The following is a 57,671-nucleotide window of genomic DNA, read 5'->3' as shown; positions in this document are numbered from 1 at the left end:
ATCGTTATTCTGATCTTATTCATTTTCAATAGACGTCGTCGATAAGTGGATTGAGGCCATTCCTGAACGAGGAAGGAAGATCGCGCATGAGAACCCTCTTTTTTATTTTCATGATACTGTGCATTATCAATCTTTGTTTCCCAAAGTTCGGATGGTTCCTACGTTATGGTTGGATTGTTAAGGGGGAATCCGAGCCTAGCAAGCCGTATATGGCCTTTGTTCGTATGACTAGTTTAGTGATGTTATTAATTGCATTTTCGCTCGTGGCGGCATGATACCACAGTTACAATCGATCATGTATATGTCGGAGAAACAGCCATTTATGCATGCAAGAATGACTTTTATTCTAACTGTCGTCCTTAGAATCAGATCTCACTATAAATAAAAAAAGACGAGCAGCATTCGCCCGTCTGTGTCTGGTCCAAGCACAATTGGATCAGATTTTTTATTTGATCAACTTATATACTGGGTCACATCTCATTCAATTCAGAGGGTAATCCGTTAACGGTTTCCCCTGCTTGTAATATAGAGTAGGCTCCAAAATACTAAAAAATATGTGTACGTCCGGCAAACCTGCTTCGACCAAAATGACGTATATGGAAGAGGCCATTCGATTATGGATTTCCTGATCACGCTGAAACATAACAATTTCTATAGAAGCTGGAGAAGGAGTAAGTACTTGTACATCATAACGCTCAGCCTTAATTCTTTCTTGCGGAATATTAGAAGTGAGCGACATCTGCTCTGTGATTTTAGGTACAACTTCTTCTAACTGATGACCTGTAAAGCCTCTGAAGCGAATAAACGGCATTGCAATCCCTTCAATCTTTAAATTTAGTTACTTATGTGATTTTAAGTACATTGTTTTCTATTGTCAAATGACAGACTTTCTATAGTTTACTGTAAATCATAAGGAAAAGCTCCACTGAGATCTCAGCAGAGCTTGGTGTAACCGTCCATTTAGCTTAGTTATAAACTAACACCAGAAAGACTTCGTGATGATGACGAGCAGGATGAAAAGCACCAGAATTGCAGCAGTAGAAGTACACATTCCCTGTCCGATTCCTCCGACATTTCCACAACCGTATCCAACATGACTCATGTGATTGGCCTCCTTTGATTTAAAAGGTATGAGATAACATATGCCAATGCTGAGTAAATGACCGGGCTTCTCCCTATATGCAACGCCCAATCCTCATGGGATCACTCTAACCCCTCCACTTTTATCAAAAAACGTCCTTGCTTCGGTGTAGTTACGGCGTCAGCTCCTTTACGCTCCACTAGAACGACTCGGGTTCGAGTATCATTATGCGATGCAAATACAACCTCACCATCGGAGGATATACAGTAAGCAATTGGAATAGAGGTGTCACTGTCGCGATACGAGCCATCCGCATGACTGGTACCCATCACCATACATTGATTGCGAATAGCGATCGCGCGAGCCACCTCCAGCCATTCATTGTACTGCTCCTCACTGAACATCCCTACCCCGATTGAATGTAAGAGTAGATCAACCCGCTCCTCATCATGCTGAAACCCTTGTAAAACGATCTCATCACACAATAGAGTACTGATCGCCACATCCTGTTGCGTGACAACTACGGCAGGTGTGTACTTCGCTTTCTCCATCACAACCTGCCCATGCTGGTCGATGATAATGGTTCGATCCTTGGGACGCTCATCTAATCTGCGGTGTCCCGATACAATCATCGTTCCGTATGTAGCCGCAAGCCTGCAAGCCTCTTCTACATTCTGGTTCAAGTACCCTTCGGGATACAACAAAATATCCGCATCCGCGTATTCCCTAAGCTCTTTTTCTAATTGTATTAATCCGGGCTCAAGGTTGGGTTGCCCAATAATAATCCTCATTCTCCATCTCCCCCTATAGCAGACAATAATGTATACTTATTCCATAAACTTATATCTACAAAAGTCAATTCACTTCATAACACACTTATATTTTAGGAGGGTTAATATGCGAAAAATTGGAAAGTGGGACAAACTAATTATTGGTGTTCTCTTAGGACTAAGTGCACTGTTCCTCGTTGCTTTAATTTTCTTCTATTGGGTTCTAACTAGTGTATCCTTTGCACCTTAGACAGAACGTAATCATCAGCCTTCCAGACTTTCAAGCAACGAACCAGCCTCTTCATGGTCTGGCTCCAATGCCAGCACTTTACGTGTATACGCTAGAGCTTCTTCTTCCATCTCAAGCTCATAACAGCAAACAGCCAGATCATACAATACATCCGTGTTGAACTTGTCCTTGTCTGACAGCATTGATCGTTCTAGAAAATACTTTGCATCCTCGTACATGTACATCGCATGGAACAATTGCCCTGTTATAAATGACAACTCCCCTTGCTTATCCATCACATAGTATGAAGACCACATGGAATGCATTCCGTGCTGCATATCCATCATTTCTTCATCGGTTGCATCTGGTAGCAGATCAGAAATACGCTCCGCACATAGAATTAGAAACTCTGCATCATAACCACCTAAACGCCAGAAAGGTAGAATTTGTTTGAGCTCCATTCTAGTTACCTGCTGATCGAACCATTCTTTCAAACTAAAGAAATCATCTGGCCCAAAACGTTCAACCTCTCGCAGGTAAGCCAGACGGGTATTTACATAACTTTTAGGCTCTGCGACCATCAGGATACAGCCGACATTAATATCCTTATAATGATGCGTTGTAAAACAAGCTAGGCCTCCTTGCTGCTCCAACGTATACCGAATCGCATGATAGTTCGCCGTCAACGAGAAACTGCCGTGAAGAACAAATTCAGGTGGCTCAGCGAATTTCCAGTACTCTAGCCGGTGATCACCTTTATCTGCTGTAATAAGCATATACCCCGCACTAGATAAAGTCCCCAGTCGTTCAAGACAGGATAGTCCAGCTTCTGGAAACAGAATGTGTGAATCCTCCAACTCATCCTCATACAACGAAATAACATCGCGATAAGGAGACGATTCCGCACTATACTGAGTTGCAAGGCGGTAAGCATAACTAATCTCCATCGCCTTTAATTTCTCTGAGGGTGCAAGATCGACGTGTTCTTCGGCACTAGAGAGTATGAGATCACATTCATAAATCTGTCCTTCACCTACATATAGCAATTCCTGTGGGATACTATCAAAAAAATAATTTGCGATAATAAGCAAAGGCTGCTGCAGATCTCCCGGCTGAATTGTTTCACCTGCAACCATTAGATCTAGCGCAGTATCCTTCATTGCATCAAATAGAGCAAAATCCAACACATCCTGCTGAATATAAGGCTCCATGGACGGATGATTTCTCCACCCCACTACATTCTCCATCACTAAATCTGTCATCACGTAACGAAAAGCAGGCAGTTCCGTTGCTGCATAATCCCGCAATTCAATCAATTTCGTAAGTATCTGAAACGCTAGACGACCTACTCCAGCGCCTAGTTCCAGAATCGTAACCGGCTCCGATGTCTTACCCTTCGCTGCCAAGTCTTGCAAAAAGCCAAATATCATTTCGGCGTACGCCGCTGCAATCATCGGGTTACTAGTGATATATTGCGGAACTTGATTTTCCGTCCACGCATCAAGCCCACGCTGTTCATAGTAAGCACGTTGCCATTCCCACACAGGTGCTTCACTGAAACGGAACCGTTGTCCTTCATTATGCATCATTAATTAACCGCCTTTTATCCATAATTCTTAACGTTCCAAGACTTCACACAGTCTAAGCCAATCAAGCAAATCCCAGTCATGTAAACGTTACACACTGTTATGCATTATATCATAACCAGAATTGCCCCATGTTAAGGTCTCTCTTAAATAAACCAAATCAGTCCTCATATGCAGAAACTTCAGCTATACCAAATAAAAAACCTGCCTATATCAAGGCAGGATCAATCATTAACACAGAGTATTCGTACCCGTAAACGTATGGCGTATAGCTACATTAGTCTGAATACAATACCCCGTCAAAGTTCTCAGGACCTACACGAACTGATCCTAACAAGTTCGAACTTACAAATGCAGTATAAGTCAACTGGGGTGTGATTGGTGGGTTGTAGTCATCCGCAGAGAAGGTAATAATTTGAGGAGCCAATACACTTAAACTAAACGTAGAAGTAGCCGAGTATATAACCGGATCAGTTGACTGAGTTCCTCTGACAATTGTAATCGTGATCCCTACAAGTGCTAATGGCAGCTGTACCGATACTGTACCCTTGAATTGCACCCGCGGATTAGCACCAATGCCTGCAGTGGTTACCAGTCCAATCTGACCAAACAACTGGGGCGTATTCAGAACCAAAATTGGAATGGCAATCGAGTTCGCCAAACTTGCATTCTGCGAAGTTCTCGCATCAATAAATTGACTCATTAAATCTACCTCCTAATACTGGAATACGATAATATATGCGAGATTTATAATATGGCATGGACACTGTTACTAGTTTGCATAAATAAAAAAGATCATCGGGCTTATCACCCGATGACCTTCCGTATCGTCCCTAATCCTTTTGAAGTAGCCACACCGAAGCAGATTAAGCTATTTATCCCTACCCCAGCAGCAAACTTGCACTTTTACAGGCGCTCCTGTCGTGATGTCTCTTTGTTACTTGGATGAATAAACCTTCTCTTGTTCTTCGTTTCTGTCACCTGTATGACCATTATTCGTATCCATTTTATCCTGCAGAACTTGGATATCTTTACGAAGATTAGAGATTTCTTTTTGTACACCACCCGAGCTCTTCCTAACTCTTGAAATGATTAAATAGACTATAAATACAATGACTGCGACAAACAATACTAAAAGTAATAATCCTGGCAAACCTACTGCACTTGCACTACCGCTGTTCATGTATCCAACCCCACTTCATGCTAAATTATAACAATTATATCATATATCTCAATAATTATAGTTATTAGTCTCTATCATCCAGGCTCTTTCAAAAGGTAATGACTTTATAATTGGAACTATTTCAAATAATTCCCGTATATAAAATATACATCACTACCGAGGGGGTGACCGTAATATTAATGATTATATTGGGCGTGATCGTCATTGCACTCTCCCTATACGACTATAAAAACCCTAACTCCAAAATATCACAGTTTTTCAGTCGTATTTCACGTACAGAAAGCAACGTACATAACTCCCAAACAAGTGGAATCATAGGCATAAGCTCAGGTGTTATCTTCATCATGATCGGTGTGATCGCCATTTTATTGCCTTTACTATAAGAAGAATCCATTCACTTGTTCCAAGGTGGACACTGGTCAGATATGCCAGTGTTCTTTTGGTATGTAGGCCTATAAATGAACAAGGTTAGTTAAAAAAATGATTAATCCCCGATTGACCCGCATCTACAGAGAGTTCCTCTAACAATTGAATCCACATTTTATTGTTAATCATATCGTTCCAATCAACATCACTGACACCCCTTGCTGTCGCTTCAGGCACGTATTTTTTTACTATTTCTGACCACTGGTTGTTCAGTTCTCGTATTTCTGCTATCTTCTGACTTTGCACCGCATCTAGTGAAATGGTCGTTTCGATTAGGCTGCAGTCCCCGAGGAGATCATTGCCAATAACAGATCGTGCCAGAAAAAAGGTTATATCCTGAGCAACATTTCCTAGTACAGGATTGATATCCGCATTGTTCACTTTATTTAGATGTAACGCTGCGTTCAGTAAATGATTATATTTAGTACTCACAGTTGTGAAATTGGCACATAGGTTGGTTGCATGTTCTGGTAAAAGGTTCTCCCCTTCACTTAAATTATATTGCTGAAGTATCTCAACATTGGCCAAAATCGCTGTGACCAATGCCGATAAAGATTCACTTAGCTGAGTAGATATAAATTTTTCATATCTTTGATTCTCCTGAACAGTTTTATACAAAAGAAACATGCAGATCAGTAATAACATCGAAGTAACCGCTATCATTATAGCACAGCGCTTATTGCTCATTCCCCAACTTCACCTCTCACATCAATTAATGTAAACAACTTCAGCACATTTTGAAGGGAACTTATTCCACCTTACACTCACCCTAATTAAATCACAACTGAAAAGAAAAAAACCTTGCTACATAAGCAAGGTTTCAAAAGTATGGGCCCTACAGGACTCGAACCTGTGACCAATCGGTTATGAGCCGACCGCTCTAACCAACTGAGCTAAGGGCCCTCGACATAATGTATAACGTTCAGATGATGGCTGTAAATCATCTAATAAAAATTAAATTGCGGGGGCAGGATTTGAACCTGCGGCCTTCGGGTTATGAGCCCGACGAGCTACCGGGCTGCTCCACCCCGCGTCAGTTAAAATGTAAAACAGCGACTTAATTAATATACATTATATTCACCCAATAAGTCAAGGGGTAATGTTAGGGAATAAATCGTACACCATATCGTCCTTTACGGGAACGGTATACCTCCACTTCAGCAGGTTCATTGTGACCATAGATCCATCCATCCTGCTCTAAACGTTTGGCAAGGCAGCCTGCCTGAAACTTGGTTGCATATAACTTACTGAAATATATCCAATGCATGCTGCTCGTCCTTTCTTCGTTGTGATGTATCCTGCACCTCTTCTTGTAGGTTGCCCCAATTCAAGTAAAAATAGCCGCCGAAGAAATTATTCTTCAGCGGCTTATTAAGGAAGGCATGCTCCTGAAGTTAGCTTACACATTCTTCAGAACAAATGACGAGCGTTAGAATGTTGCTTTTGGATCTTTCTTCAGCTTCTCAAGCATTTCATTACCTTTGGCTGCCCACTCACCGAGCGCTTCTTTTGGTGTTTTCTTGTTATCAAGAACCTGATTGAAGTACTCCATTCCTTTGTCACTTACCTGCCAGAGATTAGGCATCTTTTGATACAGTTTATCCAGGTTGTTATTCGTTGGTGGAACAGGCTTCAACGTGTAGAACGCTTGGATATTATAGTCTAAACCTTCTTTCGGTTTAATAAAGCTTTTCCGGGATACCATCTCGTAGCTGCTGCGTGCTTTGATTTTTGCCCAGTCCTCACTGTTCATATACTTGATTAATTCCCAGGCATCATCCGGATTTTGAGCCGAACTATTGATGGACATCAAACTGCTCAAATAGATATTGCCTCCAATTTCAGGAGCTTCAGGGTGAACCGGTGGTGTAACCACATCCCATTCTACCTTTGTGAATCCTTCCATTTTATCCGCATTTTTATTGGCATCAATGAGTTGGTTAATATAGCTGTAGTCGCCGATAACCATCGCTGCTTTGCTGCTGAGGAACAGATCGCCCTGAAGCGGATTATATCTTCCGTTTGGATCCTGATCCTGCGGTTCATCGCCTTTAGGAATGATTTTGTCGATAGCCAGCTTGCTAATTGTACTCCATACTTTTTCCCATTGTGGTGAATCAACAGTCATTTTCTCTGCTTTATCATCAAATATTTTCAGTTGTAGAGAATTATAATACTGCTGCATGGAATAGTATGGTGAGCCACCTTGATACGTACTGAAGGAGAAGCCAAACACATGGTCTTTGTCCTCACCTTTGGTCATACGAGTCGCCAGGTTCAGAATATCATCCCAAGTCATATTATCTGTTGGTGGCTCTACGCCTGCCTTCTGGAACATTCCCTTGTTATAAAACAGCGCAGAAGAGGAGAACGTTGGCGTCAATGCATAGATGCTTTGGTCTCCTAGATCCTTAATGCCCTCCAGTACACTTGGCACAATATCCGTTGTATCAAATTTGTCTTCTTGCATCAACGGATCCAACTGCTTCAGCATATTTTCCTGAATCAAGGACTTAACGGTAGCTGTATCCGCAACAATAACGTCGACTGGATTATCACCAGTCATAATTTTCTTCAGGCTCTCAACCGTATCGGGAATCTCCTGATTCTCCCCCTGCATTCCAAAACCATAACTGCTCTGTTCAACCGCAGGAACGACTTCAACCGTGATATTCGGATGTGTCAATTCAAACGCATCTGTAAACTGTTGGCGGAAGTAACTGTCATCTTGACCGCCCCATAGTGTTGCTACGCGTAATACACGCTGTTCCGTGTCCTTAGCCTCACTTGCCGTACAGCCTGCTAACAGAGGCAAAGCTAGACTCGCAGTCGCCAAGACAGCGAGCACCCGTTTTCCCCACAACCTGTTCTTCATCTCCCAATTCCCCCTATTCATTATCTTGGCGGTGTAATCACAATACGTTCACCGTCAAATTCCAATGTAGCCCGATTGTCGATGGATAAGGCCTCCAGATACTCCTTAGGTACCTGCAGACGTCCTGCACGGTCAATAATGACAAATGCTTCATGTATATCCTGAGCACCCATCTGTGATAAGCCTTGATCATCATCCAAGTTCGGGTTACGTTTCACAAACTCCGTACTCGTCAGTCCATCACGGATCGCAACTATGCGATCCACCTTACCTGCAAGCGTTAAGTCATGCGTAACAATGACAATCGTGACGCCTAGTTCTTTGTTCATTTTGCGGAAAATCCCCATAATGGTGTCACAAGTCTCGGAATCCACTGATCCCGTAGGTTCATCGGCAAGCAGCAGCTTAGGTCGGTTTGATAGAGATATCGCGATAGCAACCCGCTGCTGCTCTCCACCTGACAACTGATGCAGCTTGTTGTGCATCCGATCTTTGAGCCCCACCCACTCTAATAGTTGCATGGCATAGGCACGATCGCGCTTACCACCAAGAATCATAGGTGTTTCCACATTTTCAAGTGCCGTGAGATAAGGCAGTAGGTTTCGACCATTGTTTTGCCAGATGAAACCTACCGTATGACGTTTGTACTCAACGAGTTGCGCATCCGTCATCTTGAGCAGATCCCAATCGCCTACAACGGCTGTGCCTGCTGTTGGACGATCCAGTCCACCCAGAATATTGAGCAACGTTGATTTCCCGCTACCACTATTACCGATGATCGCCATCATCTCACCTTGGTTAACCGTCAAATTGAGACCTTGAAGGGCAACGACTTCCACATCGCTGGATTTAAAAATTTTCACAAGTCCTTCGCATTGGATCACGTTTACCTCTCCTCTCCCATTTTGACCGCCTGGTGTACCCGTAGTCTACGAATCTGCCACAGCAGCATCGTAGCCCCAATAATGAGCATAACGACGGTCACGCCATACAGTTGCAACATGTCCTTCTCTTCAAACACTATTCGGAATGGTGGCACCTGCGCAGATACATTATCTGTCGTTTGTAGAAATGGTAAGAATAGACGACTCGATACTTGACCAATTCCAATGCCTAGAAGAATCGATAAGCCTGCAGTGAACACCTGCTCTAGTAACAACATCCCACTTAATTGAGCCCGAGATAAGCCCATCGCGCGCAGAACGCCGAACTGTACGACACGTCCTGAGAGGTTGAAGAACCAGTACAGAATATAACCAATCAAAGATATAATGACCGATACAAGGAAGCCGAGACTCAATATACCGAATACGCCGCCCCGTGATGGATGTTTCCCCTGAGTTACCAGTTCGGTACGCACATCACGGACAGATGATAGCTCAATACCTTCTGCCGCAAGTTTTTCCATCAGTGGTGCAACTTTGGCATCCGGCTTCATCTTCAGCCAGACTTCATAAGGAATCAGTGGTACTTGATCATAGATATAATCCAGATTCGCAATAAAGAACGGTGTCTGATCTGGATACTGTGCAGGCCAGTATGGAAGGATGCCGAATATAACAAATTCAATCGCTTGACCTTGCACACCAATGGAGACTAAATCCCCGGTCTTGAGCTTATACTTATCAGCAAATTTGGAGGAAACCAGTACAGCTCCTTCATACTTACCGAGCAAATCAAGATACTTATAAGGATGTGCAGGGAAAAGATCGTTACGGAACCAGCCTACTTGGGCAAAATCCACATTATCAATCCCTACGAGCATCCCCTGTCCACCTGATTTTCCAGACACGATGATGTTCCCCTTGGTCTGCATCACCCTTGCTGCATGCTCTACTCCCTCTAAACTGCGGAACACTTCAAAGGGTGGCTCAGAATAGATCACTTTGGTCGGTTGTGAACCTCCCCCAGGAGCACCTCCACCCCCACCAGCGCCACCGCCTCCACCTGGTGCGCCTCCACCAGCAGAGCCTCCGCCACTGTTGCCGCCTCCTTGCTGCCCTCCACCTGAACCGCCACTTTGGCCGGAACCTTGCGGGGTCACTTCAGGAGAACCTTCCCATACCGTCTGCATGATGACATCCGTTCCGTATCGGTATAGTGTACGTTCAGTAGAGTTCAGGTCAATGGTTCTGGCTGCGGCGGAATTATATACGCCAAGTCCCAAGGTCAGAACTAGCAATATCATCAACGGATAGTAGGAAGACGACGAGCGCGAGAGTTGCGTCAGCGTCAGATATAGTGGAACCGGTAAAAATTTCTTGCCCATCCACTGAATCAGCTTCAAGATCCACGGGAATATCCGTAGGAAGAATAGACCCAGCGCAAAAATGGCAAGTGCAGGCACAAAGAACAAAAACGGTTGCACTTGCAGTTGATCTGTGGTCATGCCCGTCTGGAAGGTCAGCATCTGTCGTTCATAAAACAGATAATATCCATATCCGGCAAGTCCAAGCAGAACAACATCGAGGAACCAGCGCTGCCAGACTGGGGCACGATCCGTCCGCGCCTGCCTTCTCTTCGCTGACACAATCGTAGCGCGCGCATACGTAATCGCAGGAATTAGAGACGCTATGATTGCCACAAGAACAGCTACAAGCCCTAAGAGAATCGCTTCCTTCGATACACCAATCGGGATTGACTTCCGATCCACGAAGGAAAGGAAACCACTCGCCGAACCAATACTCTTTGCCATAAACCACCCGAGCAATGGACCTACAATTAAGGCAATAGCGCCAAGGAAAATTCCCTCTAACAGATATAATGAGAAAATTTGTCTTGCAGAAGCACCACGACTGCGAAGAACTGCAATGTCACTTTCCTGCTTCTGGAGTGATTGTCTTGCATTCATTGCAATAAAGTAAAAGACCATTGCAATCATGGGTGCTGCAAGAGTAAACAGCATCGTCTGCAACTGTAGGCTCTGACTTCGGAACTGTTTCAACAAATCACCGAAGGTGATATCTACCTTTGTATCCTTTAGCCGTTGATACAGATCAATATCAAGTCTCTCCAGCACAGAAGAAAGCCCCGAGATCTGGCTGGTCTGAATGTCTTTCAGATCAAACGCATAATACCATCGTGAGTTCTGAAGCGGAATTCCTTTTTCCTTGAGCAAAACATCATTAAATACGGATTCATCGATGTAAAGTCCATTCATCATGCTATCGAATCCCTGCACCCAATACGGACTGCTTGTATCGTCTGCTGTGAAGGCACCCGTAATCTTCACGCGGAGCGTAATGTCCAAACCACTGTACACGGGATATTCAAGAATATCTCCAATGTGTAGATCGTTTCGATACATGCCTTCTTCCAGCATTACCGCTTCAATGATCCCATCCTTCACCTGGTTACCAGGCTTAAGTCCTGTCGAATAGCTGACCTGCGCATCCAAGCCAGACATCGTTCCCAGGCTCATGCTACGCACCCGGCTTGCATCTACTTTAGTTGGATCCTCTGGATTAACCTCAGTACTGCGAATAGAACGAGAGTTCACATACGTATGGAAGGGGAAACCAATATCACGCGGCACATCCTCACGGATATACCGATCCACTTCTTCCAAACCAAGTGTATCTGTCTTCACTCCACCAGGAGCCTGGTAACTCATCAGCAATGAACCTGCTGGCAAACCTTCGCTATTGTCCTGTAAGGTCTGGGCTACAACTCGCTTCAGCGCACCATCGGCATACATCGGAATACTGACGGTGAACGCAACCGCCACGATTAATCCAATCAGTGTGCTGAAGGTCATCCAGCGAGTGTTCCACATTTTGCGGAACAGCAGCCGAAGCAACGGCAGCCCCATTAGCGACCCACTACTTTCTGTCCAACGGTAAGGCCTTTCAGAATCTCTACATCTGTAGACGTCTGCTGGCCAACCTCAACATCCACTTCTCGTTTGCTACCATCGTTCTCTACAACCTGGACATAGGTTCTTGATCCAATGGAACGAAGAGCCGACACTGGAATAACAACTGCGTCCTTGGTACGCTGCGTTACAATGGATACCGTAAGCGGTGTACCGCGTTCAACGCCCTTAGGCAGTTTCGCCAAGGAAACGATCACATATTGATCAAGTGATTCTTTTGCCGGAGGTGTATTGGTGTCTCCTGAACTTCCCCCACTACCACTTCCACTGTCCGAAGATTGCGCAGTTGGCATAACTTTAATAACTCCAGAGACCTTACCTGCGCCATTAATATCAACGTCTGCTTTCATGCCTACAGAGAATTTCTCAAGATCTTCTTTGGCAAACGTAGCTGCAACGACGAGATTCGAAGTATCAGCAATCGTGGCAATCGGATCATACGCCTTGACAGCAGCACCCTTTTCCACCTGAACGGCAATGACTGTTCCCCCGAATGGAGCTGTTAGAGTCGCTTTCCCCAACTGCTCCTCCAGATCAGCCAATTCCTGACGCAGCTCTTCAAAAGCAATGGTGGCTTCTTCGAACTCCACAGGATCCATCTCATCCCGCTTACGCAGCGTTTCCTTCATCTGTACCTCAGCTTTGCGAATCTGAAGGTTCTTCGCCCGAATTTCCTTCTCCACGCTCTCCACATCAAGCACAGCAATAAGCTGACCCTTTTTGACTTTATCGCCTGGTTTCACATTCAGCTCTTTCACATGCATACCGTCCAGCGTAAAATACACCTTTTCTTCCCTCTGACTCATCATTTTACCGCTACCGCTTACTTTCTTCTCCAGTGTCTCGGTCCGGACTTCATATTCCGGCTTTTTGGAGATCGTTGGCGGTGTAATTGGCGGAAGCACTTCCTCCTCTGTCTCTGCCGGTAACAAAGAACATCCCGACATCGTTGCAACAACTATCGCACTAAGCACGATAAGCGCTGCACGTTTCCCCTTCTTCGTAGCGGCAGCTTTACTTAATAAATCTGCCGTCCGCCATTTCATAAACATGGTCCGCAACCTCCAGAATTGTAGGATCGTGTGTAGTCATACATATCGTTACTTGTTCTACTTCAATAATATTGCGAAATACAGCCATAACCTGTGCACCCATCTTGGAATCCAGTTCAGCTGTCGGCTCATCTGCAAGCAACAATCTCGGTCGATGTGCAATGGCTTTAGCAATCGCAACCCGCTGCTGCTCCCCTCCGGACATCTCAAATGGTCTGTGCTTCACCCGTTTGGTCAGACCAACTAGATCCAAACAATGACCTACTCGTTCTTTCCATTCCGAGCGAGGCACATCTGCCATTCTTAGCGACAACTCTACATTTTCCCAAGCAGATAATAACGGCATAAGGGCATACGCCTGAAAAATAAATCCGATTTCCCTACGCCGTAACGCTGTCCGTCGCCTGTCACCCCAATCCTGCAGAGGCTGCCCGGAGAATAGGATATCACCGCTAGAAGGCTGATCCAGCCCACCAAGCATATTAAGAAGTGTTGTTTTACCAGAGCCAGAGCGACCTTTTAACATCACAAGCTGCTGTGGGTTAACTTCCATGTCAATGCCTTTGAGCACATGTATAATTCGGCTGCCTGTCTGAAAACTACGATGCACATTACGTACTTCCAGCACAGGCCCATCATATGGAGGCAACAGATCCCGCTTCTTCACAGGTTTCGGCTTCTTGTCTTGAGCAGCAACTGCCAGTTCGGCGGAACTAGATTCGTTCTGTTTAGTGAGAATCTCATCTGAGAGGTTCTCCTCCACCGGAATCTTCGCTTCGCTTATGTACGTTTGATCCTGCTGCTGGGCAGACTCCGGCTGCTCTGCTCCCTCAATATCATGCTTATCCCCTGGCTGACTTTTGGCAGATTTAATTTTGGAAAATAACTTCTTCATGCCAGCAATCACACTCATCCTCTCTTTACATTCCGCTCATTTCATGAAGACTCTAAAACTAGAAATCTATTCCATACTACACTGCATTATAAACGACGAATCACAACTAAAAGTTACAAGCTTTTTACAACGTTCCGGAGAAAAAGTTAATATTCTATAGAGAACAACAAAAAAGCACCCCAAAGTGCGGGATGCTTCATACGGAACGGTGGAATTTGCCTGTACATCAACAATCGTTACAATTTTGATACCGTTCATGCAAGGACTGCATATTTATGCCTGTATGATATTATTTACCAAATAAAGAAGGATCTTCACGCCAAGATTTAAGCAAGGCAAAGTCGCTTTCTTGAATCGTTCCTTGAGCCAAAGCCACATCCATCAATGCTGTATAATTGGACAGAGTTTGCAGTGGAATCCCTGCTTCCTCAAAGGCTTTGATACCCTTATCCAACTGGTAGCTGAAAATAGCGAGCACGGCGAGCGGTGTTGCGCCAGCGGCTTGTACAGCTTGTGCAGCTTTAATGGAGCTTCCACCCGTTGAGATCAGATCTTCGATGACTACGACCTTCTGTCCTTCCTGGATCAGACCTTCAATCAGGTTTTCTTTACCATGTCCTTTGGCTTTATCACGAATGTAGGCCATTGGCAGGTTCAGCTTCTGGGCTACCCATGCAGCGTGAGGAATACCTGCTGTAGCTGTACCGGCAATCACTTCTGCTTCTGGATACTGTTCACGAATGATCGTTGCAAAAGCTTCAGCGATGTCCTCCCGAATCTCAGGATAGGACATGGTCAGACGGTTATCACAATAAATTGGTGATTTGATGCCAGACGTCCATGTAAAAGGTTGCTGCGGACGCAGTGCTACCGCTTTGATTTTCAACAATTGGGAAGCAATATGATTCGGAATCTCGTTAAGTGTAATCATGCGTTTAACATCTCCTTCAAAATAGCCTCTGCCGCTTCACGCGGATTCGGGGCAGCTGTAATCGGTCTTCCTACGACGATGTAATGACTACCTCTAGCAATCGCTTCTCCAGGAGTCAACACACGTGTCTGATCTCCTAGACCGCTTCCTGCTGGGCGAATACCCGGAGTGACGGTGTGAAACCCACTTCCACACGCCGCTCGAATCGCTGGTACTTCCAAAGGAGAAGCTACAACACCATCTAACCCTGATTCATGGGCGAGACTGGCATAACGGACAACCGTCGCTTCCACTGAGCCGTCAATGCCGATTTCCGCATTCATCGTTTCTTGGCTTGTACTGGTAAGCTGCGTAACCGCAATGATCTCTGGTCTAGTGAGTGAAGCGTCAGCCAACAGTGCAGCTTCTGCACCTTCACGAGCTGCTCGCATCATGGCCGTTCCTCCGGCAGCGTGAACGTTGAACATATCCACCCCAAGACGAGTGATGCTCTCCGCACCTCCACGCACAGTATTCGGAATGTCGTGCATTTTGACATCAAGGAATACGGAGTATCCTTTGGCCTTCAACTCTCGAATGAAGTCTGGCCCTGCTGCGTAGAACAACTGCATACCAACTTTGAGGTAACAGGGAATTCCCTCAAGCGCCTGTACAAGCTCCTTAGCTTGCTCTGCTTCAGGATAGTCCAGTGCAACCATTAAACGTCCTGCCATTTGGTTGAAATCAGGATGGTTCATTTCGCAGCAACTCCTCTGCCTGTAAGGCTTATTTTTGTTGTTTTTGCCCGATATAAAGGACATCCCGCCAACCCAGAGGTTGACTGATGTCCTTCATCAGTGACAAATCGTCTTATTAGAGGTTGTTCAAAAAGTCCGCTTCTTCTTGGTACTGAGAATCGTCCTTTTTGAACTCGCACTTTTAGTTTACAAAGGCTGGCATAGCCTCAGAGGAGAAGTTGATTGTTTCCAGCATTTTCAGCAGGGCACTAATCGTATCCAATGAAGTCATGCACACAATACCGTTCTCTACCGCTTCACGGCGGATTCTGAATCCGTCACGCTGTGGTGTTTTACCTTTGGTCAATGTGTTGAACACGAAGTTCGCTTCACCACTGCGGATCATATCCAAAATGTTCGGTGAACCTTCGCTTAATTTGTTTACTCTCGTTACCGGAATGTTGGCTGCTTCGAGAGCTGCCGCTGTTCCGCCTGTAGCCATAATTTTGTAACCCAATCTGTAGAAGCCTTCGAGCAATGGCACTGCTTCATCTTTGTCTTTGTCCGCTACAGTAACTACAATGGCTCCCGTAGCCGGAATTTTCATACCTGCTCCGATGAGACCTTTGAACAACGCTTTGGCATAATTCGGATCACGGCCCATTACTTCACCTGTAGATTTCATCTCAGGACCAAGCGTTGGTTCTACACGACGCAGCTTCGCGAAGGAGAACACTGGAACCTTAACCGATACATGATCTGTTTCAGGCCAGAGACCATCCACATAACCCAAGTCTTTCAGTTTCACACCAAGAATAGCTTGTGTTGCCAGGTTAGCCATCGGAATGTTCGTTACTTTGCTCAAGAACGGTACCGTACGGGATGAACGTGGATTCACCTCAATGACATACACTTGGCCATCATGGATGACAAACTGGATGTTGACCAGGCCAATGGTTTTCAATTCTTTCGCAATTTTGATTGTAATTTCTACAATCTTCTCTTTCAGATCTTGGGACAGGTGTTGTGGCGGATATACCGCGATGGAGTCACCAGAGTGCACCCCTGCGCGTTCGATATGCTCCATGATTCCTGGAACGAGAACCGTTTCACCATCACAGATCGCGTCTACCTCTACCTCTTTACCCAGCATATAACGGTCAATTAGTACCGGATGCTCTGGATTGATCTTAACCGCTTGCTCCATATATGTCAGCAATTCAGCATCGGAGTATACAATCTCCATTGCTCGACCACCAAGCACGTACGAAGGACGAACGAGTACTGGATATCCCAGACCTTGAGCTGTTTCTACTGCATCATCCACTGAAGTGACTGTTTTACCTTTCGGCTGTGCAATCTCTAGACGAGAGAGCAGGCGCTCGAACTTCTTACGGTCCTCCGCTTCATCGATGCTTTCAAGATCCGTACCCAGGATGGTTACACCTGCATTACGCAGTGGTGCTGCGAGATTGATTGCCGTTTGGCCACCGAACTGTACGATTACGCCCACTGGCTGTTCTTGTTCGATTACGTTCATGACATCCTCGAAGAACAGTGGCTCGAAGTACAGACGATCTGATGTATTAAAGTCCGTAGACACCGTCTCCGGGTTGTTGTTGATAATAACTGCTTCGTAGCCTGCTTTTTGCAGAGCCCACACCGCATGTACTGTGGAATAGTCAAACTCAATCCCTTGACCAATCCGGATTGGACCGGAACCAAGTACAACTACTTTTTTCTTGTCCGAAGGAAGGACTTCATTCTCTGTTTCGTAAGTCGAGTAATAGTAAGGCGTTGTTGCTTCGAACTCGGCCGCACATGTATCTACCATTTTGTATACCGGACGAAGGTTTTCTTCTTCACGGCGCGATCTAACCTCTGCTTCTGTTGTCAATGTGCCTCCAGGTTGACCCTGAGCACGCAATTCAGCAATCGCACGATCCGTGAATCCAAGGCGTTTCGCTTGGTATAACGTTTCGGATGATAGTTCGGACTCTTCACGAATAGTATCCTCGAATTTAATTAGACCTTCAATTTTGTCCAAGAACCACCAGTCAATCTTCGTCAGATCTTGAAGTTGTTGCAGAGTATATCCTCTGCGGAACGCCTCAGCAATCAAGAACATACGCTCATCGTCCGCTTTGATCAGACGCTCGTTCAGCGTTGCTTCATCAAGCGTTTCTGCCTCTTTCAGATAGAGACGGTGTACGCCGATTTCGAGGGAGCGAACAGCTTTATGAATGGATTCTTCAAACGTCCGTCCAATCGCCATAACTTCGCCCGTTGCTTTCATCTGTGTACCAAGCTTCCGGTTAGCTGATGTAAACTTGTCGAACGGCCAACGAGGAATCTTGCTTACGATGTAATCGAGTGTAGGCTCAAAACAAGCGTAAGTTTGACCTGTTACCGGGTTTACGATCTCATCCAATGTGTATCCCATAGCAATTTTGGCAGCCATTTTGGCAATTGGATAGCCCGTTGCTTTGGAAGCAAGCGCGGATGAACGGCTTACCCGTGGATTAACTTCGATAACATAGTATTGGAAGCTGTGTGGATCCAGTGCGAATTGTACGTTACATCCACCTTCGATGTTGAGGGCACGGATGATTTTCAAGGAAGCCGAACGCAGCATTTGATATTCACGATCAGACAACGTTTGACTTGGTGCCACTACGATACTGTCGCCTGTATGAACGCCAACTGGGTCAAAGTTTTCCATGTTGCAGACTACGATACAGTTATCGTTTTTGTCTCGCATAACTTCATACTCGACTTCTTTCATGCCAGCAATGCTTTTCTCAACCAAACATTGCCCGATTGGACTGTAACGAAGACCTGCTGCTACTGTTTCGCGCAATTCTTCTTCATTTGCACAGATTCCGCCGCCTGTTCCACCCAGAGTGTAGGCAGGACGAACAATGATCGGATAACCAATCTCATTGGCAAAATCCAGTGATTCTTCCAGTGTTGTTACAATTACGCTCTCAGGTACAGGCTGCTCCAGTTCACGCATCAGGTCACGGAACAAGTCCCGGTCTTCTGCTTTTTCGATCGAAGTTAGCTGTGTACCCAGCAATTTCACGTTCTCACGTTCCAGTACACCTGCACGCGCAAGTTCAACTGCCATGTTCAAACCAGTTTGACCACCCAGTGTTGGCAACAATCCATCTGGACGCTCTTGACGGATGATTTGAGTTACGAAATCCAATGTGATTGGTTCGATATATACTTTGTCAGCCATGTTTGTATCGGTCATGATCGTTGCAGGGTTGCTGTTGATGAGGACAACTTCCACGCCTTCTTCTTTCAACGCCTGGCAAGCTTGCGTACCGGCATAGTCGAACTCGGCCGCTTGACCGATGACGATTGGTCCGGAACCAATCACCAGGATTTTTTTGAGGTCTTTGTTAATTGGCATGTTATTGTGCTCCTTTCACTGCAGCTGCCAATACGGCTTGACGTGGCTGTGGTGGGTTAGTGATTTTGTGCTCACGAATCATCTCAATGAAACGATCGAACAGATAGCTGTTATCGTAAGGCCCTGGCGCTGCTTCCGGGTGGTACTGTACCGAAAACGCTGGGAATGTTTTATGTTTCAGACCTTCAATGGTCTTATCGTTATTGTTAATATGTGTTACTTCCAGATCTGTGTTCTTCACAGAATCCTCATTCACCGTGTAACCATGGTTCTGAGAAGTGATGAAGCAACGTCCACTTTCAAGCTCTTTCACCGGATGGTTTCCGCCGCGGTGTCCGAATTTCAGTTTCTCTGTATCCGCTCCTGCTGCAAGAGCGAAGAGTTGGTGACCAAGGCAGATGCCGAAGATCGGATATTCGCCGAGCAACTCACTGATCATTTTGACTGCGTGAGGGACATCTTTTGGATCCCCAGGGCCGTTGGACAACTGGATGCCGTCTGGGTTCAAGCGACGAATCTCGTCTGCAGTTACATCATGAGGAACAACAACTACGTCACAGTTACGTTTGCTAAGTTCGCGCAAGATCCCTGTTTTTGCACCGTAATCTACCAACACAATGCGTTCAGCCGTTCCGGGGCTATTGTACACATGAGGAGTCGACGTCAGTGGAACTTGGTTACGCAGCTCAGCGATTGTTGTATCGCCCATCATCTCCAACAGTTCTTCCACAGGTTTCGATCCTGTTGTGAGAATTCCCTTCATCGTGCCATGGTGGCGAATCCGGCGAGTCAACATGCGTGTATCAATTTCGCTGATACCTACAATGCCGTATTCTTTGAGCAGATTGTCTACGCTGTACTCTGCACGCCAGTTACTTGGCGTTGGCTCATGACGACGTACCACAAAGCCGTGTACAAATGGACGAATCGACTCAAAGTCATCACGTGTAATTCCGTAGTTACCGATTAACGGATACGTCATGGTTACGATTTGACCGCAATAAGAAGGATCCGAAAGCACCTCTTGGTAGCCTGTAATTCCCGTATTAAAAACGACCTCACCCGTTGTTTCACCTTCAGCTCCGAACGCTTTACCAGTGAACAGTGTGCCGTCTTCCAACAATAATCTCGCCTGTGCCATCCCATCTCACTCCTCTGTGTTTATCAACGTTGAATGTCATTTAGGTTGAACTTAGCTTAAGTTTGAGCGGCTCCGCGGACAGAAAGCCCTGCGATCGCTGTTATCCCCTGATTACTTTTTAATCAATTTTTCAATTGATGTAATCCGGTGATAAAGGCGAGCGCTTCGCTTCTTCGGGTTCTTTCTGCCCGCTCCGCAGTTACTTCAGCGTCCAAGTTCAAAAGACTGCATTCAACGTGCTTGTTTCTTATATTGGACTCTCGGCATAAGCTGCCTCGAGTTAGTTAGTTATAAAGATGTTACTCGTTAACATTTGTAGAATAAGAATTAATCTGTATCAGTTCAGTAATTTACCAATTTACTGTTGTACCGTGTTATTCCACACGCTTTTGCCATCTACCCACGTTTGCACAGGCCAGCCTTTTAGCTTCCATCCTGTAAATGGTGTGTTTCTTCCCTTAGTGGCAAATGTAGATGGATCAACTGCTTTTTCTTGATTCAGATCAATCATCGTAATATCGGCTGGAGCGCCCTCTTCAAGCTTACCTGTATCCAGTCGGAATACTCGAGCCGGGTCAGCAGTCATCCGTTTAACCAGGAAGTCGAGTGTCCAGATTCCTGTCTCCACAAACTTCGTGTAGAGAAGTGGGAAAGCTGTTTCGAAACCGACGATTCCGAATGGTGCAAGTTCCATTCCTTTTGCTTTCTCTTCTTCGCTATGCGGTGCATGATCCGTTACGATCATATCCAGCGTTCCGTCCTGCAAGCCTTCAATGCAAGCCTGCACATCGCGTGGTGAGCGTAACGGTGGGTTCATTTTCCAGTTAGAATCCATGCCCGGAATATCTTCATCAGATAAGAGCAAATGGTGCGGACATACCTCAGCAGTTACCTTGATACCAATGGACTTCGCCAAGCGGATCAAGCGAACCGATTGTTCTGTGCTGACATGGCATACATGGTAGTGAACTCCCGTAGCTTCAGCTAGCAGGATGTCCCGGCCAACATGAATCGCTTCGGATTCATTCGGGATACCTTTGATGCCGTGACGTTTGGAGAATTCCCCTTCGGTCACATAGCGACCCACAACTAATGAATCATCTTCACAGTGGGCAATAACCGGCATATCCATACTTGCTGCAAGAGTCATCGCGTCCTTCATCATTTGAGCATTTTGTACGCCTACTCCGTCATCCGTGAATCCAATCGCACCCGCTTCTTTCAGTGCGGCAAAGTCGGTAAGCTCACGGCCAAGTTCATTTTTAGTGATCGCCGCATACGGCAGTATTTTAACCAGATCAGCTTCCTTCGCTTTATCCAGTACCAGCTTCACGGTATCCGGATTGTCGGTTACAGGTCTAGTATTTGGCATACATGCAATCGTAGTAAAACCGCCTTGTGCCGCTGACCGCGCGCCTGTTTCAATCGTCTCTTTGTGCTCGAATCCCGGTTCGCGCAGATGCACATGCATGTCAATTAGCCCTGGGATAACCAGTTTGCCTGAAGCATCCGTTATACTCTCAGCTGATTTTTCAGCAAGTTGCACGGCCTCGTCTTCCACTCCAGCGATAGCTTGAATCTTTCCTTCATCTATAATGATGCTTTTCCGTTCAAGTTCCCCTTTTTGATTCAAGACATTTGCATTTTTAATAACCTGTACCATGATTGCCCTCCGCTTCGGTTCTGTCCGACTTTCTAGAAGCCGGATGATTTGGTTTATCGTTTACCCTCTTATTGCTCTATAAGAACTCTCATCCGTAAGCCTATGCCCTTGAGCCCAACGTTGCTACAGCTTCATCGCACGTTCCATAACCGCCATGCGGATTGGAACTCCGTTTGCCATTTGCGGGAAAATCCGCGATGCCGCACTTTCGACAACCGCGTCGTCAATTTCGACGTTACGGTTTACAGGTGCTGGATGCATAATGATGGTACTTGGTTTAAGGCTTGCCGCCCGTTCTTCCGTCAATCCGTAGTGTTCGCGATAATCCTCTGCCGAGGTAATAATTCCTTGCTTGTGACGTTCGAGTTGAACCCGAAGCATCATGACTACATCCGCATCCAAAGCATCTGGCAGCTCTACATATGGAGCATGCTCTGCAAGTTCAGGTGCCTGCATCGTTTCTGGAGCACAGAAGCGTACATCTGCACCAAACTTCTGCAACGCCCACAGGTTGGATCGAGCGACCCGGCTATGCTTAATGTCTCCGATGATGGAAACACGCAGACCTTTTAGCTCACCGAACGCTTTGCGCATCGTGTACAGATCCAACAAAGCTTGTGTCGGGTGCTCGTTATTGCCGTCTCCCGCGTTCACCAGCGGCACATTCACTTTTTGCGCCAACTGTTGCAGAACTCCTGAAGGCTTCAAGCGAATAACCCCTGCATCAATGCCCATGGATTCAAGGGTTCGCACCGTATCGTAGATGGACTCGCCTTTCTCTACACTGGACGCCGCCGCAGTAAAGTTCAGCACTTGAGCACCTAATCGTTTCTCTGCCATTTCGAAGGAGAACCGAGTGCGTGTGCTGTTCTCGAAGAACATGTTAGCGACAAATCGTGATTCTAGAACAGGGACAAGTTTCTCTTGTTGCGCTTCCCAGTGAGCCGCTCTGTTTAGGATTGATTCTATCTCTCCACGACTTAATTCTTTAAGTCCTAGCAGGCTGCGATCTTTCAATGCTGGTTGTGTAATCATCATGCTTGCTCCCCCCGGTTCTGAATGATTTTGACTTCGTCCTGTCCATCCGTCTCCATGAGTGCAACCTCGATCTCCTCTGATTTGGAAGTCGGCACATTTTTGCCGATAAAATCAGGGCGAATCGGAAGCTCGCGGTGACCGCGATCCGCAAGAACGGCCAATTGAATGTTTTGCGGTCTTCCGCAATCCATCAGAGCGTCCATTGCTGCGCGAATCGTTCTGCCGGTATACAGCACATCATCGAACAAAATCACTTTTTTGTTATGAATGGAAAGTGATTCAGGTGTGATAATCAAAAGTTCCTTCCGTGTCTCGCCAGCTACATCAAGGCGATCATCACGATAAGGGGTTACATCCAGTTCTCCCCAGGGGATTGGCGTACCTTCGATCTCTTCGATCTTGGCTGCAATTCGTTCCGCAAGATACACACCCCGCGTTCGAATTCCAATAAGTACACATCCGTCAATACCTTTGTTTTTCTCCAATATCTCATGGGCAATCCTTGTTAAAGCGCGGCGGATCGCCGTTTCATCCATAATGACATGTGTTTCTGTGCTCATGCGTTCAGCCTCCTCAGGATTCCTTTCAGATCATGGCCCCGTGACGAGGAGAACAAAAAAGACTCCTTGCCGTGTTTAATGGCAAGGAGTCTCCAAACTTCAGTCTACGCTGAAGAAAGTTTACTCTCGGGGATGCATCATTTCATTTGCCGCAGCAAATAAACGATGTATCGTTCACGTTACCTTGCCAGTCTCACGGGACTGATTTAAAGGTGCTATTCATGACGTCCATCTGGCAGTACCTCACAGGGTGCTGTTATCCATCAGGTCGTTTTATCTTCATGAATTATGACAGAAAGACAACCCCCTGTCAACACCTCACCATAACAGGCGAAATTCCTCTGCTGTGATTCTCTTAGAATCAGCATTAGGGCTGAAAAACATCCATGCACACTACATTTCATTCGTCATTCATAATTATACAATAAATCTGTATATTTATCCATAGGTAATTATTCAAGGCTGTACACCAAAATAACCCTTTTCCCACATTAATAATGCGGTAAAGGGTTATAAAAGGTTTCGTGAATGTATTTAATGAACCAGTACGATAAGATATTTTTTCATGAATAGGCACATCATTATTTGTTATCACGAGTAGAACAATCGACGGATTAATTCCAACTCTGCTACTCAACAACAACCTTCTTCCCTAATTGCTCGTAGGACTGTTTAATGGTTGTGAGTGTCTCCACATGACGATATATATTATTGCCTGCTGTTATGAGTATACTTACGATCAATAAACCAACCAGAACTTTTTTCCCCGTTCCCTGACGTAAACCAGTAACAAATCCTCCACCTAATAGGAAGAAAGCAAACAAATAATGCCCAGCATACAGATACATGTCATATTGGAATACAGCGAGTCCAAAACCAACGACAATATGAAGCAAAAACGCAAATATAACATAAGGAAGCAGTGTCCAGACTTCACGTTCCCGAATACCTTTGATTGCTCCGGTAAGAGCAAGAAGCAAGATGAACACACCTGTAATTTGCACATATATTGGATTGGATCGTGTGAGATCCGTGACAAACGCAACCATACTCGGGTCAAGCAAAATAACTTTTGGCGTTAAGATCGGATTAATGGTTAATAAATTCAGTGCTTTCCAGTGAACGGCGAACTGAAAAGGTGTTGCATAACTCGTTCCTCCGTTTTGAATACCCAGCAGCCAATTGGTTACCCAGCTTCGTCCACCGAGGGATACATATTGAATAACGGTAAATATTACAATCAAGGCACCTGCCAATAACATAATGCCGATAAATTTTGTCCATCCAGCCTTACTTCTCCACGTCCGCATATTGCCAAATAAAGCAGCAGCAAATGGAACAATATTGGTTGATGTTAACCCAAAATTCACAGTGGCCAGAACAGCATGAGGTACAACACGAACTTCATTCTGTTCGCGAGAATATTGCAGATATATCACAGATAACAAGATCACAAATTGCACATATGGGTAGGAATCAGGAATCAAAGCCGTGAACATCAAATACGAACTAAAGCCAAATAAAAGCGCAAAAAGTAACGGTATCGTGATCGTTCTGTCCTTCTTACTTAGAAAAACAAATACCAATACAACAGAAGCAGCGTTTATAAAGGATTGCAGGACGAGAAAGAATCCATTGCCACCTAACAACTGCGCTCCAGCGCCCAGAGCAAGAGCCATAAACGAAATTAGCGGATGAATAATGGATGAGCTATTGGTTCCGTAATACATCGATGGATCGAAATTGAATAAATTAAGCGGAAAAAGATGTGTACTAAATGGCGAGTAGACTGCCAAGCGATCTGCATTTTCCGAAATATAACTTACGTACGCCAGATTCATGACACCGTAAAAAAGGGCAAAACCAACGAACAAGTAAAGTGCTGCCCAATTTGTTTTGCGATTGTAAAATATGTATTCTGAAAATTTCATGCACTCACATCCAATTTCTTTGATTACAAACATGTTATGAACTTAAGACCAAGCTGTAGGTAGAGTAGCCTCGCCCGGACTACAGTACGAGAAAACATAACCCGCCCATGATGCAAATGACGCCTAGCCAGCGCAGTCTGCCGACATTTTCCTTAAATGCAAATCGAGCGATGAACAGCGTCCACACATAGGTGAGTGCATTGGCAGGTAATACCACCGTCAGTGGCAGAAACTTCAATAATAAAATATTCAGCAGTGCTCCTGTACCATAGAAGCCGAGCCCAATCAATACATGTATTCGTCTGCGACTGGTTGCATAGGCTTTCAAACCTGCTCCCCCCATCGCCCCGCATAACGTCATCACAATGAGTACAACAATCATCCAGCTATCGATCAACACTAGTCAATGTCACCCCAATTCCGAGCAATACAACGGCTGCCAGCTTTTGGACTGTAATATCCTCACCGAGTAGCAAATATCCATAGATCAGCGCAAAAATGTAACTGGCACACATCAAGGGATAAGCAACTGACAACTTTTCCAACGCGAAGGCTTTGATCATCAAAATCGCACCCAATCCGTAACATAGGAAGCCGGCACCCAAGAAAAACCAGTCCGTCAGTCCCCATTTCCAGAACAGTTGACCTGTCGCTGTAAGAAAAGCAGAGATAAGCATTAGTAACTTTCCCGTATAGCGACTTCTTATTTCCCCCACGATAACGCCTCCGTCTCCGGCACATGTCTGTTGATAAAATACCGCTGTGCCACGAGCTGCATCACCGGCATATCAGACAAGGAATCTGAGTAAGCGCAGGACTGATCGTAGTCAATAACCATGCCCTTCTGATCGAGATATGCTTGTATACGTCGTACCTTCTCCTCACCTTTGCAATTCAAGCCTTCAACGGTACACGTATATCCTTGATCATGGCGTATTAGTTCTGTTCCAATTACGTGATCGACCCAAGGGAAATTCTCAAAATACTTCATGTACGCATGTGGAGATGCTGTAACGAGCAAAACATGATACCCCGCCTCCTTGCGATGTTGCATCTCCACACTGGCTTCAGCAAAGATGGCTTTCCGCAATCTGGATTCAAAAAAATGACTTAGATCTTCTTCCGTCATACGTTCAATCCCTTTAAAATACGAGCGTTTGACTCGTTCAACACTCATAAGTCCTGCCTTAAACATCAATGTGTGTAGAGCAATCACAGGTAATCTCCACGATTGTCCTGGGTAACGCCGAACACCATAATGCACGAATTGAAACATGGAATCGGTACGTATAATCGTTTTATCAATATCAAATATCGCAATTTTTGTACTTCTCACTTTGATCCCCCTTACGCTCTAGAAATCACAAACGCCTTATTCGAAAATAGCAAAAATGCAGATTACGCTAATCACATACAGTATCACGGTAATGAGTATAGGCTTGTCCTCAAATAATACCCGATCTGGTGAACCACCCTGATTCTTCATATGAATCAAATACAGGTAACGGAACATACCATAAATAACTAAAGGAATCGTCCACATGAGGTGTATTGTTCGATCCGACGTAAATGTAAATAACGAGTAACTGATAATGGTTGCTGTTGTAACAATAGTATTAAACTGATCCAACAAGGTAATCGAATAGTTATCAAGAACCTTGCGATGGGAGCCTGTATTGCCTTCAAGCAAAGTAAGTTCGTTTCTCCGTTTCCCAATGGCCAGAAAAAGCGAAAGTAACAGCGTACAGATTAGAAACCATGGTGTAAAAGGAACATGAATTAACACTCCACCTGCAATTGCCCGTAACACAAAGCCAGCAGCAATGGTCATCATATCCAATATCACAAGGTGTTTCAGCACAAATGAATAAGATACATTCAATATAAAGTACACGATACACAATACGCCGAATATCGGGTTGACCACAAATGCTGTTCCTACAGATCCAATCAACAGCAAGGCACCAAATAGAAGGGCATGCGTCGGGTTCACCTGTCCTGAGGCAAGAGGGCGAAATTTCTTCACCGGATGTTGCTGATCCCTTTCTCTGTCCACATAATCATTCAGAATATACACGCAGCCTGCAACCAGACTAAATAAAATAAAACCAAGTATCGTCGTTAGAACCGTTTCGGTGCGAATTTCTTCAAAAGAAAACAGTAATGCTGCAAATAATAATCCATTTTTGGTCCATTGTTTAGGCCTTAATAATCGTATTAATCCTGATAGCGTGTTGCCAGTTCCTACAGAACTAGAGGACACTGAGTTCGTACGTGAAGATAACAATTTCCATAACTCCCTTCAATAACAACTTCTGTCTATAAAAACAACGTAAAGACTTTATCATATGTTGCTTGTATATTTTTGTAAAGGGGAATTTACCCTTAAAACCAAAAAAAAGAGACCGTTATCGGTCTCTTCTGTGATCTATCTTATTCAAACAAAAGTTTGTGTTGAACTAAAAGTGTTCATTAGAATTCAAACTGCACATCGCTTAGACGGCGTTTAATTTCAGCAATAACACGTTTCTCTTCCTCTTCTCCTTGCGCTACAAAGGTAACGGAGAAACGAACAAAATTGCCTGCATCATCCCAAGGTACAGAAGAAATCAATTTTTCGCGGATCAAGAATTGGGAGAAATCTTCCCCAGACTCAAAGCGACGTCCACCAACTACACCTTTCGGAGCTTCAACATAAAGGAAGAATGAACCTTTAGGTTTTTCAGCCTGGAAGCCCAGTTCGTTCAATGCAGCAACAAGCATGTCATGACGACGGGAATATTTCTCTGCAATTTTTTCAGTGATTTCCGGGTGATTCAATCCATAAGCAGCAGCTTTCTGGATCGCGATGAATTGACCGGAATCGTTGTTGTCTTTAATATCACTGAATGCTTTGACTACAAGCGGATTACCCGCTACGAAACCAATTCTCCAACCTGTCATGTTGTAGGACTTAGACAAGGAATGTAGCTCAACCCCAACGTCTTTTGCACCAGGTACAGACAAGAAGCTGAATGGTTTTTTGCCATCATACGTAAGGGCTGCATAAGGAGCATCATGGACAACCACTACGTTGTATTTCTTCGCCCATTCCACAACCTCGGTGAAGAATTCTACCGTTGCACTTGCACCCGTTGGGTTATTTGGGTAATTCAGATAAAGCAATTTCGCACGTTTGGCGATGTCTTCAGGAATCGCTGTCAGATCAGGCAAGAAGTTATTTTCTTTCGTCAACTGAATGTTGAACACTTCTCCACCAAGATATTTCGTGTGCGTACCCATTACTGGATATCCTGGCACCGTCATAATCGTTACATCGCCTGGGTTAATGAAGCAAGAAGGCATCATAGCCAGTGCAGGCTTCGAACCGATGGAATGCACGATTTCCGTATCTGCATCAATGCCATCCACGTTAAATACGTTCTTCAGGTAAGCTGCAGCAGCTTCCTTGAATTCTGGAATACCATTGTCAGCATAACCACGGTTCTCCGGTTTGGAAGCTTCTTGCGCCAGTGCAGCTACGATACCTGCATCTGCCATTTCATCAGGCTCACCTACACCAAGATCAATCAGCTCTACATCAGGGAAATCCTTTTTAGCTGAAGCTTTAGCGCGTTTAATTTTCTCGAATTTATAAATGTTTGTGTCTTTACCATAGTTGGAGCCGCCAATGCGGTCGGCAAAATTAGTTTGAATGTACGTTTCTTGATATTTATCGATACTCATTACGTGTTCATCTCCTCGTTTGACGCAAATTTCTACACTTTAATATGAAGCATTTGCGGAGGCTTAGCCATGGACAAAGTATCTGAACATTTGTACTTTCACGAGATGTCAGCGGCTACGTAGTGAGGAGAGGACATCTTCCATATCCTGCGGAATCGGAGCAGAGAACTCCAGATACTCTCCTGTTGTCGGATGAACAAAACCCAAGATCGCAGCATGTAAAGCCTGTCCTTGCATTTTGATGCCTTTGTTTCGTCCATATACCGGATCCCCTACAAGCGGATGTCCGATAAATTTCAGATGCACACGAATCTGATGGGTTCGACCTGTCTCCAGCTTCAGTTCCAACAAGGTATAGTCGTTGATCCGCTCCGTCACGTTGAAATGAGTAACAGCATGTTTACTGTTCCGCTCCGTTACCGTAAACATTTTACGGTCATTGGTGTCTCGTCCAATGGGTGCATCAATTGTGCCCTGATCATGGCTTAAGTGGCCATGAACAAGCGCGATATACCGTCTATTGACGCTATGATCCTTAAGCTGTGCAGCTAATGAGGCATGCGCCCGATCATTTTTGGCAGCCATGAGTAGACCCGATGTATCCTTATCAATACGATGCACAATGCCTGGACGCAGTTCTCCGTTAATTCCGGACAAGTCTTTGCAATGATGCATCAGCGCATTCACGAGCGTACCCGATGTATGTCCAGGTGCCGGATGTACAACAAGCCCCCGAGGTTTGTTAATGACGATAACGTCACTATCCTCGTATACAACTTCAAGTGGAATATCTTCAGGAATGATCTCTACTGCTTTCGGCTCAGGGATCTGCAGTACAACAAGATCACCTTCTGCTAATTTCGTATTTGCTTTGACCACAGCGCCATTCACAGTAACATTTCCCTCTGATATCCATAGCTGTACTTGAGAACGCGATACATTATCTATAGATTCAGTAATATATTTGTCGATTCGTTCCTTCTTATGCTCAAGAGAAATGATCCATTCCATACGTTCATCGTTCGTGATCTCATCATCAACATTCATGTGCAGTTCCTCAGTTGATGTGTTCTCGTTATTGTGTTCTTCCTTGTGTAAATTACTCATGGTGTTCATTCCTTTCAGTCTGTGCAGCAGCTTTCTCTCGACGTCCCTCAAGCAAGGTTTCGATGATGATCAGTGCTACACCAATACAGATTGCCGAGTCAGCGATATTAAAGATAGGGAACGTGTAGGTTCCAAAATTAAGCTGGATAAAATCGACAACCTCTCCGGTTAATGCGCGATCAAGGAAGTTTCCAATCGCTCCACCAAGCACTAAACTAAGCGCTATAGGCAGCAATTTGTGCGGGGTATCCTTTACCTTTTGCAAATACCAGACCAATGCAACAACGACAACCAAAGTAACGACAATAAAGAACCAACGTTGATCCTGTAATATGCCAAAGGCTGCACCCGAGTTGCGATGTGATGTGATGACAAAGAAATTGCCGATCACTGGGATTTCTTCTCTTAGTTCCATTCGAGTTGCAATTAAGAATTTTGTTCCCTGATCCACCAAAAATACGATAAAAGCGAGGATATAATACACCACGTTTGTTTGTCACTCCGATCTTGTCTTTTCCAAACGATACCAGGCTTAACGCCAGACTTGTTCATTGTAGCACAGCTGTTTAGAAATCGTCCACGGGCGCGCTGTGCTGCAGATCGGTTGGTAAAAACGATAACAATTCCCTTCTGTAATCCCGCACGCAATGGTACATCCTACAGTAGAGTCCACATCCGGCTTATGCACGGAGCAGAAAGGGGGAACATGATGTCACATTTTACAGCCAAACAACTACAATCCCTTCAATCTCAGCTTATTACCGAGAAGCAGGATATTGAGCATAGGCTCAAGCAGAACGAACATTATGGTCTGGGTGATTCAATGCGATTTCAGACAGGTGAATTATCGCCAATCGATAATCATCCCGGTGATCTAGCTACCGAAATGTATGACCGTGAAAAAGATATTTCCTTGCTGGAGCACGATGAGTTCCAATTGGAGCGAATTGATTCGGCTCTTCATGCCATTCAAGAGGGACATTACGGCATATGCGCTGTCTGTCAGCAACCCATTAATTATGAGCGCATGCAGGCAGTTCCTTACACCAAATACTGCAAAAAACATCAACCCGAGACCGTTGTTTCTGAGAATCGACCGGTGGAGGAGGAATTGCTTGCTCCTGCATTTGGCCGAACCAGCTTGGATGAACGAGATGATCAAAATGGCTTCGATGGCGAAGATGCATGGCAGATCGTTGAAAGCTGGGGAAGCTCTAATTCACCGGCGATGGCTGAAGGCCGAGACATTGATAGTTATGACGTCATGGCAATCGAGGCCACGGATGAGATTGAAGGTTGCGTTGAAGCCTACGAGAGCTTTGTTGCAACCGACATCTATGGTCATGACGTGTCCATCGTCCGCAATCGGCAATATCGACAGTATCTAGAAAACCGAGAAGGTGATAACCTTCTAGAGCCTGATTCATCTTCGGACGATCTGTACTGACCCTCTACCGTCTTTTCAAAGGGTGCTCAGTTCAGTTCGAGCTGGCGTTGTACGATTCTGACGATATCCGCAATGTAATCACCTACAATAGGTAGATTAAGTGCTCCCAGTACCTGTAACACATAAATGATGGTTGCTGCAAAAAAGGTAAAGCCAATGGCAATTCCTACACCCCGGGCAGTTCCAGATAACAGGTTAAGTCCGATTAATTTCCACGGTCGGTTCAACAGCTCTGTATATTGAGCAATACGTGACCGTTCGAGCTCATTAGCAATTCGATTGGTTAACGTATGAAGCTCTCCGATTTTATCATCTGCATCGTTCGTTGCTGACAAGGGTGAGGCATCTTGTTTCTCATTATCGTTCATGTTTCGCTCAGTCCTTTGGAATAGAGTGACTGCACAATAGCAATCATTGCCCATTTGCCGAAAAACCAAACGAGCCAAGATACAGGGATTTTCATCCTTGCATCTAAGGCTCGTTTTGTCTTTAATAGGTTGTTCAAAAAATCCGCTTTTAATTACGAAGGATGCCTAAGAGCATCTCTGCGTCGAAGATGGAATTCAGCCGAAATAAGTAGATGCTTACGAAGGTTGTTTCCTTCAGAAACAATGTAGTTGCTCACGTAGTTCTGCCTACACTCCGCTACTCCATTTCTAGCTTCATCCCATCTTCTCGGTACTGAAAACCGTCCTTTTTGAACATGCGCTATAAGGTATATTCTGCCCCATTTAAAATGGGGCTACTCCATCGTAACTGAGATCATGACTCATTCAACCTGTACTCAAGCTTCAGATCAGGACATTACGCCTCGATATAAACACCGAACGTTTTGCCACCAGCTTCGATCTGTACCATGTTATCCACTTTAGCAAATGTAACCTCAGTTACGAGGACATTCTCACGCAGTACATCATCAAACGCCTGAATGGCTGCTTGAAGCTCTGCATCTACGTCCAGTGTCAAACGGACTCTTTTCTCAATCGGTAGATCCAGTTTCTTCCGAGTATCCTGAACAGCACGAACGACTTCACGAACCCAGCCCTCTTGTTCCAGCTCTGTTGTGATTTCCGTATTGAGTGCTACCGTCAAACCATAACCAGACGCAGAAGCAAAACCTGATTTGGCATGCTTATCTACCAGCAGTTCCTCTTGGGTCACTTGCAGCTCTTCTCCTTCTGGAGAAACCACAATCAGTACACCTTCTGTAACAACTTTGCGAGTTTCGTCAGCGGACATGCCTTTGAAGAAATTCTGCAGGAATCCAACATTTTTACCATACTTCTTCCCTGCGACTTTCAAGTTCAATTTCAATGAGAAGTCTACGAATTCCGCATCATCATTCTCTGTACGGATTGCCTTCACATTAATCTCTTCCTTGATGATCTCTTCATAACTATCCAAGTCGAAGCCTTTATCTAGTGATACGATCAACTCGGACAATGGCTGACGTGTCTTGATGCCTGTTTCGTTACGTACGTTACGAGCCAATTCAACGACCCGGCGTGCTGTTTCCATATCCTGTTCCAGCTTCAGATCAATCCATGCCTCTTGAGCTACCGGATAACCCTCCATATGCACACTCTCACCCGTAGTCAGGTTCAGATAGATATCCTCTGCCAGCATCGGTGTAAATGGAGCCACCAGCTTCGCTGTAGTCACGAGCACTTCAGTAAGTGTACGATAGGCATCCAGTTTATCTTCTGTTAATCCAGCTCCCCAAAAACGGTCACGGGAACGACGGATGTACCAGTTGCTCAGCTCATCCACAAACGCTTCAATCGCTTTGGAAGAATTCAAGTAATCATTCACAGCGAGCGCTTTTTCTACAACTAGGATCAGGCTGTTCAGTCTGGACAAAATCCAACGATCCAGCTTGTGTGAAGAGAGCTTGAACGGATGCTCCTGTGGATCAAATCCATCAATCGTGGCATACAACGTTAGGAATGCGTGTGTGTTGACAAGTGTATCCACCATTTTGGATTTAGCTTCACCGACAATCCCTTTGGAGAAACGTTTGCTATTCCATGGTGCACTGTCAGACAACAATGCCCAGCGGAATGCATCTGTACCATATTCTTCGATAACTTCCCATGGGTCGATGACATTACCTTTGGATTTGGACATTTTCTGTCCACTCTCATCCAATACGTGGCCTGTTGCCATAACCGCTTTGTAAGGCGCTTTGCCTGTCAGAAGTGTAGAAACCGCCAGCAAACTGTAGAACCAGCCACGAGTTTGGTCGATACCTTCACAGATCATATCTGCTGGGTATTGCTGTTCAAAGGTTTCTTTATTTTCAAACGGATAATGTTGTTGAGCAAACGGCATCGAACCACTGTCAAACCAAACGTCGATGACTTCTGGTGTACGTGTCATCTCGTATTTACCACAAGAGCTCATAACCTTTACATCGTCTACATACGGCTTGTGCAACTCCAAATTCTCAGGCACGTCCCCTACCGCACGAGCACGTAATTCAGCGATGCTATGTGGAGCGAATTGTTCTCCCGTCTCTTCACATACCCAGATGTTGAGCGGTGTTCCCCAATAACGATCACGGCTGATGTTCCAGTCCACCAGATCTTCCAGGAACTTACCGAAACGGCCTTCACGAACGTGACCTGGATACCATTCTACATCACTGTTGTTTGCGATGAGTTGATCCTTGATCGCTGTCGTTTGGATAAACCAACTGTCCATTGCATAGTACAGAAGTGGTGTATCACAACGCCAGCAGAATGGATAGCTGTGCTCATATTTTTCTTTGCTAAACAAACGCCCATTCTCTGACAGATAACGTACGATATCAATATCGCAGTCCTTCACGAAACGTCCGGCAAAGTCTGTAACCTCTGCTACAAACTTACCTTCAAGATCCACCATGTTCACGAAGCTGATTCCATTCTCACGGCATACACGGTAGTCATCCTCACCATGTGCAGGGGCCATGTGTACGATACCCGTACCGCTTGCATCTGTTACGAAGCTTGCTCCAAGGACGATGTTTGCTTTCTCAGCCTGTACGTAGTTGAACGGAGGGCTATAGGTTTGACCAACCAGGTCAGAACCCTTCAATGCTCCAATTACTTCATACTCCCCTTTGGCGTCCTTCATTACTTTTTCTACAAGGTTGGTCGCCATGATATATACTTCGTTATCCTGACGCACACGGGAGTAGTCCATATCCGGATTCACCGCAAGTGCAACGTGGGAAGGAAGTGTCCAAGGCGTTGTTGTCCAAGCAAGGACAAATTCACCACTGTCATTCAGCTTAAATTTCGCTGTAGCACTTAGATCTTTAACATCCTTGTATCCCTGTGCAACTTCGTGAGAACTAAGCGTTGTTTGACAAGATGGGCAATACGGACTAACGCGGTGACCGCGGTAGAGCAGTCCCTTCTCATGGATTGTCGCCAAGATGTTCCATACACTCTCGATGTAGTTGTTATCCAGCGTGATATATGGATGATCCATATCTGTCCAATAACCGATTCCTTCTGTCAGGTCACGCCACTGCTGTTCATATTCAAATACGCTGGCCTTACATTCATTGATGAATTTCTCTACACCGTAATCCTCGATCTCCCATTTGTGAGAGATACCCAGTTTCTTCTGTACACCCAATTCAACTGGAAGACCGTGTGTATCCCAACCTGCTTTACGAACGACACGGTACCCTTTCATGGTGTTGTAACGTCCTACAAAGTCCTTAATGACCCGACCCAATACGTGACCGATATGCGGCTTACCATTGGCTGTTGGTGGTCCTTCGTAAAATACAAAGTTTGGCTTACCTTCACGATTCTCAATTGATTTCTGGAATGTGTTCTCTGTTTTCCATTTGTTTAACATGCGTAGCTCTCTAGCCCGCGCTTTTTCTTTGACATCAACTCGTTGCATGATGATCATCTTCCTTTCAGCTGTTAAATTGTGGACCGTCCACAAAAGCGTTTCAATCCCCCTAAATCCCCCTTACCAAGGGGGACCCCATAGGCGCTCCGCCCTCTGGACACCCGGGATGGGTTTGTCTTGGGAGAGTCTACGGCGCTATGGGATGTGTGTTCGTGCGCTGCGGCGGCTCTAATGCGGCTCGTTCCCTGTGTGAACGCCGCAGAGCCTCACTGCGTGGGTTCGGTTGCCGTCCGCTTCGCCCGGACGGCGAGTGGCTCTCTCCTTGAGCTCCCTACGGGGCTCATGGACGTTCGCCTTAGCGAACCCCTGTGCCGTCCGCTTCGCCCGGACGGCGGTTGGCTCTCTCCTTGAGCTCCCTTCGGGGCTCATGGACGTTCGCCTTAGCGAACCACTGTGCCGTCCGCTTCGCCCGGACGGCGAATGGCTCTCTCCTTGAGCTCCCTGCGAGGCTCATGGGCGTTCGCCTTAGCGAACCACTGTGCCGTCCGCTTCGCTCGGACGGCGGTGGGCTCTCTCCTTGAGCTCCCTACGGGGCTCATGGACGTTCGCCCTTTTTTAGACACAAAAAAACCTCATCCCTGGAAAGGGACGAGGTTGTGCTCGCGTTACCACCCTAATTCTGTTCATCACAAACCACATCCAATACAATTGGGTATGCTCTGTCATCAACAGCGCTTATGCCCCGCTAACTTCAGCAGGGTGCCGATATAACGTTCGGCTCACGGTTTCGCTTACGCACGGCATAGTCACCGCTTCAGCGTCACTTCTCCGGGGAGATATTCGGCTATAACTCATCCATTGGCTTGCACCGATATGCCAACTCTCTGAGGGATGAGATCATAACGTACTGAACCCGTCATGGAATCACTATTCATTATGAATATAGTTATAGCCTCTTTGCAGACAAAAGTCAACCAGGCACGTAGACTAATAAATTTCCTTCATTTCCCGCTCCCGATCACGGACTTCCTGCTCCCGGCTCTCCAGCGCTTCCCAACCATCTTGAGACAACAATTCAAGCTGTGCTTCAACAAGTGTACGGAAACGAGCACGATAGATGGAAGCTTGCTTCTTGAGCTCTTCAACTTCTAGAGCAATTTTACGCGATTTAGCCAAAGATTCGTTGACGATGCGGTCCGCATTTTTCTCTGCTTCCTTCACGATCAACTGTGCTTCCTTCTTCGCGTTATTCTTCACATCATCGGCAGCTTCCTGCGCGATAATAATTGTTTTGCTGAGCGTTTCCTCAATGGTTGCAAAATGATCCAGTTTCTCCTGAACGGACAGCAACTGATTGCTCAGTTCTTTGTTTTCGCGAATGACGCCTTCATAATCTTTGATGACTTGATCCAGGAACTCATTGACTTCATCCTCGTCATACCCACGCAAGCGTCGGGAAAATTCCTTGTTATGTATGTCCAGCGGCGTTAATGGCATGCTGTCCACCTCCTGTAAAAGTTCCTTCCCTTGAGAAGGTTTGCAGCATATGGGTTCAACCCAAAAATCCGTATGCAGAATCCCGTAGAGATCTATACGAGTAGACGGCTAGACCACCTTGTGATCTTTATCGGTTAGGATAACCCTTTGCACTCCAATGTATATCGGAAACATCGAATGTTTTTTACACCTTTATTTTAAACATTTCGACAAGAAAGCTTGTTTTCCTGCAACACATCTAGGCAAATTTGCCGATTTTTACGCGACAGCGTCCTTTTTTGGTCATACCATCCTGCTCCATCACCTTGAAACGGCCAAAGCCTTGGATCGAGACCACATCGCCAGCCTTCAATGACTTGGAAGGATCCTCTTCCACCTTCCAGTTCACACGGCAACGCCCTGCCTTAATAGGCACCAGGACCTTACTGCGACTTAAACGATAAACATCTGCACAGATTCCATCCAGACGCAGCGAAGCGACCGTGATGTCCATCGTGTCCAGCTTGCCCTCTGACCATTTCATCTGATCGATCGGCAACAATTCTGTGAAGACATGTACACGGTGCACCTGATTCAATTGAAGCGATAAAAAAGCGCCGGTCTCCGCAGCCACTACAGTGTGGCATCCGTCATCCAGCACTTGGATATCTCCAATCTTACCCCGCTTCATCCCAAGCCCGAGCAGGGCACCCATATAGTCCCCATGCTCCAGCTCACTAATCTTCTGGTCATCCGACGTGATACTCATCACCTGCATACCCATGTCTTCATCATCCAGATAACGATAGTCAGGTGCGATCAACGCGCGTTTACGTTCAGCCGTTTCATATCCACCGTCCAAACGAATCTGTACATCATCACGGCGATTCACAAGCGTTTGCAAAATAAAAACCTGTCTTGGATCAAGAAAATCAGTAAGCTTCATATCATGATACTTACCTGCACGTTCTATCCAATCGGAGGCTTTATCCACAAAGTCTCGCTCGTCATGACTAAAATGCTCGTAAATTTCACCACTCATCTGTGCCCACCCTGCCTACAATAAATAGCCCAAAATTGTGAATAGCCCCATACGAACTAACGTCAGCGTAAAGAGCGCTACGATTGGAGAGATATCCAATGTCCCGAATAGAGGAGGTATAAACCTTCTAAAGGGACTTAAGTATGGCTCTACAAATTTACCCAACATCTCACCGATGAAACTCTCTCTAGCGTTAGGTAGCCAGGACATCAGAATATACGCAATAATCATCCAATAATAAATGTTAAACAGTGTATCCAACAAACTAAAAATCATCGGACTCAAAAACGGCTCACCTCATTCTGTTATAATCTTGCTCGCTGTCAGCCAGTATTTCCGAAATTGCTCCCTGAATTTCAACTGTATCTGGCGTACAGAGAAAAATGTTGCCGCCAATTTTAGAAATTCCGCCGCCCAGGGCATATACTGTACCACTCAAAAAATCGATCACGCGTAATGCCTGATCCTGACGCACTCGCTGTAAGTTAACAACAACCGTGCGATGGGAACGAAGATGATCGGCGATCTCTTGAGCTTCGTCATATGAACGCGGTTCATAAAGGACAACTTTAACATTTTTCTGGGAATGAATGCTCACGACATTATTCCCCCTTTGGTTTCTACGTTTATCCAGACTGGAGGTTTCATTTTCTTGATGTTCTGCCTCAGTTTCCTCTTGCGCTGCCATACGTTCACGCTCCACAATCTCTTCTTCTTCCTGGAGCCCTAGGAAATTCATGAATTTATTCATTACGCCCATCGTGAACCCTCCTCTTTTCCTACAAGAATTGAACCCAGCCGAACCCATGTTGCCCCTTCTTCAATGGCCACTTCAAAATCATTAGACATGCCCATAGAGAGCTGGGTTATTGGTTCTGAGGTCAAGGCTTGTCCATTTAAGTCGTCTCTAAGCTCACGAAGTCCACGGAATACAGGACGGGTAAGCTCAGGGTTTTCCTCATGAGGCGCCATCGTCATTAGCCCGACAACTTTTAGGTTGCTAAATGAACTGATCTCACGCAAAAATGGTTGTGCCTGTTCGGGCTGTAATCCATATTTGCTCTCTTCACCCGAAATGTTAACTTGTAGAAAGGTCTCCACCTGGATACCCAGTGCAGCCGCCTTTTTATCAAGCTCTTTCGCTAGGGATAAACGATCCAGGGAGTGTATGTAGCGGAATTTACCAATAACGTCCTTCACTTTGTTCGTCTGCAGGTGACCAATAAAATGCCATGTGCCTTGTTGGCCAAAAGCCTCCCATTTTGCCTGCGCATCCTGCCAGCGGTTTTCTCCAATATGCTCAAGACCATGCTGCAACACTGCTCCCGTCGTTTCAAGCGAGACGTATTTGGTAACTGCAATTACGTTCACTTCCTCACGTACACGGTTACTGCGCTGACACGCGTCTTCAATCTTCTGATTTACCTGTTGTATACGCTCCCCCAATGACACAGAGGTCACCTCTCTTCCAGCCCAATCCAACTCGCCATTCTACCGGTTGTTCCATTTTCTTTGCGATAAGAAAAAAACAGTTCCGTGTGGCAGCTTGTACACCAACTTGTACATTCGATATGATCCGGCAATATTCCTGCTTTCATCATAATGTGTCGATTACATTCTTTCAAGTTTAACATCGTTTTACCATGATTGGCAGGTCGATAGATGCGATTAGGAGCAGATTCCTTGTATTCATCATTACCCGTAGCATCATCTAGCCAAACCCGTACATGCTGCATAACGTTTTCGTCCACTTCATAACAGCAGTCTCCAATAGAAGGCCCAATCGCGCAGCGAATGTCTTGCCTCCGGCTTCCATAGGTCTCTTCCATTGTTTCTACCATGGACTTTGCGATTCCAGCAACAGTACCTTTCCACCCCGCATGGGCAAGCCCCACCGCTTGTTGAACAGGATCATAGAAGTACAGAGGTACGCAGTCTGCATAGAATGACGTTAATAACACACCGGGTACATTCGTAACCAATCCATCCGTATCCTGAATGGCAGACTGCCGATCCTGCAAACCTCTGCCTCGATCCTCTGCGGTAATTACCGCTACGTGTTTGCCATGCACCTGTTCTCCGCAAGTCCAAGCATCTACCGAGAAGCCGAGTTGCTCTGCAACAAGCTTGCGGTTATGAAGAACATCGTCTGCATGATCTCCCACATGATAGGCACAATTCAGACTGGCATAAGGAGCAATACCAACGCCTCCCTGCCTCGTAGTAAATCCTGCGGTCATCTGACTGAATTGCCGTCTCCACGGCTCCAGATGTAACAACCTCGGTTCAGTATCTGTTTGTCCTGCCTGCTTTATATCTTGTTCTGTATAATTTTGATCTAAAATAAAAGGTTCCATCGTCTCACCTCACAACTTCCAGTTTACCAAATGTAGCGCATTCTGTCTTGACTATATCGTTCGCCGCTGGCTACGCTCTAACCGCTCAATTCGTTCTTCACGTTGTGTACGCCCCTGCTGTTCATCGTACATCCGCGCTTCCCGGTCACGATCATCTAGAACCGTTTCCTTTACCTCATCCATTTTGACCAGTATAACGTCCGAGCCGATCTTTACGATATTTCTCCATGGAATGACCAGATCTGTTCCACCCCCAAACAACCCCATAAACCGGCTATACCCTGGCACCACAATGGCTTCAATACGTCCCTGTTTCAGATCCAGCTCCAAGTCACTTATCTGACCTAACCGCTTGCCATCGGTAATATTAATAACTTCCTTTGTTTGAAAATCAGAAATCTTCACACCTCTGGATACGGATTCTCCTGTATTTCCCTTCATCCGGCTTCCTCCTGCCTTTGCCCACCATCACTTATAGGGGTTGTTGAAAAAGTCCGCTTTTGATTACAAAGGATGCCCTGTGGCATCTTAACGTCGAATATGGAATTCAGCCGAAATGTCCGTTGCTCACGTAGTTTTTCCTACGCTCCGCTACTCCATTTCTACCTTCATCCCATCTTCTCGGTACTGAAAACCACCCTTTTTGAACACGCACTTATATATAATTATATGTGCCTGCTGCGAAAAATGTCCTATTTCTCGCCTCACAGCAAAAAGGCGATCCTAGGTTTTTTCCTCTGATCGCCTTCTTTGCTTAACCCCGTATTACGATTTAACATGCTTTTGCATTTGTTGTATGGCCGACTTCTCCAGACGCGATACCTGTGCTTGAGAAATACCGATCTCATCTGCTACTTCCATTTGCGTTTTCCCTTCAAAAAACCGCATGGACAAAATCATTTTTTCACGTTGTCCAAGACGATGCATCGCTTCTCGAAGCGCAATCTCTTCAATCCATGATACATCCTTGTTTTTATCGTCACTGATCTGATCCATCACATAGATCGGATCTCCACCATCATGATAAATCGGTTCAAAGAGTGAAACCGGGTCTTGGATGGCATCTAGTGCAAACACGACATCTTCCTTAGGCACATTGAGTGCTTCGGAGATTTCGAATATCGTCGGTTCACGGGAATTTTTATTAGTCAGGCTGTCACGAACCTGAAGTGCTTTATAAGCAATGTCCCGCAAGGAGCGAGATACCCGAATCGGGTTATTGTCGCGCAAGTATCTACGGATTTCCCCAATAATCATCGGAACCGCATACGTTGAAAATTTAACATTTTGGGATAAGTCAAAATTATCAATGGCTTTCATCAGGCCAATACATCCAACCTGGAACAGATCATCGACAAACTCCCCTCGATTGTTAAAGCGCTGAATGACGCTAAGTACTAGACGCAGGTTGCCATTCACTAATTTTTCTCTTGCTGAGCGATCGTGATGTTGCTGAAGAGAGTGAAATAACTCCCTCATTTCAGTGTTGGTGAGAACAGGCAATTTTGCGGTGTCCACGCCACAAATCTCGACTTTGTTTCGGGTCATCGTGATTTACCTCCCAAGGAGAAACATTAATGTACATTATCTCCGGGGCAGGCTTTTTTATTCGTCCTTGGCAACCTTGCCATTAATACCCAACTTTGCATTTCACTCTATTTAGACCATTTTATTAAACTCTTTGCGGAGTCTTTTAATGATTCTTTTTTCGAGACGAGAGATGTAGGATTGCGAGATTCCGAGTAAATCTGCAACATCTTTTTGCGTCTTTTCTTCCCCATCGGTCAACCCAAAACGAAGCTCCATAATCATTCGTTCACGATCCGTTAATTTTTCCAATGCTTTGTGCAGCAGCTTACGATCTACTTGCTCTTCAATATTTCGATAGATTGTATCATTCTCTGTACCGAGTACATCGGATAATAATAGTTCATTCCCATCCCAATCGATGTTGAGCGGTTCGTCAAAAGAAACTTCTGTGCGAATCTTACTATTACGCCGTAAGTACATTAAAATTTCATTTTCAATACAACGTGATGCATAGGTTGCCAGTTTAATTTTCTTTTCCGGATCAAATGTGTTCACCGCTTTAATAAGTCCAATGGCTCCGATGGAGACCAAGTCTTCAATGTTAATACCCGTATTCTCGAATTTGCGTGCAATGTAAACGACCAATCGCAGATTGCGTTCAATCAGCATCGCTCGAATTGCAGCGTCTCCTGAGGATAACTTTTGAAGTAAGAATTCCTCTTCTTCACGGGTTAATGGAGGTGGCAGCGCTTCACTTCCACCGATATAATAAATCTCTTCACTCTTCAGACCGAACAAAAACAACACACGATAGTATTGCAACTGAGCTACCAATTTCCATTTTACAAGCATGTTCGTCCCTCCTATACCACATTCAGCGGCTTTTCTGTTGCTCCCACAGTGAGAGCCGTAGACTGTGTGCTAACAGCTTCTGACACGAGTTCAGGATGAATCACAGCACGATATTTGCCCTCTGAAGACAATACGCCGCCATCCAGACCTACCAATACCTTCGTTGTTTCATAGCATATTTCACCCAGACTCACTCGAACGAGATCAGGTCTTATCGCGAGCATAAAGGCAGTTCCTTTGTTAATCCCGCGAAATGGGACAAGCCTTAAACGATCTTGCCAACGAAACTGTTCTTGATCCAGTTCCATAATAAGGTTGTCCGGTGTCTCATCCTTCAACCTACCTTTCCAAGCCTCAGGCAACAGGTCTTGCCACAACGAGACTTCCATTACCATGACCGGTAAGCGGGAAAGAGGATCAGTCAGCTGATTACCGGTATCCACAAGGCCTGTACAAGTAATGCTCACCTCGTCAATCACAACCTCGACTCTGCCTAAATAGGTGGTCATACGATCTGTTTTACGTTTGGAGTTCTGAACAACTTTGAATAGAAATAAAACTGTAAAGAATACGATAAACGTAAACCAAAACGCGATTTTCAGATCAAAGGACATCCCGCCAGAGGTGGTAAACCAGATCCCGTTAAATATCTCACCTGAATTCTGTAACATATAGTGCATACCTAGAATGCCGCCAGCAGCCACAAAATTAATGACGTAGAAGGTACCCAAGGTTCGTACAAAAGTCTGAAGACCTTTAAAGCCAAACGCGATGCTGAGCATCACCAGTGATAAGCCGAACTTGATCAGAAAGGTGAACATGAACTCAAGCTCTGGCACAAACATCATAACCACATATAGCGCACCCACCACCGCTGACAGTAGCCATCTCCACCACACTAACTTGATGCTACGCATCCATGCCGTAAGACCAATGAGTGCACCGTCAATACACAAGTTCGTCAAAAAGATAAGATCCACATAAACAACCAACTCTTCACCTGCCTACATCCATATCAGAATTCGATATAATGCACCGCTATACACCTACCTATCAGGATATTCACAAGTATACGCAGCCCCCTCTTCAAAGTCTGTCTAATCATGGGGGGATGGGCTCAACTATTTTTGTCGGATTACGCTTCGGATTGTTCAGAATTTGTTCATTACCGTATGATACAGTTAATTTGATTGCTCTATGGTCTAGCTCAAGCTATGTATACAGGGTGCAAAAAAATATAAAAAACCCGGAACTCCATGAAGGAGAACCGGGTTTAGATTACAAACTATATATTGCTTAGTCGTTATTTGTATTACGTGAACGATTGCGCAAAAATGTCGGAATGTCCAACTGATCACTGCTTGGCTGATTGCCGAACGGACGCAGATTAGGCGCACGGTTATCCGTAGGCTCACTAGCTGGAGCAGTTTTGCGAGCAGGTGGCGGCGATACAGGCTTATCTTCAAAGCCAGTAGCAATCACCGTAACCTTGATCTCTTCCTTCAGGTTCTCATCAATGATGGCACCGAAGATCATGTTTACTTCCGGATCGGAAGCAGATGTGACGATTTCTGCTGCTTCGTTAACTTCATATAGCGACAGGTTAATGCCACCTGTGATATTCATGATTACACCACGAGCACCTTCAATAGACGTTTCAAGCAAAGGACTCATGATCGCTTTACGAGCTGCTTCAGCCGCACGATTTTCACCAGTAGATTCACCGATACCCATCAGCGCAGATCCGCGTTCATGCATAATCGTTTTGACGTCAGCAAAGTCAAGGTTGATTAGACCCGGAACAGCGATCAGGTCAGAAATACCTTGTACCGCTTGACGCAATACGTTATCTGCTTGACGGAATGCTTCCAACATTGGTGTCTTTTTGTCTACAATCTCAAGCAAACGATCATTAGGAATAACGATCAACGTATCTACTTTTTCCTTCAGAGCTTCAATGCCTTGCTCTGCATGGCTAGAACGTTTCCGTCCTTCAAAAGTAAACGGGCGTGTTACTACGCCGACTGTAAGTGCACCACATTCTTTAGCGATCTCAGCGATAACTGGAGCCGCTCCTGTACCTGTACCACCGCCCATACCGGCTGTAACAAATACCATGTCTGCACCTTTGAGCGTATTCATGATCAGGTCGCGGGACTCTTCCGCTGCCTTCTTACCAACATCGGGATTAGCACCTGCGCCAAGACCACGTGTTAGTTTGTCACCAATTTGCAATTTATGTTCGGATTTAGCCAAATGCAATGCTTGAGCATCTGTATTTACCGTTATAAATTCCACACCTTGTACACCATTTTCGATCATTCGGTTCACAGCATTGCTTCCGCCGCCGCCTACCCCGATGACCTTTATTTGAGCCAAGCTCTCCATCTCGAAATCAAATTCCAACATATTATTCCATCTCCCCCTCAATGTGCATGGATGGCTCGTCCAATTTTTGATTGAACCGAATCAATTTCATATATCGACGAACGAAAGCGTTTATGTTAGTTTCAGCGCATTCAGACGGCTTCAATAAGTATGAAAAAGATTCAACCTGTTATATAAATTCGCTGAACATATTTTTCAGCCGTTCGAACAAACCCGGTTTTTGCTCCGATTCCGGAGACGTATTCGGCTTAACACGGTTGGTCGGTTTCTTGTTGTTATTGTTATTATTGTTGCTGCCACCGCCGTTGCTGCTCGATGGACGAAGACGCAAACTACGGATTACATTGTGCAGAATACCAACCCCACTAGTGAAGCCTGGGTCACGTACACCGATATAATCCGGAACGGCTACTCGCACCGATGCAGCAAGCTCATGCTGAGCTACCTGCAGAACACCTGGCATGGAGACGGTTCCTCCCGTTAGTATATAACCTCCAGGAAGCTCCGTGTAACCAAGTCGCTTCACTTCTTGAGAGATCATCTGGAATATTTCCTGAACTCTTGGTTCGATAATGGCTGCCAAATCCTCTTGCGAGAATTCTTTATCCACATTGCTACCGATTCGTGTCACTTTGAACATGACATCCGCAGCAGCATCATCCAGCCAAGCACAGCCATATTTCAGCTTCACCTTTTCAGCTTGATCCGTTAGAGTACGCAAACCATAAGCGATATCATTCGTTACGAACTCACCGCCAATTGGTAACGTTGAAGTTGCAACAAGGCTATCCTCTTCAAAGATAGCAATCGTTGTAGCACCTGCTCCAACATCAACAAGCACAGATCCCATTGCTTTTTCATCTTTAGATAAAGCCAATTGTCCTGCACCAAGTGACATGAGTACCAAATCACTTACTTTCAGACCCGCTTTCTCTACGCAGCGCAAAAGATTATGTATCGCGGTTTTTGCACCCGTAATGATGGTCGCCTCCACTTCCAGACGAACACCAATCATACCACGGGGATCTTGTATGCCTTCCAAGCCATCAACAACGTACTGCTTGGCGACAACATCAATAATTTCCCGTTCCGGTGGAACCGCAATAACTTCGGCTGCTTTCAACACCCGCTCCATGTCTTCTTCTCCGATTTCACGATCCTCATTAGATACTGCCACGACGCCGTGACTGCTCATCAGCCCGATATGATTTCCCGAGATTCCAACATATACTTCGGATATTTGAATACCTACCATACGCTCAGCATGATCCACAGCATTGCGAATCGACTGCACGGTCTGATCGATATCTACGATTACACCTTTGCGAATTCCTTCCGAGTCGGCAGATCCAACTCCAATAATATTAAAGGTTCCATTATTAATTTCCCCAATAATAGCGCGAATTTTGGATGTACCGATGTCCAAACTAACAATGATGTCATTGTTACTCAAGTCTGTGGCACCTCCTGACTCCAATAGTAAAATACGTTCGGGTTTAAACACTCTTAAAACATATTCAACACACTTTAGGCTTTCCCTCTTTTTTCTACAATTTTTTTGGGTGCCAAGATCTGGTTGCGAGACATAAAACCTTGAAGAAAAAAGAAGGAGGCAACTCTAGTGCCATAAGTTCAAGTGTATCATTTTTTCTTCATCTCAGAAAGAACAACTTTCACAGGTTAGACGTGGGCAAACCCCGACTCCGTAGGGATTTTAAATTCTTTTCAAGCCCAACGATCCGGAATCAGGGACTTGCTCCTGGTTCAACATCATCCTCAGGGTTGTCGGCGATAAAAGGTACATAGGTATCGGCCTCCAACATCGTTATCTTTCCTGGTCGTTCCGTCTCAATAACCTGATTAAGGTATTCCACTTTATCCGGCAACATAGACACCGTTGTAATCACTTCAAACTGCGATTTTGTATAGATCCTAATCTGATCCGGGAATGAGGGCGTCGGATTCGGAATGATCTCCGAGATGTCCGTCGTAAGCTCATTGGGAATGGTAGCTAAGACTTCACTCAATTTGGCCTTGAGCGGATCGTCTGTCTTCCACTGCGTCAGAATAGGTTTCTCTACAGCAACTCCAATGTTAGGTGGAACAATCAAGCTTGTTCCACTGGCAAGTATCGCTTTAAGTGCTCCGTCCGCGGCAAGTTCATATGCAACCGTAGAATATTCTTCGACCTTGATATGAATTGTGCCAGGAAATTGCTTGTCCACTGTCACATTGGAAATCGCCTTATCTGTCTTCAGTTGTTCAATGATCTCTGACGAGCTTGTCCCAAAAAATTGTTCGCCCACCTTCAGACCACTCTTCTCCAACAATTCCGAAGTTGATGTGTACACATTACCCGTAATCTCAATCTCCGAAATCCGGCTCATTGAAGAGCGAAAGAACAATACTGCAAGTAATGCAACAAAAAGAAGTAACAAAATAAATACAATTTTACGGCTTGTGTTTCGTTTAGGCCGATTCTTTTTGAGAACCGGAATTTGACTTTTTGGCATAGATCGCGCTCCACAAAGCCTTCGGCCCCCTTCCCTTGAAGAAGGGGACTCAAAGGACGTTAATTGGCAAAATCGAGCTGTTTCGAAACGGGAGATTGTCTTTCAACGGAAGCTCCGAGACTCTGGAACAACTTTTCGATACAATCATACCCTCTGTCAATGTGATGAACTTGCTCTACAACCGTCTTGCCTTGTGCTGCTAAACCAGCAATAACCAAAGCCGCACCTGCGCGCAAATCGGTTGCTTCCACTGTGGCTCCATATAAACGGGGAACACCACGTATAAAGGCTGCATTTAGATCCACCGATATGTCGGCTCCCATTACATTCAGCTCATCCACATGTTTAAATCGACCTTCAAACACGGTCTCCTTCATTATACTAAAACCATCCGCTAGACTAAGCAGAACCATAATTTGCGACTGCAGGTCTGTGGGGAACGAAGGATAAGGTGAAGTTACAATTCGATCTACTGATTTTGGACGGCTCATACAGCTCACCGTCATTATATCATTGCATACTGTAATTTGAACACCAGTGCGCTTCAACACATGTATAAGAGAAGTAAGATGTGCCGGATTGCAATGTGTAAGCGTTACATTCCCTCGCGTAGCTGCGGCTGCGATCATCACCGTTCCAGCCACGATGCGATCAGGAATAATTTCGTATGAGCATGGTACCAGCTTTTCCACACCATTAATCGTAATGGTATCTGTTCCGGCACCTATGATACTCGCACCCATAGCATTCAGAAAGTGCTGCAAATCCTGAATTTCAGGTTCACGTGCTGCATTAAAAATGGTTGTTGTGCCCTTAGCTACCACAGCTGCCATCATAATATTCTCCGTGGCTCCCACACTCGGGAAATCCAGATGAATATCCTTTCCAACCAACGAACGACCACGACAGATGATCTGTTGATCCTGTTCCTCGATTGTTGCTCCGAGCGCTTCCAGGCCCCGGAGGTGAAGATCAATCTTACGTTCTCCAATCGCACAGCCACCAGGCTGATACACGGATACTTGCCCGAATTTAGCGAGCAGTGGTCCCATTAAGAAAATGGAAGAGCGCATCTGTTTCATAAGCTCCTCAGGCACATCATAAGACTGAATGGACGACGTATTAATCGTCACTGTTCCCTGTTCATGCCGACACGTGCATCCAAGCCGTTCCAGGATATACAGCATTACTTCTATGTCCAGCAAGTGTGGTACGTTATGCAGGGTGACTTCCCCATCTGCCAACAAACTTGCGGCCATAATCGGTAAAGCGGCATTTTTTGCTCCATGGATGCGTATGGATCCTGAGAGGGGTTTCCCGCCTTCAATCACCAATTTGTCCAATGTATCACCTCCGGGGTTTACCGCTCACCCACTACGAAGACTTCCGGTACCAGGTCAATACCGTTTTGAGATGATATAGTGCTCTGAATCTGCTGCATAAGGGTGATGACGTCCTCTGCTGTTGCTTGGCCGGTATTAACAATGAAATTGGCATGCATGGTGGATACCTGTGCGCCTCCCTGTGTCTTACCCTTTAGCCCTGCTACTTCAATCAAGCGAGCTGCATGATCACCAGGTGGGTTCCGGAAAACACTGCCTGCACAAGCCATCTGCAGTGGCTGTGTGCGCCGTCTGCGATCCTTATAGGCCGCCATCGCTTCCGAAATCACCTTGCGCTCGCCTTGCTGAAGAGCAAACGTAGACTCAAGTACAATACCTCTCTGATCATGCAATACAGAGTGGCGGTAGGCAAAATTCATGTCCTCCTTGCTGTAACGTACCAATTCCCCTGTCTCCAGCACAATCTCAGCGGATTGAAATATCCGTGACACATCCGATCCATGGGCTCCCGCGTTCATATACACAGCTCCACCAACAGTTCCAGGAATGCCGCTACCAAATTCCAAACCGGTAAATTCTTTTTTGGCAGCCATCACACTCAGTTTAACAAAAGAAAATGCAGCTCCGGCTGTTACGCCATCTTCGTGATATTCCGCAAAGTCAAAGCCCTGTCCGGGTTTCACGACAACACCGCGTATTCCTTTGTCAGATACTAGCATGTTTGATCCACGTCCAAGTTGCATCCACGGGATCTGATGCTTCTGTAACAACTGAATTAGATTGACCATCTGCTCTTTATTTTCCGGTATGACTAGCGCATCCGCAGGACCACCGATTTTCCATGTCGTATATTTTGCGAGCGGCTCGTTTTCAAGAACTTTGCCGACATTATTCTGGGATAGTACCGATATCCACTGCTGCATGTTGAAAACCTCCTTTACTTCGAACCGATGAGCAAGCCTGCTGCTGTTTCAACAGGCTGGGCTACGACGCTGTGGAACGATTGTCACGATTTATACGGTATCTTATGTCAGTCCCGGCAGGTATGTGACAATCGCCCAGAACACACTTTAGCGGCGCACAGCGAGTCGCCGAATTTCATTCACAAGCACCTCGGCTGCATCGGGTTTGCCAAGCTGTTTGGATGCTGCAGCCATCTTCCTGCGAGCCCCTTCATCATTCATGATGCCAGCAATCGTTTCATAGAGTTTTAGACCCGTTAGATCCTTTTCCAACATCGTTATTGATGCTCCTCCACCTTCAAGCGTACGAGCATTCGCTTCCTGATGATTGTTCGTTACATTCGGCGAAGGGATAAGAATAGATGGAATGCCAAGTGACGTAATTTCCGCAAGGAATGACGCCCCTGCACGATTCACAATAAGGGAAGTACAAGCAAGCACTTCTGGCATATTGTGTACATAAGGCAATACATGCAGATGATTAGGCATCGTGCCGAGTGAACTTCGGATCGCTTCTCTTGTTTCATCGAAATAGGTATCGCCGGTGACGTATACGACATGAACATCATCCAGCTCAGCTAACCTAGGCGCCATATCTACCATTGCTTTATTGATCGCCTTGGCTCCACGACTGCCCCCTACAACAAGGACAACGCGACTATCCATCGGAACACCCAACGTAGCAAAGCCGCGGTCACGGCTTGCCTTAGCAACTGTCGTTGCACGCGGATTACCTGTATAGATGACTCGTTTAGCGCCAGAGAATGCTTTTTCAGCACCTTCAAAGCTAACCGCTACGGTATCCACATAACGTGTGAGGAACTTGTTAGTCAGACCTGGAATGGCATTCTGTTCGTGAACAATACATGGAATGCCTAGCTTGGCCGCAGCGTAAACGACTGGACCGCATACATATCCACCCGTACCAATAACGACATCAGGCTTAAATTCCTTGAGCATTTTTTTGGATTTGCTTACACCTTGAATAAATCGCATGACGGTCTTCAAGTTGTCAATCGACAGTTTCCTACGGAAACCTGTAATGTCGATGGATTGAAACGGAATATTTTCTTGAGGCACCAGTTTGCTTTCCAAACCTCGGGTGCCTCCAATATATAAAAATGTCGAGTCGGGATTCTCCGCCTCCAATTGTCTTGCTATGGCAACAGCCGGATAGATATGTCCACCCGTACCGCCGCCGCTTAGAACGACTCGCATCGTATTCACCTCGCATAACGGGATAAGTTTAATAAAATGCCTAGAGCAGTAAGCATGAGCGTTAGAGACGACCCACCATAACTGATTAACGGTAGTGTAATCCCTGTAACAGGCATGAGCCCAATAACAACACCGATGTTAATGATCACCTGAACAGCAACCATACCTACAATCCCTACACCGAGCAAGCTGCCAAAAGCATCAGGAACAGTCATTGCTACACGCATACCTCTCCAGACTAATACTAGAAATAAAAGCAAAACAATTAATCCACCGATAAAGCCTAACTCCTCGGCCAAAATAGAAAAAATAAAGTCCGTTTGTGGCTCAGGCACATAGCTGTACTTCTGACGGCTCATACCTAATCCAAGACCCGCGAGTCCCCCTGGCCCAATCGCATATAACGATTGAATAATCTGATAACCTGCGCCCAGTGGGTCAGACCATGGATCTAGAAAGGCTGTAATCCGTTTCAAACGGTAAGGTGCCGCCGCGATCAATGCCGCGAATCCAGCCACACCACCGAGAGCAAGGAACATTAAATGTTTCATGCGTGCACCTGCCGTAAACACAATCAACATGGATGCACCCATCATAACTGTGCCTGTCCCCAAATCGGGCTGCAGCATAATAATCCCAAATGCCAACCCCATCAATCCAAGCGGTGGTAACAAACCGGTGGTGAAGGTCTTGATTTTTCCAGGGTCTTTACTAAGCCAGTGTGCCAAAAACAATATCATGCCTAGCTTCATAAATTCGGAAGGCTGAATACCAAACGAACCAATGCCAAGCCAGCTCCGCGCTCCACCGCGAACAACACCAATGCCCGGAATCAGTACAGCAATCAGCATAATAAAACAGGCAATCAAAATCGGCTTCGCATACTTCCTCCAAACACGGTAATCCACATTTGCCGTTACCAACATAGCGGCAAGTCCAAGTCCTGCGAACAGAAGTTGTCTTTTGGCAAAGTAAAACGAATCCCCATAGTCGTGGAAAGCAAGCACCGAACCTGCACTGTATACCATAATAATGCCGATGGCAAGCAATGCCATAATACAAATCAGGAGCCAGAGATCTGGCGCCGGTCGCGACTGTTTCATCAGGAGGCCACCCCTTGCATGGAAGTAGGGGCTTTTCCACCCCCCTACTTACAAGTTATGCGCCGCCTCTTTAAAAATGCGTCCCCGCTCTTCATAGGATGCAAACATGTCCCAACTTGCGCAAGCTGGTGATAAAAGAACTACATCACCTGGAGCCGCAAGCTTAGATGCTTCCTGCACTGCAGCGGTTAACGTCTTGGCAGCGTCTTCCTCATTATCGACGACCTTAATTTGCTTTAACCCAGCTAGCTCAGCTACATGAGCGATTTTTGCACGATTTTCACCGAGTGCAACAACTGCCTTAACTCGTTCCTGGAACAATGGTAAGAGCTCCATCATATCTGAACCCCGATCCAGTCCACCTGCTATAAGTACAACGGGCTCTTTGAAAGAATTCAGCGCCATAACCGTAGCTTTGGAATTGGTTGCTTTGGAGTTATTGAAGTATGTAGCACCGTCATGCTGCAATACATATTCCAGTCTATGTTCAACTCCCTTGAACTCCGTTAGAGGAGTTGCAAGCACAGCAGGATCAGCTCCAGCGGATACCGCTATAGCTACAGCTGCCAGCGCGTTCTCTACATTGAATCTGCCGGGAATACCGATGTTCTCCACATCAACAATCATATGACGATTACCTTGCTCATCCGCATAGATCACTTGACGCTTCACATCATCCTCTTCACCATCCACATAAGGAGGATCAGCATATACGCCTACTTCTAACTTCTCGGTCATGGAGAACGGAAGCAGTTTGCTCTTGATGTAAGGTACAAGTCCACGACACACCGGATCATCCCAATTCAGAATGGCGATATCGTCCGATTGCTGATTGGAGAACAATTTGGCTTTGGAAGCCACATAATCATCCATATCCCCATGGTAGTCCAGGTGAGTCTCGGCCACGTTGAGCAAACTAGCAATCCGTGGACGGAAATCGCTGGTACCTTTGAGCTGGAAGCTACTGAGTTCCACGACCATCCAATTATAGGCAGTGGCTTGTTGTGCTGCCTCGGAAAGCGGGGTTCCGATATTGCCAGCAACGATAGGCTGTAAGCCTGCATGCTGAAGCATCTTACCTACCCATGTTGTCGTGGTGGTTTTCCCATTGGAGCCTGTAATTCCAATCATCGGAGCAGCACACAAGTGATAGGCAACCTCAACTTCTGTCACGACCTCAATGCCTAGATTCAGTGCTTGCTGAACTGGTGGAGCTTGATAAGGAATCCCAGGATTCTTGACCACTAGCTTCACATCGCTGTGAATCAGATCATCCGGATGTCCTCCGCATACAACAGAAATTCCCAAAGCCTCCAATTCGGATGCTTCGGGACACTGTTGTCTTTCTTTTTTATCATTCACTGTGACGATTGCCCCAACGCGATGCAGTACTTTGGCTACCTGCACACCACTCTTGGCAAGTCCCAGTACTACAACTTGTTGTCCGCGATACGATTCAGGATGGTTCATGATCTACAACCCCTTGTTGAGATAAAGTCCAAGAGCGGCCAGAATTGCGCCTACCGCCCAAAAGGTAATAACAACTCTCCATTCAGACCATCCACTTAATTCAAAGTGGTGATGAATGGGACTCATTTTGAACACACGTTTGCCTCGTGTCTTGAAAGATATCACCTGAATAACAACAGATAGAATCTCAATCACGAACACACCGCCGATAATGACGAAAAGCAGTTCTGTCTTGGTTACAATAGCTACTGCACCAATTGCACCACCGATCCCAAGAGAACCGGTATCTCCCATAAATACTTTAGCAGGATGTGCGTTGTATACAAGAAAACCAAGTACAGCACCAATCATAGCAGCCGCACACACTGCAGCAGGCATTGAAGTGGCTTGCATCGCAACAATGGCGAATGCTCCGAAAGCTATGGCGCTAATTCCGGATAATAACCCGTCTAGTCCATCGGTAAAGTTAACCGCATTGGTGATCGCCAGCATCATGAACACTACAAACGGATAGTAGAACCATCCGGTCCAATCGAAGGAAACCGATGTCCCTGGGATGGAGATCGCCGTGCTGTGTCCATTTTGAATTAACAAGTAACACATCACTGCACTGAAGAACAACTGACCAAGCATTTTTTGTCTAGCTGTCAGTCCAAGCGAACGTTTAAATACGATTTTGATGTAGTCATCTAAGAATCCAATCAGACCAAAGCCCAGTGTAGCTACAAGCAGGACATAAAAGTCTGTATTCTTAACTGCCGAAAATTTCAAAAATGCCAATGTGAACGCGAGCAAAATCACGACTCCGCCCATTGTAGGTGTTCCGCTTTTTTTGAGATGGCTCTGTGGGCCATCCTCCCTTACCTGCTGCCCGAATTTCATACGACGCAGCAATGGAATCAGGAGCGGTGCGGCAATCACCGCCAGAATAAATGAAACGCCGATTGTTAACAGTAATACCTGGAAATCCATGGGTTCACCCCTCTAGTCTACTTCATTTCTGTAATGGTGCTATTTTTAGTGCTTCGACCACGTCCTCAAGTTTCATCCCCCGGGAAGCTTTGAACAAGACAACATCTTTTGGCTGGAGCTTCTCCATAAGGTAACGTGTCAGTTCCTCTTTATTATCAAAGGCTAGAACGGCTTCCACCGGCATATGCTGCTTAGCCCCTTCAGCGATACTTGCAGCAAGCGAGCCATATGTCAGTACCATATCCATCTTATCTGGAGTCACATACGCGCCAATGCCATAGTGGAGCTCTTTCTCTTGTGGTCCTAGTTCAAGCATATCTCCTAGTACAGCGACTTTGAAACGATATCCTCGTAAACCTTCAAGAACGTCCACCGCTGCTTTCATCGAGGTTGGACTAGCGTTATAGGCATCGTTAAGTATCGTGAGTCCACTGGAGGACTGGAGTACCTCAATACGCATGCCTGTGAGCTTTAATCGAGATAACCCCTCAGCAATCTGCTCCGATTTCACTTCGAAGTGACGCGCGACAGCAAGAGCTGCCAGACAATTCACCACATTATGAGTACCTAGCAGTTGAAGCGTATAAGCTGCTTCTCCCGATTGTTTACTCGTAAACACAACACCATTTGGAGCGTTCATGATGCCTGTTGGATAATCATCGTTATCAATTTGAAGTCCAAACGTAACTCGCTGCATGTTATTTGGCTGTATCGTTGATGGTTCAGCCAGCACTTGAGCAATCAACGGCTCGTCTCCGTTGTAGATCAACACACCGCTAGGCTTCATACCTGCCGCAATTTCAACTTTGGCTCTAGCAATCTCCAAACGAGATCCCAACTGAAGAAGATGAGATTCTCCGATATTCGTAATGATTGCCACATCAGGCTGGGCGATCTTGGATAGCACCTCAATTTCTCCCCGTCCACTCATGCCCATTTCCAAAATAATAATTTCGGTGTCCTCGTTCATGGATAGAACAGTCAGTGGCAAACCGATATGATTATTAAAGTTACCTTGCGTTTTGTGTACTTTATAGGTCGTAGACAGAACCGCATCCACAATATCTTTTGTTGTGGTTTTACCATTACTGCCGGTAATGCCTACAACGGATGCACGACTCTCGTTCAGATAAGCTGAAGCAAGCGTCTGTAGTGCAAGCAGCGTGTCTTCAACAAGGATGATCGCTCCTTCAGGAGCAGTCCCATGATCCTTTTGCCATAGCGCTGCTGCAGCTCCTGTCTCTAAACAGGTTGGCACAAATTCGTGCCCGTCAAACCTCTCACCCACAAGCGGAATAAACAAGCTGCCGACCGCTCGCTTACGTGAGTCTGTATATACGCCTTCTACAAGCGTCTCACCATATGCGGCAGCGTCACACAACGTTCCTCCGCACATCTCCGCCAATTGTGCCAATGTTCGTTTTATCAATTGGATTTGCCCCTTATCGCTTCTTTGGCTATGATTCGATCATCAAAATCGGTTTTGGTTGTGCCGATAATCTGATAGGTTTCATGTCCCTTGCCCGCAATCAATACTACATCGGCTGGGCTTGCCATTTCAATAGCTTCATGAATAGCCTGACGTCGATCAACAATCATAACATAGCGATCCGCAGGAACGGATTCCTCAATCAGCCCTTGCTCAATGTCTTTAAGAATCAGGTCAGGATCTTCTGTTCGTGGATTATCAGAAGTGACAAAAACGATGTCGCTATATTTAGCAGCAATTTTGCCCATCAACGGCCGTTTCGTACGATCCCGGTCGCCCCCACAGCCAAATACGCAGATTACACGTCCTTCAGCAAATTCTTTGACGGTTCTTAACACATTCTCCAGTCCATCCGGTGTATGTGCGTAGTCGACAATGACTGCAAACGGTTGTCCCTCATCAACTGCCTCTACACGTCCATCTACCCCTGGCACAGTCTCCAGGCTACGTTTGATTTCTTCAAGAGGAATGCCCTCAATGAGTGCTGCAGCAATTGCAGCCATGGCATTATACACATTGAATTTACCAACCATACGTAGCGAAATGTCCGTGCTGCCTGCAAATGTATCCACATGGAATGCCGTACCCTGAGAAGTAATCGAAATTTGGGATGCACGTACGTCTGCATTGTCGCCCATACCATATGTAATCACTTCAGCCGCCGTAACAGAAATGAAATAAGCCGCTGCCGGATCATCCGCGTTAATGACCGCAAATTTCCGTTTGGAAGCTTCTTCGGCATAACCATTGCCTAGGCGGGCAAAGAACAACCCTTTCGCTGCGCGATATTCTTCCATGGAATGATGGTAATCTAGATGGTCCTGTGTCAAATTGGTAAACACCGCTGTGCGGAATTCCGTTCCTTTTACACGACCCTGTTCAAGAGCATGAGAAGAAACCTCCATGACGCAGCACTGCGTACCCGATTGTACCATATCATTCAAACTCCGCTGCAAATCAAGTGCTTCAGGTGTTGTGCCTGACATTGGATAAGTACGACCGGCATAACGCATTTGGATCGTACCGATCAAACCTGTATTTTGCCCATAGTCGCTCATGATCTTTTCGATCAAGTACGTGGTCGTTGTTTTACCATTCGTTCCTGTTACTCCAATCATATTCATCTTTTGACTTGGTGAGTCAAAAAAGAAATCAGCAAGCACAGCCATCGCTACTCGGCTATCTCTCACAAGAAGCTGTGGCACAGGTAGATCGAGTAGACGTTCCACAACTAGAGCTACAGCTCCTGCCTGTACAGCCTTCTCTGCATATTCATGCCCATCCACGGTATGTCCCGGAAGACAGATAAACAGATCTCCCGGTTGCACCTGACGAGAATCTGTCTGCAAGTTTAAGCACTCTGAATTGGGTTCACCATTCAGACGAGCAGTTATAAGTTTTGATGCAAGTTGTTTTAAGAGCACATGAATAACCTCACTTCTCAAAGTT

At 45.6% G+C, this 57,671-nt stretch carries 55 protein-coding genes, 2 tRNA genes and 1 other annotated feature; of the genes, 3 read left to right on the top strand and 54 right to left on the bottom strand.

Going from position 1 to position 57,671, the window contains the following annotated elements; translation table 11 throughout:
* Positions 1-481 precede the first annotated feature (481 nt).
* The 3 genes from ASD24_RS12790 to ASD24_RS12785 form a co-directional block, all read right to left on the bottom strand.
* The gene (locus ASD24_RS12790) at positions 482-811 is read right to left on the bottom strand and encodes a DUF1904 family protein (RefSeq protein WP_056696221.1); all 330 of its coding nucleotides are present in this window, start codon (positions 809-811) and stop codon (positions 482-484) included.
* A 165-nt stretch (positions 812-976) separates the two neighbouring features.
* Positions 977-1,102 carry a YjcZ family sporulation protein gene (locus ASD24_RS29950; protein ID WP_082560390.1) on the bottom strand — a complete coding sequence of 42 codons (126 nt, stop codon included), beginning with the start codon at positions 1,100-1,102 and terminating at the stop codon, positions 977-979.
* A 101-nt stretch (positions 1,103-1,203) separates the two neighbouring features.
* Complete coding sequence (locus tag ASD24_RS12785) at positions 1,204-1,872, bottom strand: hypothetical protein (protein WP_056696219.1); 669 nt, start codon at positions 1,870-1,872, stop codon at positions 1,204-1,206.
* A gap of 106 nt (positions 1,873-1,978) precedes the next feature.
* On the opposite strand from ASD24_RS12785, the gene ASD24_RS31320 reads away from it, so the two are divergent.
* The gene (locus ASD24_RS31320) at positions 1,979-2,101 is read left to right on the top strand and encodes a hypothetical protein (RefSeq protein WP_268795329.1); all 123 of its coding nucleotides are present in this window, start codon (positions 1,979-1,981) and stop codon (positions 2,099-2,101) included.
* Positions 2,102-2,115: 14 nt separating this feature from the next.
* On the opposite strand, the gene ASD24_RS12780 is transcribed toward ASD24_RS31320, so the two are convergent.
* From ASD24_RS12780 to lspA, 28 genes are all read right to left on the bottom strand, one after another.
* Entirely contained in the window at positions 2,116-3,669 is a 1,554-nt protein-coding gene (locus tag ASD24_RS12780) for a tetratricopeptide repeat protein (protein WP_056696216.1), read from the bottom strand.
* 274 nt (positions 3,670-3,943) lie between these two features.
* Positions 3,944-4,369: a hypothetical protein gene (locus ASD24_RS12775; RefSeq protein WP_056696215.1), complete on the bottom strand. Its 426-nt coding sequence runs from the start codon at positions 4,367-4,369 to the stop codon at positions 3,944-3,946.
* 234 nt (positions 4,370-4,603) lie between these two features.
* Positions 4,604-4,849: a hypothetical protein gene (locus ASD24_RS12770; protein ID WP_056696213.1), complete on the bottom strand. Its 246-nt coding sequence runs from the start codon at positions 4,847-4,849 to the stop codon at positions 4,604-4,606.
* 223 nt (positions 4,850-5,072) lie between these two features.
* Positions 5,073-5,243 (bottom strand): hypothetical protein, encoded by a 171-nt coding sequence (locus tag ASD24_RS31030; protein WP_235540544.1) that lies wholly within the window; start codon positions 5,241-5,243, stop codon positions 5,073-5,075.
* Positions 5,244-5,317: 74 nt separating this feature from the next.
* Positions 5,318-5,962 carry a hypothetical protein gene (locus ASD24_RS12760; RefSeq protein WP_056696206.1) on the bottom strand — a complete coding sequence of 215 codons (645 nt, stop codon included), beginning with the start codon at positions 5,960-5,962 and terminating at the stop codon, positions 5,318-5,320.
* Between the two features lie 142 nt (positions 5,963-6,104).
* Positions 6,105-6,178 (bottom strand) — tRNA-Ile (locus ASD24_RS12755).
* Positions 6,179-6,234: 56 nt separating this feature from the next.
* Positions 6,235-6,308: transfer RNA gene (locus tag ASD24_RS12750), tRNA-Met, on the bottom strand.
* A 69-nt stretch (positions 6,309-6,377) separates the two neighbouring features.
* Complete coding sequence (locus ASD24_RS30750; RefSeq protein WP_186380839.1) at positions 6,378-6,542, bottom strand: hypothetical protein; 165 nt, start codon at positions 6,540-6,542, stop codon at positions 6,378-6,380.
* A gap of 162 nt (positions 6,543-6,704) precedes the next feature.
* On the bottom strand, positions 6,705-8,150 hold the full coding sequence (locus ASD24_RS12745) for an ABC transporter substrate-binding protein (RefSeq protein WP_056696204.1): 1,446 nt from the start codon (positions 8,148-8,150) through the stop codon (positions 6,705-6,707).
* A gap of 20 nt (positions 8,151-8,170) precedes the next feature.
* Complete coding sequence (locus tag ASD24_RS12740) at positions 8,171-9,034, bottom strand: ABC transporter ATP-binding protein (RefSeq protein WP_056696203.1); 864 nt, start codon at positions 9,032-9,034, stop codon at positions 8,171-8,173.
* A gap of 2 nt (positions 9,035-9,036) precedes the next feature.
* Positions 9,037-11,961, bottom strand: coding sequence for an ABC transporter permease (locus tag ASD24_RS12735; protein WP_056696200.1), 2,925 nt, complete (start codon positions 11,959-11,961; stop codon positions 9,037-9,039).
* A complete protein-coding gene (locus ASD24_RS12730) occupies positions 11,961-13,076 on the bottom strand; it encodes an efflux RND transporter periplasmic adaptor subunit (RefSeq protein WP_056696198.1) in 1,116 nt (371 codons plus the stop codon). The genes ASD24_RS12735 and ASD24_RS12730 overlap by 1 nt, the downstream gene beginning before the upstream one ends.
* Positions 13,039-13,971, bottom strand: a complete 933-nt coding sequence (locus ASD24_RS12725; protein WP_235540541.1) for an ABC transporter ATP-binding protein — start codon at positions 13,969-13,971, stop codon at positions 13,039-13,041. The genes ASD24_RS12730 and ASD24_RS12725 overlap by 38 nt, the downstream gene beginning before the upstream one ends.
* A gap of 289 nt (positions 13,972-14,260) precedes the next feature.
* A complete protein-coding gene (gene pyrE / locus ASD24_RS12720) occupies positions 14,261-14,902 on the bottom strand; it encodes an orotate phosphoribosyltransferase (protein ID WP_056696196.1) in 642 nt (213 codons plus the stop codon).
* The gene (gene pyrF / locus ASD24_RS12715) at positions 14,899-15,639 is read right to left on the bottom strand and encodes an orotidine-5'-phosphate decarboxylase (protein WP_056696194.1); all 741 of its coding nucleotides are present in this window, start codon (positions 15,637-15,639) and stop codon (positions 14,899-14,901) included. The genes pyrE and pyrF overlap by 4 nt, the downstream gene beginning before the upstream one ends.
* A gap of 181 nt (positions 15,640-15,820) precedes the next feature.
* Positions 15,821-19,039, bottom strand: coding sequence for a carbamoyl-phosphate synthase large subunit (gene carB, locus ASD24_RS12710; RefSeq protein ID WP_056696193.1), 3,219 nt, complete (start codon positions 19,037-19,039; stop codon positions 15,821-15,823).
* A gap of 1 nt (position 19,040) precedes the next feature.
* Complete coding sequence (gene carA / locus ASD24_RS12705) at positions 19,041-20,180, bottom strand: glutamine-hydrolyzing carbamoyl-phosphate synthase small subunit (protein WP_056696192.1); 1,140 nt, start codon at positions 20,178-20,180, stop codon at positions 19,041-19,043.
* Between the two features lie 358 nt (positions 20,181-20,538).
* Positions 20,539-21,843: a dihydroorotase gene (locus tag ASD24_RS12700; protein ID WP_056696190.1), complete on the bottom strand. Its 1,305-nt coding sequence runs from the start codon at positions 21,841-21,843 to the stop codon at positions 20,539-20,541.
* 123 nt (positions 21,844-21,966) lie between these two features.
* The gene (locus ASD24_RS12695) at positions 21,967-22,878 is read right to left on the bottom strand and encodes an aspartate carbamoyltransferase catalytic subunit (RefSeq protein ID WP_145045883.1); all 912 of its coding nucleotides are present in this window, start codon (positions 22,876-22,878) and stop codon (positions 21,967-21,969) included.
* The gene (pyrR, locus tag ASD24_RS12690; RefSeq protein ID WP_056696186.1) at positions 22,878-23,441 is read right to left on the bottom strand and encodes a bifunctional pyr operon transcriptional regulator/uracil phosphoribosyltransferase PyrR; all 564 of its coding nucleotides are present in this window, start codon (positions 23,439-23,441) and stop codon (positions 22,878-22,880) included. Before pyrR ends, ASD24_RS12695 begins: the two co-directional genes overlap by 1 nt.
* Before the next feature lie 629 nt (positions 23,442-24,070).
* Positions 24,071-25,372 carry a DUF6080 domain-containing protein gene (locus ASD24_RS12685; RefSeq protein ID WP_056696184.1) on the bottom strand — a complete coding sequence of 434 codons (1,302 nt, stop codon included), beginning with the start codon at positions 25,370-25,372 and terminating at the stop codon, positions 24,071-24,073.
* A gap of 79 nt (positions 25,373-25,451) precedes the next feature.
* Entirely contained in the window at positions 25,452-25,772 is a 321-nt protein-coding gene (locus ASD24_RS12680) for a permease (RefSeq protein ID WP_235540540.1), read from the bottom strand.
* Positions 25,759-26,049 carry an EamA family transporter gene (locus ASD24_RS12675; protein ID WP_442952591.1) on the bottom strand — a complete coding sequence of 97 codons (291 nt, stop codon included), beginning with the start codon at positions 26,047-26,049 and terminating at the stop codon, positions 25,759-25,761. Before ASD24_RS12675 ends, ASD24_RS12680 begins: the two co-directional genes overlap by 14 nt.
* 26 nt (positions 26,050-26,075) lie before the next feature.
* The gene (locus tag ASD24_RS12670; protein ID WP_082560389.1) at positions 26,076-26,708 is read right to left on the bottom strand and encodes an HAD family hydrolase; all 633 of its coding nucleotides are present in this window, start codon (positions 26,706-26,708) and stop codon (positions 26,076-26,078) included.
* 36 nt (positions 26,709-26,744) lie between these two features.
* Positions 26,745-27,659: a decaprenyl-phosphate phosphoribosyltransferase gene (locus tag ASD24_RS12665; RefSeq protein WP_442952589.1), complete on the bottom strand. Its 915-nt coding sequence runs from the start codon at positions 27,657-27,659 to the stop codon at positions 26,745-26,747.
* A 185-nt stretch (positions 27,660-27,844) separates the two neighbouring features.
* Positions 27,845-29,098, bottom strand: coding sequence for an LL-diaminopimelate aminotransferase (locus tag ASD24_RS12660; RefSeq protein WP_056696180.1), 1,254 nt, complete (start codon positions 29,096-29,098; stop codon positions 27,845-27,847).
* A 108-nt stretch (positions 29,099-29,206) separates the two neighbouring features.
* On the bottom strand, positions 29,207-30,109 hold the full coding sequence (locus ASD24_RS12655) for an RluA family pseudouridine synthase (protein WP_397339267.1): 903 nt from the start codon (positions 30,107-30,109) through the stop codon (positions 29,207-29,209).
* Positions 30,110-30,197: 88 nt separating this feature from the next.
* The gene (gene lspA, locus ASD24_RS12650; protein WP_056696177.1) at positions 30,198-30,692 is read right to left on the bottom strand and encodes a signal peptidase II; all 495 of its coding nucleotides are present in this window, start codon (positions 30,690-30,692) and stop codon (positions 30,198-30,200) included.
* Between the two features lie 222 nt (positions 30,693-30,914).
* Here lspA and ASD24_RS12645 point away from each other — a divergent pair, with 222 nt between their 5' ends.
* Positions 30,915-31,652, top strand: coding sequence for a TraR/DksA C4-type zinc finger protein (locus ASD24_RS12645; protein WP_056696175.1), 738 nt, complete (start codon positions 30,915-30,917; stop codon positions 31,650-31,652).
* A 26-nt stretch (positions 31,653-31,678) separates the two neighbouring features.
* On the opposite strand, the gene ASD24_RS12640 is transcribed toward ASD24_RS12645, so the two are convergent.
* Together ASD24_RS12640 and ileS are read right to left on the bottom strand one after the other, a co-directional pair.
* A complete protein-coding gene (locus tag ASD24_RS12640) occupies positions 31,679-32,020 on the bottom strand; it encodes a DUF5665 domain-containing protein (RefSeq protein WP_056696174.1) in 342 nt (113 codons plus the stop codon).
* A gap of 436 nt (positions 32,021-32,456) precedes the next feature.
* Positions 32,457-35,555 (bottom strand): isoleucine--tRNA ligase, encoded by a 3,099-nt coding sequence (gene ileS, locus ASD24_RS12635; protein WP_056696172.1) that lies wholly within the window; start codon positions 35,553-35,555, stop codon positions 32,457-32,459.
* A gap of 149 nt (positions 35,556-35,704) precedes the next feature.
* Here ileS and ASD24_RS31315 point away from each other — a divergent pair, with 149 nt between their 5' ends.
* A complete protein-coding gene (locus ASD24_RS31315; RefSeq protein ID WP_268795327.1) occupies positions 35,705-35,833 on the top strand; it encodes a hypothetical protein in 129 nt (42 codons plus the stop codon).
* Positions 35,834-36,148: 315 nt separating this feature from the next.
* Positions 36,149-36,436, bottom strand: a binding site (T-box leader).
* Positions 36,437-36,494: 58 nt separating this feature from the next.
* On the opposite strand, the gene ASD24_RS12630 is transcribed toward ASD24_RS31315, so the two are convergent.
* From ASD24_RS12630 to ASD24_RS12530, 21 genes are all read right to left on the bottom strand, one after another.
* Positions 36,495-37,004, bottom strand: coding sequence for a DivIVA domain-containing protein (locus ASD24_RS12630; protein ID WP_056696170.1), 510 nt, complete (start codon positions 37,002-37,004; stop codon positions 36,495-36,497).
* A gap of 238 nt (positions 37,005-37,242) precedes the next feature.
* Entirely contained in the window at positions 37,243-38,025 is a 783-nt protein-coding gene (locus ASD24_RS12625; RefSeq protein WP_056696167.1) for a YlmH family RNA-binding protein, read from the bottom strand.
* A 15-nt stretch (positions 38,026-38,040) separates the two neighbouring features.
* Positions 38,041-38,301, bottom strand: coding sequence for a YggT family protein (locus tag ASD24_RS12620; RefSeq protein WP_056696907.1), 261 nt, complete (start codon positions 38,299-38,301; stop codon positions 38,041-38,043).
* A 16-nt stretch (positions 38,302-38,317) separates the two neighbouring features.
* Positions 38,318-38,785 (bottom strand): cell division protein SepF, encoded by a 468-nt coding sequence (locus tag ASD24_RS12615; RefSeq protein ID WP_056696165.1) that lies wholly within the window; start codon positions 38,783-38,785, stop codon positions 38,318-38,320.
* A complete protein-coding gene (locus ASD24_RS12610) occupies positions 38,776-39,477 on the bottom strand; it encodes a YggS family pyridoxal phosphate-dependent enzyme (protein WP_056696164.1) in 702 nt (233 codons plus the stop codon). The genes ASD24_RS12615 and ASD24_RS12610 overlap by 10 nt, the downstream gene beginning before the upstream one ends.
* 5 nt (positions 39,478-39,482) lie before the next feature.
* Complete coding sequence (gene pgeF / locus ASD24_RS12605) at positions 39,483-40,382, bottom strand: peptidoglycan editing factor PgeF (protein WP_056696163.1); 900 nt, start codon at positions 40,380-40,382, stop codon at positions 39,483-39,485.
* Between the two features lie 51 nt (positions 40,383-40,433).
* Positions 40,434-40,823 (bottom strand): YlmC/YmxH family sporulation protein, encoded by a 390-nt coding sequence (locus ASD24_RS12600; RefSeq protein WP_056696162.1) that lies wholly within the window; start codon positions 40,821-40,823, stop codon positions 40,434-40,436.
* Positions 40,824-41,147: 324 nt separating this feature from the next.
* Complete coding sequence (gene sigG / locus ASD24_RS12595; protein ID WP_056696161.1) at positions 41,148-41,930, bottom strand: RNA polymerase sporulation sigma factor SigG; 783 nt, start codon at positions 41,928-41,930, stop codon at positions 41,148-41,150.
* Positions 41,931-42,041: 111 nt separating this feature from the next.
* A complete protein-coding gene (gene sigE / locus ASD24_RS12590) occupies positions 42,042-42,764 on the bottom strand; it encodes an RNA polymerase sporulation sigma factor SigE (RefSeq protein WP_056696160.1) in 723 nt (240 codons plus the stop codon).
* A gap of 11 nt (positions 42,765-42,775) precedes the next feature.
* Entirely contained in the window at positions 42,776-43,756 is a 981-nt protein-coding gene (gene spoIIGA / locus ASD24_RS12585; RefSeq protein ID WP_056696159.1) for a sigma-E processing peptidase SpoIIGA, read from the bottom strand.
* Positions 43,757-44,060: 304 nt separating this feature from the next.
* Positions 44,061-45,173: a cell division protein FtsZ gene (ftsZ, locus tag ASD24_RS12580; RefSeq protein WP_056696158.1), complete on the bottom strand. Its 1,113-nt coding sequence runs from the start codon at positions 45,171-45,173 to the stop codon at positions 44,061-44,063.
* A gap of 148 nt (positions 45,174-45,321) precedes the next feature.
* Positions 45,322-46,605: a cell division protein FtsA gene (ftsA, locus tag ASD24_RS12575; protein ID WP_056696157.1), complete on the bottom strand. Its 1,284-nt coding sequence runs from the start codon at positions 46,603-46,605 to the stop codon at positions 45,322-45,324.
* A gap of 292 nt (positions 46,606-46,897) precedes the next feature.
* Complete coding sequence (locus tag ASD24_RS12570; protein WP_056696156.1) at positions 46,898-47,665, bottom strand: cell division protein FtsQ/DivIB; 768 nt, start codon at positions 47,663-47,665, stop codon at positions 46,898-46,900.
* Positions 47,666-47,724: 59 nt separating this feature from the next.
* Positions 47,725-49,008, bottom strand: coding sequence for a UDP-N-acetylglucosamine 1-carboxyvinyltransferase (gene murA, locus ASD24_RS12565; protein ID WP_056696154.1), 1,284 nt, complete (start codon positions 49,006-49,008; stop codon positions 47,725-47,727).
* Between the two features lie 17 nt (positions 49,009-49,025).
* The gene (gene murB, locus ASD24_RS12560) at positions 49,026-49,931 is read right to left on the bottom strand and encodes a UDP-N-acetylmuramate dehydrogenase (RefSeq protein WP_056696153.1); all 906 of its coding nucleotides are present in this window, start codon (positions 49,929-49,931) and stop codon (positions 49,026-49,028) included.
* Between the two features lie 147 nt (positions 49,932-50,078).
* Entirely contained in the window at positions 50,079-51,188 is a 1,110-nt protein-coding gene (murG, locus tag ASD24_RS12555) for an undecaprenyldiphospho-muramoylpentapeptide beta-N-acetylglucosaminyltransferase (protein WP_056696149.1), read from the bottom strand.
* A gap of 5 nt (positions 51,189-51,193) precedes the next feature.
* Positions 51,194-52,291: a stage V sporulation protein E gene (spoVE, locus tag ASD24_RS12550; protein WP_056696147.1), complete on the bottom strand. Its 1,098-nt coding sequence runs from the start codon at positions 52,289-52,291 to the stop codon at positions 51,194-51,196.
* A gap of 48 nt (positions 52,292-52,339) precedes the next feature.
* On the bottom strand, positions 52,340-53,761 hold the full coding sequence (gene murD / locus ASD24_RS12545; RefSeq protein WP_056696144.1) for a UDP-N-acetylmuramoyl-L-alanine--D-glutamate ligase: 1,422 nt from the start codon (positions 53,759-53,761) through the stop codon (positions 52,340-52,342).
* Between the two features lie 3 nt (positions 53,762-53,764).
* Complete coding sequence (mraY, locus tag ASD24_RS12540; protein ID WP_056696140.1) at positions 53,765-54,733, bottom strand: phospho-N-acetylmuramoyl-pentapeptide-transferase; 969 nt, start codon at positions 54,731-54,733, stop codon at positions 53,765-53,767.
* A gap of 22 nt (positions 54,734-54,755) precedes the next feature.
* The gene (locus ASD24_RS12535; RefSeq protein ID WP_056696906.1) at positions 54,756-56,159 is read right to left on the bottom strand and encodes a UDP-N-acetylmuramoyl-tripeptide--D-alanyl-D-alanine ligase; all 1,404 of its coding nucleotides are present in this window, start codon (positions 56,157-56,159) and stop codon (positions 54,756-54,758) included.
* The gene (locus tag ASD24_RS12530) at positions 56,159-57,646 is read right to left on the bottom strand and encodes a UDP-N-acetylmuramoyl-L-alanyl-D-glutamate--2,6-diaminopimelate ligase (protein ID WP_056696903.1); all 1,488 of its coding nucleotides are present in this window, start codon (positions 57,644-57,646) and stop codon (positions 56,159-56,161) included. Before ASD24_RS12530 ends, ASD24_RS12535 begins: the two co-directional genes overlap by 1 nt.
* Positions 57,647-57,671: the final 25 nt, after the last annotated feature.

This window comes from Paenibacillus sp. Root52, assembly GCF_001426865.1.
Classification (GTDB): domain Bacteria; phylum Bacillota; class Bacilli; order Paenibacillales; family Paenibacillaceae; genus Paenibacillus.
This window is presented reverse-complemented; position numbering and strand designations above follow the sequence as displayed.

Bases quoted from the DNA above. Each gene is read 5' to 3' on its own strand.
- pyrF (WP_056696194.1), bottom strand. From the start codon at position 15,639: ATGAACCATCCTGATTTCAACCAAATGGCAGGACGTTTAATGGTTGCA.
- ASD24_RS12615 (WP_056696165.1), bottom strand. From the start codon at position 38,785: ATGGGCGTAATGAATAAATTCATGAATTTCCTAGGGCTCCAGGAAGAA.
- ASD24_RS12760 (WP_056696206.1), bottom strand. From the start codon at position 5,962: ATGAGCAATAAGCGCTGTGCTATAATGATAGCGGTTACTTCGATGTTA.
- ASD24_RS12785 (WP_056696219.1), bottom strand. From the start codon at position 1,872: ATGAGGATTATTATTGGGCAACCCAACCTTGAGCCCGGATTAATACAA.
- ASD24_RS12570 (WP_056696156.1), bottom strand. From the start codon at position 47,665: ATGCCAAAAAGTCAAATTCCGGTTCTCAAAAAGAATCGGCCTAAACGA.
- ASD24_RS12745 (WP_056696204.1), bottom strand. From the start codon at position 8,150: ATGAAGAACAGGTTGTGGGGAAAACGGGTGCTCGCTGTCTTGGCGACT.
- sigE (WP_056696160.1), bottom strand. From the start codon at position 42,764: ATGCTTGTAAAATGGAAATTGGTAGCTCAGTTGCAATACTATCGTGTG.
- ASD24_RS12725 (WP_235540541.1), bottom strand. From the start codon at position 13,971: ATGAAGAAGTTATTTTCCAAAATTAAATCTGCCAAAAGTCAGCCAGGG.
- ASD24_RS12780 (WP_056696216.1), bottom strand. From the start codon at position 3,669: ATGATGCATAATGAAGGACAACGGTTCCGTTTCAGTGAAGCACCTGTG.
- ASD24_RS12735 (WP_056696200.1), bottom strand. From the start codon at position 11,961: ATGGGGCTGCCGTTGCTTCGGCTGCTGTTCCGCAAAATGTGGAACACT.
- ASD24_RS12625 (WP_056696167.1), bottom strand. From the start codon at position 38,025: ATGAGTGGTGAAATTTACGAGCATTTTAGTCATGACGAGCGAGACTTT.
- pyrR (WP_056696186.1), bottom strand. From the start codon at position 23,441: ATGAGCACAGAAACACATGTCATTATGGATGAAACGGCGATCCGCCGC.
- ASD24_RS12700 (WP_056696190.1), bottom strand. From the start codon at position 21,843: ATGGTACAGGTTATTAAAAATGCAAATGTCTTGAATCAAAAAGGGGAA.
- carA (WP_056696192.1), bottom strand. From the start codon at position 20,180: ATGGCACAGGCGAGATTATTGTTGGAAGACGGCACACTGTTCACTGGT.
- pyrE (WP_056696196.1), bottom strand. From the start codon at position 14,902: ATGATTACACTTAACGAGATTCCGAATCATATTGCTTCCCAATTGTTG.
- ASD24_RS31320 (WP_268795329.1), top strand. From the start codon at position 1,979: ATGCGAAAAATTGGAAAGTGGGACAAACTAATTATTGGTGTTCTCTTA.
- ASD24_RS12770 (WP_056696213.1), bottom strand. From the start codon at position 4,849: ATGAACAGCGGTAGTGCAAGTGCAGTAGGTTTGCCAGGATTATTACTT.
- ASD24_RS31030 (WP_235540544.1), bottom strand. From the start codon at position 5,243: ATGGATTCTTCTTATAGTAAAGGCAATAAAATGGCGATCACACCGATC.
- ASD24_RS12730 (WP_056696198.1), bottom strand. From the start codon at position 13,076: ATGTTTATGAAATGGCGGACGGCAGATTTATTAAGTAAAGCTGCCGCT.
- ASD24_RS12600 (WP_056696162.1), bottom strand. From the start codon at position 40,823: ATGAAGGGAAATACAGGAGAATCCGTATCCAGAGGTGTGAAGATTTCT.
- ASD24_RS31315 (WP_268795327.1), top strand. From the start codon at position 35,705: ATGGGATGTGTGTTCGTGCGCTGCGGCGGCTCTAATGCGGCTCGTTCC.
- ASD24_RS30750 (WP_186380839.1), bottom strand. From the start codon at position 6,542: ATGCATTGGATATATTTCAGTAAGTTATATGCAACCAAGTTTCAGGCA.
- ASD24_RS12695 (WP_145045883.1), bottom strand. From the start codon at position 22,878: ATGATTACACAACCAGCATTGAAAGATCGCAGCCTGCTAGGACTTAAA.
- ASD24_RS12675 (WP_442952591.1), bottom strand. From the start codon at position 26,049: ATGCTTATCTCTGCTTTTCTTACAGCGACAGGTCAACTGTTCTGGAAA.
- ASD24_RS29950 (WP_082560390.1), bottom strand. From the start codon at position 1,102: ATGAGTCATGTTGGATACGGTTGTGGAAATGTCGGAGGAATCGGACAG.
- mraY (WP_056696140.1), bottom strand. From the start codon at position 54,733: ATGGATTTCCAGGTATTACTGTTAACAATCGGCGTTTCATTTATTCTG.
- ASD24_RS12645 (WP_056696175.1), top strand. From the start codon at position 30,915: ATGTCACATTTTACAGCCAAACAACTACAATCCCTTCAATCTCAGCTT.
- pgeF (WP_056696163.1), bottom strand. From the start codon at position 40,382: ATGGAACCTTTTATTTTAGATCAAAATTATACAGAACAAGATATAAAG.
- murG (WP_056696149.1), bottom strand. From the start codon at position 51,188: ATGCGAGTCGTTCTAAGCGGCGGCGGTACGGGTGGACATATCTATCCG.
- ASD24_RS12630 (WP_056696170.1), bottom strand. From the start codon at position 37,004: ATGCCATTAACGCCGCTGGACATACATAACAAGGAATTTTCCCGACGC.
- sigG (WP_056696161.1), bottom strand. From the start codon at position 41,930: ATGACCCGAAACAAAGTCGAGATTTGTGGCGTGGACACCGCAAAATTG.
- ASD24_RS12685 (WP_056696184.1), bottom strand. From the start codon at position 25,372: ATGAAATTTTCAGAATACATATTTTACAATCGCAAAACAAATTGGGCA.
- ASD24_RS12640 (WP_056696174.1), bottom strand. From the start codon at position 32,020: ATGAACGATAATGAGAAACAAGATGCCTCACCCTTGTCAGCAACGAAC.
- carB (WP_056696193.1), bottom strand. From the start codon at position 19,039: ATGCCAATTAACAAAGACCTCAAAAAAATCCTGGTGATTGGTTCCGGA.
- ASD24_RS12655 (WP_397339267.1), bottom strand. From the start codon at position 30,109: ATGGAATGGATCATTTCTCTTGAGCATAAGAAGGAACGAATCGACAAA.
- murD (WP_056696144.1), bottom strand. From the start codon at position 53,761: ATGAACCATCCTGAATCGTATCGCGGACAACAAGTTGTAGTACTGGGA.
- ileS (WP_056696172.1), bottom strand. From the start codon at position 35,555: ATGCAACGAGTTGATGTCAAAGAAAAAGCGCGGGCTAGAGAGCTACGC.
- ASD24_RS12660 (WP_056696180.1), bottom strand. From the start codon at position 29,098: ATGAGTATCGATAAATATCAAGAAACGTACATTCAAACTAATTTTGCC.
- spoVE (WP_056696147.1), bottom strand. From the start codon at position 52,291: ATGAAACAGTCGCGACCGGCGCCAGATCTCTGGCTCCTGATTTGTATT.
- ASD24_RS12775 (WP_056696215.1), bottom strand. From the start codon at position 4,369: ATGAGTCAATTTATTGATGCGAGAACTTCGCAGAATGCAAGTTTGGCG.
- ftsZ (WP_056696158.1), bottom strand. From the start codon at position 45,173: ATGTTGGAATTTGATTTCGAGATGGAGAGCTTGGCTCAAATAAAGGTC.
- ASD24_RS12620 (WP_056696907.1), bottom strand. From the start codon at position 38,301: ATGATTTTTAGTTTGTTGGATACACTGTTTAACATTTATTATTGGATG.
- murB (WP_056696153.1), bottom strand. From the start codon at position 49,931: ATGCAGCAGTGGATATCGGTACTATCCCAGAATAATGTCGGCAAAGTT.
- ASD24_RS12790 (WP_056696221.1), bottom strand. From the start codon at position 811: ATGCCGTTTATTCGCTTCAGAGGCTTTACAGGTCATCAGTTAGAAGAA.